57 protein-coding genes (1 of these 57 running past the window's edge) are annotated in these 55,830 nt (G+C 63.7%); 29 read left to right on the top strand and 28 right to left on the bottom strand.

All coding sequences use genetic code 11. The features are described from left to right. Positions 1-115 carry the start of an NO-inducible flavohemoprotein gene (gene hmpA / locus BC1002_RS31475; RefSeq protein ID WP_013094018.1) on the bottom strand. Its footprint begins 1,100 nt before the window's first position, so the window shows 115 of its 1,215 coding nt (coding positions 1-115); it begins with the start codon at positions 113-115; the stop codon falls past the left edge of the window. 386 nt (positions 116-501) lie between these two features. On the opposite strand from hmpA, the gene BC1002_RS31465 reads away from it, so the two are divergent. Beyond that, entirely contained in the window at positions 502-1,386 is an 885-nt protein-coding gene (locus BC1002_RS31465) for a manganese catalase family protein (protein ID WP_013094017.1), read from the top strand. Positions 1,387-1,413: 27 nt separating this feature from the next. Here BC1002_RS31465 and BC1002_RS39460 read toward each other — a convergent pair whose 3' ends face one another. After that, positions 1,414-1,539, bottom strand: coding sequence for a hypothetical protein (locus BC1002_RS39460; protein ID WP_274380068.1), 126 nt, complete (start codon positions 1,537-1,539; stop codon positions 1,414-1,416). A gap of 541 nt (positions 1,540-2,080) precedes the next feature. On the opposite strand from BC1002_RS39460, the gene BC1002_RS31455 reads away from it, so the two are divergent. The 3 genes from BC1002_RS31455 to BC1002_RS31445 all read left to right on the top strand — a co-directional run bounded on the left by BC1002_RS31455 (position 2,081) and on the right by BC1002_RS31445 (position 3,392). Next, complete coding sequence (locus BC1002_RS31455) at positions 2,081-2,338, top strand: hypothetical protein (RefSeq protein WP_013094015.1); 258 nt, start codon at positions 2,081-2,083, stop codon at positions 2,336-2,338. Between the two features lie 43 nt (positions 2,339-2,381). Then, positions 2,382-2,705 (top strand): hypothetical protein, encoded by a 324-nt coding sequence (locus tag BC1002_RS31450; RefSeq protein ID WP_157874828.1) that lies wholly within the window; start codon positions 2,382-2,384, stop codon positions 2,703-2,705. An 87-nt stretch (positions 2,706-2,792) separates the two neighbouring features. After that, positions 2,793-3,392, top strand: a complete 600-nt coding sequence (locus BC1002_RS31445) for a hemerythrin domain-containing protein (protein ID WP_013094013.1) — start codon at positions 2,793-2,795, stop codon at positions 3,390-3,392. A gap of 30 nt (positions 3,393-3,422) precedes the next feature. Here BC1002_RS31445 and BC1002_RS31440 read toward each other — a convergent pair whose 3' ends face one another. The 5 genes from BC1002_RS31440 to BC1002_RS31415 form a co-directional block, all read right to left on the bottom strand. Further along, positions 3,423-3,689: a hypothetical protein gene (locus BC1002_RS31440; protein ID WP_238538035.1), complete on the bottom strand. Its 267-nt coding sequence runs from the start codon at positions 3,687-3,689 to the stop codon at positions 3,423-3,425. Between the two features lie 122 nt (positions 3,690-3,811). After that, positions 3,812-5,635 carry an HAD family hydrolase gene (locus tag BC1002_RS31435; protein ID WP_013094011.1) on the bottom strand — a complete coding sequence of 608 codons (1,824 nt, stop codon included), beginning with the start codon at positions 5,633-5,635 and terminating at the stop codon, positions 3,812-3,814. A gap of 99 nt (positions 5,636-5,734) precedes the next feature. Further along, positions 5,735-8,308 (bottom strand): membrane-bound PQQ-dependent dehydrogenase, glucose/quinate/shikimate family, encoded by a 2,574-nt coding sequence (locus tag BC1002_RS31430; RefSeq protein WP_013094010.1) that lies wholly within the window; start codon positions 8,306-8,308, stop codon positions 5,735-5,737. Further along, positions 8,301-8,522, bottom strand: coding sequence for a DUF2795 domain-containing protein (locus tag BC1002_RS31425; protein WP_013094009.1), 222 nt, complete (start codon positions 8,520-8,522; stop codon positions 8,301-8,303). Before BC1002_RS31425 ends, BC1002_RS31430 begins: the two co-directional genes overlap by 8 nt. A 409-nt stretch (positions 8,523-8,931) precedes the next feature. Further along, a complete protein-coding gene (locus BC1002_RS31415) occupies positions 8,932-9,963 on the bottom strand; it encodes a glycosyltransferase family 4 protein (RefSeq protein ID WP_013094008.1) in 1,032 nt (343 codons plus the stop codon). 161 nt (positions 9,964-10,124) lie between these two features. Between BC1002_RS31415 and BC1002_RS31410 the strand changes: the two genes are divergently transcribed. Next, complete coding sequence (locus tag BC1002_RS31410) at positions 10,125-10,664, top strand: DUF4142 domain-containing protein (protein ID WP_013094007.1); 540 nt, start codon at positions 10,125-10,127, stop codon at positions 10,662-10,664. Between the two features lie 51 nt (positions 10,665-10,715). Here the strand turns inward: BC1002_RS31410 and BC1002_RS31405 are convergent, their stop codons facing one another. Beyond that, positions 10,716-11,702 carry a hypothetical protein gene (locus BC1002_RS31405; RefSeq protein ID WP_013094006.1) on the bottom strand — a complete coding sequence of 329 codons (987 nt, stop codon included), beginning with the start codon at positions 11,700-11,702 and terminating at the stop codon, positions 10,716-10,718. 352 nt (positions 11,703-12,054) lie between these two features. On the opposite strand from BC1002_RS31405, the gene BC1002_RS31400 reads away from it, so the two are divergent. Together BC1002_RS31400 and BC1002_RS31395 are read left to right on the top strand one after the other, a co-directional pair. After that, a complete protein-coding gene (locus BC1002_RS31400) occupies positions 12,055-12,459 on the top strand; it encodes a DUF427 domain-containing protein (RefSeq protein ID WP_013094005.1) in 405 nt (134 codons plus the stop codon). Positions 12,460-12,909: 450 nt separating this feature from the next. Further along, on the top strand, positions 12,910-14,592 hold the full coding sequence (locus tag BC1002_RS31395; RefSeq protein WP_013094004.1) for an alkaline phosphatase family protein: 1,683 nt from the start codon (positions 12,910-12,912) through the stop codon (positions 14,590-14,592). A 130-nt stretch (positions 14,593-14,722) separates the two neighbouring features. Here the strand turns inward: BC1002_RS31395 and BC1002_RS31390 are convergent, their stop codons facing one another. Together BC1002_RS31390 and BC1002_RS31385 are read right to left on the bottom strand one after the other, a co-directional pair. Next, positions 14,723-14,983: a hypothetical protein gene (locus tag BC1002_RS31390; protein ID WP_041735711.1), complete on the bottom strand. Its 261-nt coding sequence runs from the start codon at positions 14,981-14,983 to the stop codon at positions 14,723-14,725. 387 nt (positions 14,984-15,370) lie between these two features. Further along, positions 15,371-18,013 (bottom strand): glycosyl hydrolase family 28 protein, encoded by a 2,643-nt coding sequence (locus BC1002_RS31385; protein ID WP_013094002.1) that lies wholly within the window; start codon positions 18,011-18,013, stop codon positions 15,371-15,373. Between the two features lie 599 nt (positions 18,014-18,612). Between BC1002_RS31385 and BC1002_RS31380 the strand changes: the two genes are divergently transcribed. After that, the gene (locus tag BC1002_RS31380; protein WP_013094001.1) at positions 18,613-19,200 is read left to right on the top strand and encodes a LysE family translocator; all 588 of its coding nucleotides are present in this window, start codon (positions 18,613-18,615) and stop codon (positions 19,198-19,200) included. On the opposite strand, the gene BC1002_RS31375 is transcribed toward BC1002_RS31380, so the two are convergent. After that, the gene (locus BC1002_RS31375; protein WP_013094000.1) at positions 19,145-19,567 is read right to left on the bottom strand and encodes a PPC domain-containing DNA-binding protein; all 423 of its coding nucleotides are present in this window, start codon (positions 19,565-19,567) and stop codon (positions 19,145-19,147) included. The two genes, BC1002_RS31380 and BC1002_RS31375, sit on opposite strands and share 56 nt — an antisense overlap. 145 nt (positions 19,568-19,712) lie before the next feature. On the opposite strand from BC1002_RS31375, the gene BC1002_RS31370 reads away from it, so the two are divergent. Beyond that, on the top strand, positions 19,713-20,165 hold the full coding sequence (locus tag BC1002_RS31370) for a MarR family winged helix-turn-helix transcriptional regulator (protein WP_013093999.1): 453 nt from the start codon (positions 19,713-19,715) through the stop codon (positions 20,163-20,165). 367 nt (positions 20,166-20,532) lie between these two features. Here the strand turns inward: BC1002_RS31370 and hydA are convergent, their stop codons facing one another. From hydA to BC1002_RS31345, 5 genes are all read right to left on the bottom strand, one after another. Further along, on the bottom strand, positions 20,533-21,990 hold the full coding sequence (gene hydA / locus BC1002_RS31365; RefSeq protein ID WP_013093998.1) for a dihydropyrimidinase: 1,458 nt from the start codon (positions 21,988-21,990) through the stop codon (positions 20,533-20,535). 42 nt (positions 21,991-22,032) lie between these two features. Next, entirely contained in the window at positions 22,033-23,535 is a 1,503-nt protein-coding gene (locus tag BC1002_RS31360) for an NCS1 family nucleobase:cation symporter-1 (protein ID WP_013093997.1), read from the bottom strand. A gap of 54 nt (positions 23,536-23,589) precedes the next feature. Then, entirely contained in the window at positions 23,590-24,870 is a 1,281-nt protein-coding gene (preA, locus tag BC1002_RS31355) for an NAD-dependent dihydropyrimidine dehydrogenase subunit PreA (protein ID WP_013093996.1), read from the bottom strand. A gap of 48 nt (positions 24,871-24,918) precedes the next feature. After that, positions 24,919-26,301, bottom strand: coding sequence for an NAD(P)-dependent oxidoreductase (locus BC1002_RS31350; RefSeq protein WP_013093995.1), 1,383 nt, complete (start codon positions 26,299-26,301; stop codon positions 24,919-24,921). Between the two features lie 127 nt (positions 26,302-26,428). Further along, positions 26,429-27,694, bottom strand: a complete 1,266-nt coding sequence (locus BC1002_RS31345) for a Zn-dependent hydrolase (RefSeq protein WP_013093994.1) — start codon at positions 27,692-27,694, stop codon at positions 26,429-26,431. Positions 27,695-28,038: 344 nt separating this feature from the next. Between BC1002_RS31345 and BC1002_RS31340 the strand changes: the two genes are divergently transcribed. The 5 genes from BC1002_RS31340 (at position 28,039) to BC1002_RS31320 (ending at position 33,424) form a co-directional block, all read left to right on the top strand. Beyond that, entirely contained in the window at positions 28,039-28,758 is a 720-nt protein-coding gene (locus BC1002_RS31340) for a TetR/AcrR family transcriptional regulator (RefSeq protein WP_013093993.1), read from the top strand. Between the two features lie 211 nt (positions 28,759-28,969). Beyond that, on the top strand, positions 28,970-29,866 hold the full coding sequence (rbsK, locus tag BC1002_RS31335) for a ribokinase (protein ID WP_041735972.1): 897 nt from the start codon (positions 28,970-28,972) through the stop codon (positions 29,864-29,866). Positions 29,867-29,919: 53 nt separating this feature from the next. Beyond that, positions 29,920-31,239, top strand: a complete 1,320-nt coding sequence (locus tag BC1002_RS31330; RefSeq protein ID WP_013093991.1) for an MFS transporter — start codon at positions 29,920-29,922, stop codon at positions 31,237-31,239. Positions 31,240-31,277: 38 nt separating this feature from the next. After that, the gene (locus BC1002_RS31325) at positions 31,278-32,237 is read left to right on the top strand and encodes a dihydrodipicolinate synthase family protein (protein ID WP_013093990.1); all 960 of its coding nucleotides are present in this window, start codon (positions 31,278-31,280) and stop codon (positions 32,235-32,237) included. A 65-nt stretch (positions 32,238-32,302) separates the two neighbouring features. Beyond that, positions 32,303-33,424 carry a LacI family DNA-binding transcriptional regulator gene (locus BC1002_RS31320; RefSeq protein ID WP_013093989.1) on the top strand — a complete coding sequence of 374 codons (1,122 nt, stop codon included), beginning with the start codon at positions 32,303-32,305 and terminating at the stop codon, positions 33,422-33,424. 87 nt (positions 33,425-33,511) lie between these two features. Here BC1002_RS31320 and BC1002_RS31315 read toward each other — a convergent pair whose 3' ends face one another. The 4 genes from BC1002_RS31315 to BC1002_RS31300 form a co-directional block, all read right to left on the bottom strand. After that, positions 33,512-33,769 carry a hypothetical protein gene (locus tag BC1002_RS31315; RefSeq protein WP_013093988.1) on the bottom strand — a complete coding sequence of 86 codons (258 nt, stop codon included), beginning with the start codon at positions 33,767-33,769 and terminating at the stop codon, positions 33,512-33,514. Next, positions 33,766-34,119: a hypothetical protein gene (locus BC1002_RS31310; RefSeq protein ID WP_013093987.1), complete on the bottom strand. Its 354-nt coding sequence runs from the start codon at positions 34,117-34,119 to the stop codon at positions 33,766-33,768. Before BC1002_RS31310 ends, BC1002_RS31315 begins: the two co-directional genes overlap by 4 nt. A 109-nt stretch (positions 34,120-34,228) precedes the next feature. Continuing rightward, a complete protein-coding gene (locus BC1002_RS31305; protein WP_013093986.1) occupies positions 34,229-34,804 on the bottom strand; it encodes a cysteine hydrolase family protein in 576 nt (191 codons plus the stop codon). Positions 34,805-34,923: 119 nt separating this feature from the next. Further along, positions 34,924-35,967: an RNA polymerase sigma factor gene (locus BC1002_RS31300; protein ID WP_238538034.1), complete on the bottom strand. Its 1,044-nt coding sequence runs from the start codon at positions 35,965-35,967 to the stop codon at positions 34,924-34,926. Here BC1002_RS31300 and BC1002_RS31295 point away from each other — a divergent pair. The 4 genes from BC1002_RS31295 (at position 35,962) to BC1002_RS31275 (ending at position 37,945) form a co-directional block, all read left to right on the top strand. Then, on the top strand, positions 35,962-36,285 hold the full coding sequence (locus BC1002_RS31295; protein WP_013093984.1) for a hypothetical protein: 324 nt from the start codon (positions 35,962-35,964) through the stop codon (positions 36,283-36,285). The genes BC1002_RS31300 and BC1002_RS31295 overlap by 6 nt on opposite strands. A gap of 481 nt (positions 36,286-36,766) precedes the next feature. Beyond that, positions 36,767-37,102 carry an ArsR/SmtB family transcription factor gene (locus tag BC1002_RS31285; RefSeq protein WP_013093983.1) on the top strand — a complete coding sequence of 112 codons (336 nt, stop codon included), beginning with the start codon at positions 36,767-36,769 and terminating at the stop codon, positions 37,100-37,102. Next, a complete protein-coding gene (locus BC1002_RS31280; RefSeq protein ID WP_013093982.1) occupies positions 37,095-37,574 on the top strand; it encodes an SRPBCC family protein in 480 nt (159 codons plus the stop codon). Before BC1002_RS31285 ends, BC1002_RS31280 begins: the two co-directional genes overlap by 8 nt. A 122-nt stretch (positions 37,575-37,696) precedes the next feature. After that, positions 37,697-37,945, top strand: a complete 249-nt coding sequence (locus BC1002_RS31275) for a hypothetical protein (RefSeq protein ID WP_013093981.1) — start codon at positions 37,697-37,699, stop codon at positions 37,943-37,945. 29 nt (positions 37,946-37,974) lie between these two features. On the opposite strand, the gene BC1002_RS31270 is transcribed toward BC1002_RS31275, so the two are convergent. From BC1002_RS31270 to BC1002_RS31260, 3 genes are all read right to left on the bottom strand, one after another. Beyond that, entirely contained in the window at positions 37,975-38,259 is a 285-nt protein-coding gene (locus BC1002_RS31270; protein WP_013093980.1) for a hypothetical protein, read from the bottom strand. A 237-nt stretch (positions 38,260-38,496) separates the two neighbouring features. Further along, on the bottom strand, positions 38,497-38,823 hold the full coding sequence (locus BC1002_RS31265) for a DUF190 domain-containing protein (RefSeq protein ID WP_013093979.1): 327 nt from the start codon (positions 38,821-38,823) through the stop codon (positions 38,497-38,499). A gap of 208 nt (positions 38,824-39,031) precedes the next feature. Beyond that, positions 39,032-39,814, bottom strand: coding sequence for an ABC transporter substrate-binding protein (locus tag BC1002_RS31260; protein WP_013093978.1), 783 nt, complete (start codon positions 39,812-39,814; stop codon positions 39,032-39,034). A 238-nt stretch (positions 39,815-40,052) separates the two neighbouring features. Here BC1002_RS31260 and BC1002_RS31255 point away from each other — a divergent pair, with 238 nt between their 5' ends. Genes BC1002_RS31255 through BC1002_RS31225 form a run of 7 tightly spaced genes read left to right on the top strand, consistent with a single transcriptional unit; the run spans position 40,053 to position 45,606 of the window. Then, positions 40,053-40,580, top strand: a complete 528-nt coding sequence (locus BC1002_RS31255) for a Na+/H+ antiporter subunit E (protein WP_013093977.1) — start codon at positions 40,053-40,055, stop codon at positions 40,578-40,580. Next, positions 40,573-40,833, top strand: a complete 261-nt coding sequence (locus BC1002_RS31250) for an MrpF/PhaF family protein (RefSeq protein ID WP_013093976.1) — start codon at positions 40,573-40,575, stop codon at positions 40,831-40,833. The genes BC1002_RS31255 and BC1002_RS31250 overlap by 8 nt, the downstream gene beginning before the upstream one ends. Before the next feature lie 3 nt (positions 40,834-40,836). Then, entirely contained in the window at positions 40,837-41,079 is a 243-nt protein-coding gene (locus tag BC1002_RS31245; RefSeq protein WP_013093975.1) for a hydrogenase subunit MbhD domain-containing protein, read from the top strand. 3 nt (positions 41,080-41,082) lie between these two features. Further along, a complete protein-coding gene (gene mnhG, locus BC1002_RS31240) occupies positions 41,083-41,427 on the top strand; it encodes a monovalent cation/H(+) antiporter subunit G (RefSeq protein WP_013093974.1) in 345 nt (114 codons plus the stop codon). Then, positions 41,424-42,128, top strand: a complete 705-nt coding sequence (locus BC1002_RS31235) for a Na(+)/H(+) antiporter subunit B (protein WP_013093973.1) — start codon at positions 41,424-41,426, stop codon at positions 42,126-42,128. Before mnhG ends, BC1002_RS31235 begins: the two co-directional genes overlap by 4 nt. 14 nt (positions 42,129-42,142) lie before the next feature. Beyond that, positions 42,143-42,517, top strand: a complete 375-nt coding sequence (locus tag BC1002_RS31230) for a sodium:proton antiporter (RefSeq protein ID WP_013093972.1) — start codon at positions 42,143-42,145, stop codon at positions 42,515-42,517. Next, the gene (locus BC1002_RS31225) at positions 42,511-45,606 is read left to right on the top strand and encodes a complex I subunit 5 family protein (RefSeq protein ID WP_013093971.1); all 3,096 of its coding nucleotides are present in this window, start codon (positions 42,511-42,513) and stop codon (positions 45,604-45,606) included. The genes BC1002_RS31230 and BC1002_RS31225 overlap by 7 nt, the downstream gene beginning before the upstream one ends. A 72-nt stretch (positions 45,607-45,678) precedes the next feature. On the opposite strand, the gene BC1002_RS31220 is transcribed toward BC1002_RS31225, so the two are convergent. The 5 genes from BC1002_RS31220 to BC1002_RS31200 form a co-directional block, all read right to left on the bottom strand. Next, complete coding sequence (locus BC1002_RS31220; protein ID WP_013093970.1) at positions 45,679-46,350, bottom strand: hypothetical protein; 672 nt, start codon at positions 46,348-46,350, stop codon at positions 45,679-45,681. Positions 46,351-46,377: 27 nt separating this feature from the next. Beyond that, a complete protein-coding gene (locus BC1002_RS31215) occupies positions 46,378-47,859 on the bottom strand; it encodes a cytochrome-c peroxidase (protein WP_013093969.1) in 1,482 nt (493 codons plus the stop codon). A gap of 122 nt (positions 47,860-47,981) precedes the next feature. Further along, positions 47,982-50,396, bottom strand: a complete 2,415-nt coding sequence (locus BC1002_RS31210) for an alkaline phosphatase family protein (protein WP_013093968.1) — start codon at positions 50,394-50,396, stop codon at positions 47,982-47,984. Positions 50,397-50,986: 590 nt separating this feature from the next. Continuing rightward, positions 50,987-51,661, bottom strand: a complete 675-nt coding sequence (locus BC1002_RS31205) for a Vgb family protein (protein ID WP_013093967.1) — start codon at positions 51,659-51,661, stop codon at positions 50,987-50,989. Positions 51,662-51,675: 14 nt separating this feature from the next. Further along, complete coding sequence (locus tag BC1002_RS31200) at positions 51,676-52,905, bottom strand: hypothetical protein (protein WP_013093966.1); 1,230 nt, start codon at positions 52,903-52,905, stop codon at positions 51,676-51,678. Between the two features lie 167 nt (positions 52,906-53,072). Between BC1002_RS31200 and BC1002_RS31195 the strand changes: the two genes are divergently transcribed. The 4 genes from BC1002_RS31195 to BC1002_RS31180 all read left to right on the top strand — a co-directional run bounded on the left by BC1002_RS31195 (position 53,073) and on the right by BC1002_RS31180 (position 55,712). Then, a complete protein-coding gene (locus tag BC1002_RS31195) occupies positions 53,073-53,834 on the top strand; it encodes a DUF899 domain-containing protein (RefSeq protein ID WP_013093965.1) in 762 nt (253 codons plus the stop codon). Continuing rightward, positions 53,834-54,667 (top strand): DUF2182 domain-containing protein, encoded by an 834-nt coding sequence (locus BC1002_RS31190; protein ID WP_013093964.1) that lies wholly within the window; start codon positions 53,834-53,836, stop codon positions 54,665-54,667. Before BC1002_RS31195 ends, BC1002_RS31190 begins: the two co-directional genes overlap by 1 nt. A 197-nt stretch (positions 54,668-54,864) precedes the next feature. Further along, positions 54,865-55,131 carry a DUF4148 domain-containing protein gene (locus tag BC1002_RS31185; protein WP_013093963.1) on the top strand — a complete coding sequence of 89 codons (267 nt, stop codon included), beginning with the start codon at positions 54,865-54,867 and terminating at the stop codon, positions 55,129-55,131. A 314-nt stretch (positions 55,132-55,445) separates the two neighbouring features. Then, the gene (locus BC1002_RS31180) at positions 55,446-55,712 is read left to right on the top strand and encodes a DUF4148 domain-containing protein (RefSeq protein WP_013093962.1); all 267 of its coding nucleotides are present in this window, start codon (positions 55,446-55,448) and stop codon (positions 55,710-55,712) included. Positions 55,713-55,830 lie beyond the last annotated feature (118 nt).

The following is a 55,830-nucleotide window of genomic DNA, read 5'->3' as shown; positions in this document are numbered from 1 at the left end:
GTTCGGGATGCGCTTCGAAGAGCCGTCTGTAGAAACGTTGAATGATCGTATAGCCGTGCGCGGCCAAAACCGGGGCTGTCGCTTTTACGATGTCCTTGGTTTTCTGCGTCAGCATTTGTTTCCTCCTGCAGTAGGACGACTGGTTGCCTCGCTCGTGCGCGTAGCAGCGCGAGTATCTGAGTCGAGTGCCTCGCTCACATGCAAGTTCCTGGTGCATTCGCCCGCTGCTTCAAGCCTCCCCAGGCGACCATGCTGCTCCAACCGATGCCGGCTGTCCATATGCCGAAGGCCACGGACATGCCGATGACGATCAGCGCGCGGCATGGGTAGACGCCACCGGCCACTGCGCACGCCATCGCGGGCCGGCCAACGACGCGATGCGAGAGCCGGCCAGGAACGCGGCATGCGCGGCGATCCACGCGCCGCTCGCGACGAACGGCGCTCCGCATGCGTGGCACGGCGGATGGAAGACCCACAGTACCAACTCCAATGGAGGTCACGATGTTCATGCACAACAAAAGGCTGCAATACACGGTCCGGGTCGGCACGACCAATCCCGGGCTCGCGAATCTGATGCTGGAGCAGTTCGGCGGGCCGCAAGGCGAACTGGCCGCCGCGATGCGCTACTTCACGCAGGCCGTTGCCGAAGAAGACCCCGGGCGCAAGGACATGCTGTTCGATATCGCCACCGAAGAGCTGAGCCATCTCGAGATCATCGGCTCGATCGTCGCGATGTTGAATCGCGGGGCGAAGGGCGAACTCGCCGAAGCGGTCGAGCAGCAGGCCGAGCTTTATCGCAAGCTCAACGGCGCGGGCAACGACAGTCACCTTACGCAGGTGCTTTACGGCGGCGGGCCGCCGCTGACGAACTCCGGCGGCGTCCCGTGGAGTGCCGCGTACATCGACACGATCGGCGAGCCGACCGCGGACCTGCGCTCGAACATCGCCGCCGAAGCGCGCGCGAAGATCATCTATGAACGGCTGATCAACGTGACCGACGATGCCGGCGTGCGCGAAGCGCTCGGCTTTCTGATGACCCGCGAAGTCGCGCATCAAAAGTCGTTCGAGAAGGCGCTGTATGCAATCACGCCGAGTTTCCCGCCGGGCAAGCTGCCGCCGAGACAGGAATTCGCGAGCGTCTACTACAAGATGTCGCACGACGGAGCAGTGATCAACACACCGTGGAACAGCGGCACCGGTCTCACGATACGGACCGGTGAACCGGCGGTGGATGGCGGCGACGGCAGTGCGTCGGTGGGACTCGAAGCGCAGCAGGAAACCGCCGTGACTGCGATGGCCACGCGTCTGCGCTCCGACCCGTCGAGCGATCCGACGACCGGCGCCGAAATAGGCAGCGAAGTCCCGCGCAGCAACGAGGTCGGGTGATCGCTCGAGGCGCTGCCGCGGGTATCGTCAAGGTCCGAAAAACGTGTTGCAGAACTTGCCGGCCACGTTGCAGACCGGTTGACCCGAAGGCTGCGCTGTGCCGCGTTCGGGCGGCGTCGCGCACGCGGCCGTCGCGGCGATCGCGAATGTCATGACGAGCGATGTGCGCAGCGCCGCCGCGCGACGGTTTTTCGCAGCGCGCGCCGCGTCGCGGTTGGGATCGCACCTCGCGGAATTTTCGCGCTCCCGCGCATCGATGGCGCGAGGGCAGCCTCGTCGGACGTCAGCCATTGTGCCCTCCTTCAACCGCCATTCACATTGACTACGCTACGCCAAATCGGCCGCGAACGGGCTTCTTCGAATTCGCGCGAAGGCCGGGCCGCGCGTCCCGTATGGCTGTCCGCAACGTCAGAGTTTCGGACGTACGCCTGGATGCACCTTTTTGCGGTTGCCAGCGTATGCTGATTCCGGCGTTTTCCGACACGTCGACAGACCGGTAGCTCGAGCGCCGCCCGGTCGCGCTCGAAAGCACACCGTCAGGCGCGCATCGTCCGCGCGTGACGAACCACGGCGAATCGTTGCTTCAAACCCTGATGCGAAAACGTTGAGGCGGCACAGGCCCGTCGAGCGAGCGACGCGGTATGGTCGAAACGCTGACCCACGACAACGACTAACAACAAATTGGAGAGAACCTGTGAAAGCCACGCGCAACTATAACGACGCCGCCAACGAATTAAAGCACATCAGCACGATGGTCCAGCGCCTCGAACAACTGGTTAAACGCGACTGCCTCGACTGGCACGGCACGATAGTTGCAAGGCCGGCTTACTGGCGCGCCCGCATCGAGGCCAATGCCGAACTGCCGCCGGCGCTGCAACCGCAAGCGCGCCTGCTGCTCGCGCGGCTCGCAACGCTCGAAGCACGCAGCGAGCGCCGCGGCCATCGCGCATGATCGTTACGCCGCGGCGCGATCACCCACTCACGCAACGAAGGACATGATGATGCGGACCTACGAATACCACGGGTTCACGATTGAGGTGACCGTCGAGGCGGACTTCACGTTGCGCCCCGCAGGGCGCGCGGCGGTACGCACGCGCTATGCGGCGGTGGTTCACATCTATCAGGCGGGTGCTGCGGTTGCCACGTTCTCGCCGCTGCGGTTCGACATTGCGGGCGGCCGGCCGTTCGACACCGAAGCCGATGCGGTGATGGGCGGATATAGCGCGGCGCGCCGAATCGTCGACGATCTGTTCGCCCGTGCAGCGGATGCCACGGACTCCGCCTTGAGCGCACTGTCGAGCAGCAAAGAGCTCCGCTAGCGGGCACTGGCGCACGATTGACCCATTGTGGGGCATCAGGAATGGCGCATGCGGTATCCGCGAGCACCCTTTCCGTGGAGAAACGCCATGCCCAACGACGCCTCATCGCTGTCGCCATCGATTACGTCGATGATCCGCCTCGACCATATGCACGTGCTCGCCGCTTCGCACCGATACCACGCGTCCACGCCGTGGTGGCGCAAACGCGCGATCGTCAACGGCGTGTGCGACGCGCTTGAAATCCACGCGCAACTGGAGGAAGAAATCTTCTACCCGGCGCTAGACCGCGCGCTAGGCAACGACGAGACACTGACGAAAAGTCGTTCCGAGCACGACGAGATGCGCGCGACGATCACAAAGCTGCGCGCAATGGGCCCTGAAAACGCCGCCTACGACGGGCTGTTTTTTCAACTGATCCGCGAAGTCGCCCATCACGTCGCCGACGAGGAAACCATCCTGCTGCCCGACGCCGAGCGCGTGTTGAAAGGCGAACTGCAGTCGCTCGGGGCCGCGATGACGCGCCGCCGGATGCAGTTGCTCGGCGAGCGTCCGATGAACATTGCGGTGAATGCGGCGGGCACCTTTCCGATCGCCGCGCTGCTGCTGGGATCGACCTTATTGTTCGCGCTGCGGCGCAGCCTGCCGAAGTCGCGTCGCGCGGAACGGACGCGGCGTCAGTATGAGTAGCGGATGCGCCAACGACTGACGCAAGCGGCATCAACGATTCGCGCCGGGCGCCGCCGGTGTCCGCCCGCGCCGCTGTGTCGCCTTGTCGAGCGCGCCCGGTTCGACGAGCGTAGCCGCGACGCGGCGCGCATTCTCGGCCGCGATGTCCTGCGCGTCGCCCCACGACACGTGGCCACACGTCCCGCGTCGCTCGAAGACCGTGCCATGCCCGCCGCCGCGCTCGGTCACTAGCACGATCCACTGAAAAGCACCTTCCGAATCCCTGATGACGGTCCAGCTTACGAGAAAGTCGGCCATCTCTATCGCCTGCACACGCATGTTCGGCTCCTTCGGTCCGTTGCATCGGCCCGCTTTGACCGGAACTGCGCATTGCGCGTGCCTGGCGGGCAAGGCGCGTGGGGCGCGTTGCAATCCCCGCCTCACTGCCGCTGCCGCGGATCGGCGTCGGACTGCCGCGCGTCGGGCTCGTCGCGACTTTGCGGCGAGCCGGTCAACACCGCGGGCAGCGAAGGATTCTCCGGTTGGGTATAGCGCGCGTGGATCGCCGCGCGGATGCGCGCGAGGCTTTGCGCCGCATCGAGCGCGCAGTCCTGCTCGATGCGGCGTGCTTCGTCGGCCAGGTCCGCGTCGCCGATCTGCTGTTCGAACCAGCGCGAATAGTCGCCACGCTGGCGATGAAACTGCCATGTCGCCGCATCGACACCCTCGGCAATCTCGACGAACAGCACCAGGTTGTGCGCGCGCAGATTCAGCGCGTTGTGCTCGCCGCGAAAATAAAAACTGCGCTCGGGAATCAGCAGACCTTCCGCGTACTTGCGACGATGCCGGCGCTTTTCCTTGCGACCGGGTTCGAGCCGCACGAGTTGCGGCGGCGCGGCGGCGCCGACGCGCCATAACAGCGCGTCGCCTTTGGCGAGTTGCGCACCGTCACCGCTCGACGCTGGCGGCTCACGTCCACTTGCGGCAGCAAAGCGCTGCAAGGCCGCATGCGCGCCGTCGCCCATCGCAAGTACCGTGCCGACCTGCTGCAGCAACACCGGCGATAACTGCTCGGGCGACACGGTGACCGCGAGCGCCGTTTCGAGCGCTTCCGGAATCGCCTGGTTCGCGCCGGCCCATTGCGCGGGAAACACGTGATGCGCCTCTTCGAACACGAGCCAGTGCGGCCGTCCGGTGCGCGTGCGCAAACGCTGCACCTGCAACAGCAGATTCGCGCAGAACACCGGCCGATCCGACGGCGGCACCCGCAGCAGATTGAGCGCGATGGCCGGCCGTGCCGGACGGCGCAGCAACTGCATCGCCTCCTCGATCGACGGTGCATTGCTCGCATCGCCGAGCACGAAGGTCGCATCGTCATTGTCATAGTCGCCTTCAGGATCGACGATGCACATCTGGCAGCCCGCGGCCGCGAGCCGCTCGAGCAGGCCCGCCGTCGCGGTGGACTTGCCGCAGCCCGATTCACCGACGAGCAGCACGACGCTGCCGTATACGGGCAACGACAGCGGCTCGCTGTCCGGCGCATCACAGCAGGGGCCGAGCACGATGCGATTGCGCGGCGACGCGTCGGCGGTCCTGCGCAAATCGTCGGCGACGAGTGCGTCGATCAGTTCGGCCACGCCCGCACCCGCGACGCCGCCCGTCACGATATCGGCGTGCTTCTTCAACGCCGGCAAGGCGTTCGCGACGGCCGCCGCGAGGCCGCACGCGTCGAGCAGCGCATGGTCGTTTTCCGCGTCGCCGATACCGGCCACGTTCAGCGGCGACAGTTCGAGATCGGCGAGCGCCGCGCTCAGACCGCTCGCCTTCGACACGCCCGGCGCCACGATCATCACCGCGTCGCCGTTGAAGATGATCCGCAATTCGAGCCCGAGGTCGCGAATCACATCGAGCGCGACATGCTCATGGGGCTTCATCGTCGCGACCAATGTCTGGCTGACGCTGAAAGCGTTGGGCGCACGCCGCCGCAACTCCGCGGCAAAATTTTCCGGCGGTGCCGGTGCGAGCAGACGGCGCGCGCCATCGGCCGGGCAATACAGCACGCCGCCGTTTTCCGCGACCACGCGCGAGAACAGCTCGATGCGCGGGCAGATCGCGAGCAGGTCGTCGAGCTCGCGTCCGCTGACGAGGATCGCGTGACGGCCGGACGCGCGCAGGCGTTCGAGTGCGGCCCACGTCGAATCGGCGACCTGGCCGTCGGTGGCGAGCGTGTTGTCGTAGTCGGTCGCGAGCGCAAAAAATCGCATGGGTGATCCTTCGTCGGGGCCTGTGTTCCGGGTCTCGTTCTGCTACGCCGTCCTTCGATCGATTCATGCCTCGACCGAGCAAGCGCGATACCGGCGCGACTACGGCAACGAATAAGCGACCACGGAGTCGCCCTGCTTCGTGCCTAGCGAGCCATGTCCGCCCGCTACCACCAGCACATACTGCTTGCCGTTGCTGTCGGCATAGGTCATCGGCGTGGCCTGGCCGCCGGCCGGCAGACGCGCTTGCCACAGCCGCGCGCCGGTGCGCACGTCATAGGCGCGCAGGTAGTAGTCGAGCGTGCCGGACAGGAACGCGACGCCGCCGCCGGTGGTGACCATGCCGCCGAGGCTCGGCACGCCGAGCGGCATCGGGATCGGCAGCGGCGCGCTATCGCGGATGGTGCCGTTCTTGTGCTCCCAGACGATATGCCCCTGGCGCAGATCCACGCCGGCCACGTAGCCCCAGGGCGGCGATTGACACGGAATGCCGAGCGGCGAAAGGAACGCGTTCAGTTCGAAGCCGAATGGCGCGCCGAGCGCGAGCTTGATGCCGCTCGTTTCGCTGCCCTTCTGTTCGCCACTGTTCGAACCGATCTGTGCGCGCGGAACCAGCTTGGACGTGAACGCCATGTAGCTCGGATTCAAAATCAGCAACTGCCGCACCGGATCGACCGCCACGCCGCCCCAGTCGAATACGCCGAAGTTGCCGGGGAACACGAGCGAGCCCTGCTCCGATGGCGGCGTGAACATGCCGTCGTAACGCAGCGACTTGAACTTGATGCGGCACCACAGCTGATCGAACGGATTGGTGCCCCACATGTCGTGCTCGTGCAGCGTCGGCGGCGCGAAGTTCAGCGCCGAGTACGGCTGCGTCGGCGACGTGTGGTCACCCGGCGCCGCGCCGCCCGGCACCGGACGTTCGGTAATCGGGATGATCGGCTTGCCGGTCTGGCGGTTCAGCACGTAGATGCTGCCCTGCTTGGTCGACGCGAGGATCGCCGGCTGCACGCCGCTCGCGGTTTGCAGATCGACGAGCGACGGCTGGCCGCCGACGTCCATGTCCCACAGGTCGTGGTGCGTGAACTGGTAGTTCCACACCATCCGGCCGGTCGCGAGATCGAGCGCGACGATGCCCGCCGCGACCTTCTCGGAAGCCGGTGTGCGCAGGCCGCCCCACTGGTCCGGCGTCTGATTGCCGAGAGGCAGATAGACCATGCCGAGCTTCTCGTCGACCGAGAACACCGACCACATGTTCGGCGAGTTGCGCACGTAGACCTGCCCCGATGCTATCGGCTGCGTCATGTCCGGATTGCCCGCGTCCCAGTTCCACACGAGGTGGCCATCGTGCACATCGAACGCGCGCGTGACGCCGGACGGCTCGTTGGTCGATTCGTTGTCGGTCACGTGGCCGCTGGTGATCACGAGGTCGCGCGTGACGGCCGGCGGCGACGTCGAGTAGTAGCCACCGGGCGTGAACGGCCCGATGTGCGTGCGCAGGTCGACCGCGCCGTTGTTGCCGAAGTGCGGGCAGAGCGCGCCCGTGTCGGCGTTCAGCGCGATCAGGCGCGCATCGGCGGTCGGCACGAAGATGCGGCGCGGGCACTCGCTCGCGGTCGCCGCCCGGTCTTGCGGCGTGTTCGGCACCGACGTCGGCACGGTGCCCTGGCCCGCCGCCGCCGCGGCGCTAGCCGGGCTCGCGGTGGCTACGGCCGCGCTGTTGCGCGCGGCTTCGGCCGCGGCCGGCAGCGGCGGATAGAGCGCGTCGTCGTGATACGACACGCCGCGACAAGTCATATGCTCCCAGTGCCTGAAGTTACCGATCGGACTCTGGATGTGCGGGTCGTAACGCCACAGTTGGTGGCCGGTCGCCGGGTCGAGCGCGATCACGATGCTGTGCGGCGTGCACACGTACACCTTGTTGTCGACCTTGATCGGCGTGTCCTCGTAGGTGGTTTCGGTCGGGTCGCCCGGGCCGGCTTTGTCGCCGGTCTCGATGCGCCATGCCTCCTTCAGCTTGCCCGCGTTGTCCGGTGTGATCTGCGCGAGCGGCGAGTAGCGCTGGCCGAGCGGCGAGCCACCGTAGTCGCTCCAGTCCGCCGGCTTGCGGTTCGAGTCGCCGGCAAGCGGCGCGTCGGCCGACGCCGCCGACGTCACTTCGAGCTGGCCGGGGTGATCGTACGGATGATTGAACGCGGTGACGATGCCGAGCAGCACCACGAGCACGACCGCGCCCGCGAGCGGCAGCACGCCTTCGCGCGGCACGGCGGGCGGCCCGAGCGCGAGCCGCTTGCTCACCGGTGGCAGCAGCAGCCAGATCGCTAGCACCACCCACACCCACAGGCGCGGCAGCAATTGCCAGAAATCGAAGCGCGCCTCGACCACCGCCCAGATCGTCGATGCGAACAGCACGATCGCGAACACGAACAGCGCGGCACGCCGGCGCAGCCACAGCAGAACGCCGGTTGCGGCGATCGCGATGCCGGCGAGCAGGTAGTACCACGAGCCGCCGAGCATCGCGAGCCGGATACCGCCGATCGCGAGCAGCACGCCAATGACGACGAAGACGACGCCCGGCACCGCGAGCGCGGCCGGGAATCGCGCTCCATGCGGGGACCGGGTCGCCGATGAGCCCTGACCTGGCGGGCGCGGCGATGGGGTTTGCGGCTTATTCATTGCCGACGCCCTTCGAGACGTCGGCGGGGCTCTGATACTGCTGGTCGGGCAGATCCTGGAGCCTTTGCAGCACGTCGTCGTCGGCGCCGTTGGCTTTCGCGGTTTCGATGAGGCTGTCCTTGTCGGCGGGATAGGAAGCGCCCTTCAGCGCTTTCTGCACGTCGATGAACGGATTCAGCGGGCGCTCGCCCGTGGTCGAACGGGAGTCGGTCATTTCGTTCCCCTGATGGGTGGGTTGCGTGGAAGGGTCAAGTGCTGGCCGGGGTGGCGCGTCACGGCGGCGCCGAGCCTGGTGCTTGCACGTCCGGCGTGTCGCGTACCGGCTGCTGCTCCGGCTGCATGTCCGTAGCGGGCATCGGTTCGGGCACGGGCGGATGCTCGTGCCTTCGCATCCGGCGTGCCTGTCGGGCGCCGGGATGCGCCGTGAGATGCGCGAGGACGGTCTGCCCCACTCGTGCTTGCTGATCGATACGCTCAGGCCGCTGTGCACGCGCACGCGGCGCCCGCGTGACGCGTGGTTCGCCCACATGCTCCGTGGCTGTCAGAGCCGATGGCGTTGGTCAAGAATGGCGTCCCGCGTTGAAAAATCCACGCTCGCGCAGGCGTCGTTGCGCTTCAACGCTTCATCGCTTCGATGCCAACAGCTTCCGGTAGACCTCGAGGTACTCGTCGGCCATGCGCGCCGCGGTGAAGCGCCGCTCGAATGCTTCGCGACAGCGCGCCCGGTCCAGTTCGCCGATACGGTTCACCGCATCGACGGCCTCGTCGACACTATCGACGATGAAGCCGGTCACACCGTCGTCGATGATTTCGCGGACCGAGCCGCGGTCGAATGCGATCACCGGTGTGCCCGCCGCCAGCGCCTCGACCAGCACGAGTCCGAACGGCTCGGGCCAGTCGATCGGAAACAGCAGCGCTCGCGCGTCGCCGATAAAGCGATCCTTGTCACGACCACCGACCTCGCCGCGATAGCACACATGCGGTTGCCGCATCAGCGATGCGATCTCGTGCTCGTAGTAGACGCGATCGCCGTAGTCGATCTTGGCCGCGATCTCGAGCCGCGCGTTCGCACGGCGCGCGATCTCGATCGCGAGATCGGGTCGCTTGCTCGGCGCGATGCGGCCGACGAATGCCAGGTAGTCGGACGGCGTGCGCCTGAAGGTGTGAAGACCGCGCGGCAGGCCGTGATGGACGGTGCGCTGCCACGCGAGTCGCGGCAGCGGCGCACGCTGCGCGTCGGAGATCGATACCAGCGGTACGTCGCAAAACTCGCGGTACAGCGCATCCAGACCGGGGATGTCGAGCCGCCAGTGCAGCGTCGTCACGTGCGCGCAGCCTAGCCGCCGGCCGAACGGGAAGCTCGTGTAGTCGGTATGGAAGTGCACGATGTCGAAGTCCCCCGAGCGTTGCACGACCTGTTCGAGCATCGCGACATGAAACGCCTGCGGGTCGGCGGTGTTCTCGACCTCGCGCAGCGGCCGCGGATAGACGGACACGAGATGCGCGCGCGTCAGCGAGTCGCCGCTCGCGAATAGCGTGACCTCGTGGCCGCGCTCGACCAGCGCCTCGGTCAGCCACGACACGACGCGCTCGGTGCCGCCATAGGCGACGGGCGGCACGCGCTCGTAGAGCGTCGATACTTGCGCGATGCGCATGCGAGCCTCCGTCGTTCTTGTGCGGTACAGACCTCCATCGTCGAGCAACCACCATTCCAGACGCGCGGTGGGCGATGGTATGGCGCTTGCGGGGTGTCGATCGAAGCGTGTCATCCGTCCCGCTTCGATTCATCCCGTTCCACTTCGTAGAGGAGAAAAACATGAAGCGCGTTACCGCCATTGCCGCGATGTGCTGTGGGCTTGCCGCCATCCCCCATATTGCCGGCGCGCAAACCGAGGCCGCCTCGACCACGACCGCCAATCCGCTGCCCCAGGCCGACAAGGACTTCGTGCAGGCGGCGAGCATGTCGTCGTCGACCGAAATCGACGCGGCCAAGCTCGCGACGAAGAACTCCAGCGACAAGGATGTGAAATCGTTCGCGCATCACATGATGCTCGATCACACGAAGCTCACGATGCAACTGAAGATGGCTGCGCCACACGGCGTCGCGGTGCCGAAGGACAATTCCGACACCACGGTGCTGGACTCGCTGAAGGGCCTGCATGGCAAGGCATTCGATCAGGCGTATATCCAGAAGGTCGGCGTGAAGGGACACGAGGATGCGCTGAGCGCTTTCAAGAAGGAAATCTCCGATGGCCAGAACGCCGATCTGAAAAAGGCCGCGCAAAAAGCGCTGCCCACCATCGAGGAGCACTACAAGATGGCGCAGGATCTCGCGGCGAAGAAGGTGACGCAGTAGCACCGAAGGCAGGTATCCACGCCATCCGTGTAGTCCGCAAAGCAGTCCGGGCTAGAAACTCATCGCGAATCCGAACGACACGCCGTGCACATTGCGACCGAACACATAGCGCACCATCGCGCGCGTGCGGGTGACGATGACGGGATACCTGCTGCTATCGAGTTCGAGGCCGACGCCAAGCGACGTGAGGTCGTTGAAACCCAGCACGCCCGCACTGTCGCCGAAATAGTGCGAGTAAGCGGCTTCGAGCACATAGCGGACCGGCCGGTCCAGCGCGTGCCAGCCGGTGGGCGCGCGCCAGCGTGTCCATAGGCTCACTTGCTGGGCCGTGGCCGAGCCCTGAACGGCATCGGAAGTACTGCCGAAACTGCGCAGGTAAATATCGGTTGCCCGCAACTCGGCGTCGATTTCGTAGTTTTCGCGGTAATGCTCGTAGTCGAGCATCAGCGAGCCGCCGTAACCGTAGGCGTTGAGCGAGCCGCTCTCGAGGAACTGCAGGTTGCTGTCGGTGACCCGATTGAAGATCGTCTGCCCCACCTTCAGGTCACTCGATACACGTCCAATCGTACCGTTCAGGATCGGACGGAATACCAGTTCGTCGGTGATGTGGAAATCCCATCCCAGGCCGACCGTGCCGCTGAAGGTGTTCCACCGGGTCGGCACCGCGCGCTGCTGGGCGCCATCCGTGGCGATGAAGACCGGATCGTAGCGGCTGTAGGCCAGCGTGCCCTCCATGTACAACGGAAACGACCTGCTGAGCGTGAAGCCCCCGCCAAATTGCGTCTGCGCGAAGCCGGGATTACCGGTCAGACCGTTATTGACCGACAGGTTACTGGTCGTGACGTCCGGGACCGTCGTGTAGCTCATGATCGCGAGCACCGCGTCCGCGTGCTGCTTTACATTGCCGCCAATCACGGTATTGCTCGACAATTGCCCCGGCACGACCTGCGCGTGCGACGGGCAGGACAGCAGGCTCAAAGGCACAGCGGCACCCGCGCCTAATGCGCGAAGTGACCAACGCTTCCGAAGTGCCGGCATAGTCAAACAACCTCGCCATTTGTCGACGACGAGATTGCAGGCTGACTTGCAGGCTCAAACACGGCGTATCCAACGAGCATCACGCACTCCTGTCAGTCGGCTAATTGTGTTCGTCTTCCGCGAAGTCGCGATTCCGCTGCACTAAAACACGTGCACGCAGTCGATGCAACTCCGGCGGGCGTTGCGCCGCTCACAGCACCTGGAAGGTCTGCGCTAGTATGTATAGAAATACCCGAAGTAAAGTAGTACGGCAATACGGGCATATCTTCAGTCGCTTGCCTTGCGCTCGGGCAAGGGACACCACCGTCGACAAACGGAATTTCGCAGCCCCACTTTCCCATGGAGCATCGTTATGTCCACCCATTCGGTCCCGAACGACAAACCCGTCAAGATCCCCGGCCCGGACCATCCCATCACGATCGAGCAGCACCGCGCGCGCGTGATCGTGATGGCAGGCGGCCAGGTAATCGCCGATACTCATGACGCGTTGACGCTGCGCGAAGCCCGCTATCCGGCCGTGCTGTATATCCCGCGCAGGGACGTGGACATGACCCGGCTCGAACGCACGGCGCATGCAACGTATTGTCCTTACAAAGGCGAATGCGCCTATTTCTCGATTCCATCGGCCGGCGAGCGCGGCACCAACGCGGTGTGGACCTACGAGCACCCTTACGACGCCGGCGCGCCGATCCGCGAACACCTCGCGTTCTATCCCGACCGCGTGGATTCCATCACGCAGGAGCCGGCCGCCCACTAGGCCGACTCGCCCCGTCTTTTGCCCGGCAAGCCGCACGGCGCGGCGGTCCCTGTTCCGCCACGCCAGCTGCGACTCTGAGCGGGCCGCTCGTTCTCTTTGCAGTCGGTATTCAAGCCGCGCTACGGAGGTGAATCAACATGGCTGAAAAGGTTACATCGACGGAATCCGCGTCACTGCGATGACGCCTGGCGGTAATTGACCACCGACCGGGAAAACGGCACGGGCTGCGATAACCCGTGCCGTTTTTTCATGCTTGACGACTCGCACGGATCACGCGCGGAATCGAAGCGGATTCGCAACGCCTGCGCGTTGAACGGATCACGCCGACCTTAACAAGACCTTAAGACTTCAGTATCGCCAAATAAAAAATCCGGGTCACGCAAATGACTTTTTTACGGTTCAAATTCGTCCCGCTTTACCCAAATTCGTTGTCAAACAAAAGGACGAGACATGAAACCGATCACGAAATGGAAGCGTAAGCAAAGCGCAATGTGCGCCGCCATCGCACTGCTCGCCGGGCTGTATTCGACAGTCGCGACCGCCGGCGACGATCATGGTCACGGCCGTAGTCACGATCGCGATCGCGCGTCGGTCAAGCACGTGCTGCTGATCAGCTTCGACGGTCTGCATGAGCAGGACGTCGCGCGTTGCATCGGCGCGAATACTTGCCCTAACCTTGCGCTGCTCGCGAAGTCAGGCACCACGTATACGAACGCGCATACACCGGGACTGTCGGATTCGTTTCCGGGCCTCGCCGCGCTCGTGACCGGCGGCTCGCCGAAGTCCGCGGGCCTGTTCTACGACGTCTCCTACGACCGCACGCTCTATGCGCCGTCCGATACCAATTGCACGGGCCCGACCGGCTGGAACGTCGTGTTCGATGAAACGACCGGCATCGATGGCGAGAACGGCGGCGCGCTGATCCATCTCGACGGCGGCGGCGCGTTCAATCCGCAGGCGATTCCGCATGCGCTGGTCAATGGCGTCTGTACGCCCGTCTATCCGCACAACTACCTGAAGACCAACACGGTCTTCGAAGTGATCAAGGGCAACGTGAACGGCGCGCGCACCGCGTGGGCCGATAAACACGCGTGGGGCTACGACTGGCTCAACGGACCGTCCGGCACGGGCGTCGACGATCTTTCGCGAACCGAAATAAATTCGATCGATCCGGATACCAATACCTACTACCTCGACACGTACACGCACACGGAGAAGTTCGACAACTACCATGTGCAATCGCTGATCCATGAAATCGATGGCAAGGATTCGACCGGTCAAAAGAACGTCGCGGTTCCGACCGTGTTCGGCGCCAACTTCCAGACGCTGAGCGTCGCGCAGAAGGCCACGGTCGCGACGGGCGGCGGTTATCTGGATGCGAGCTTCACGCCGGGTCCGCAAGTGGCCGGCGCGATCGCCTATATCGACGACGCGTTGGGACGCATCGTGTCCGAACTGAAGCAACGCAATCTCTATTCGTCGACGGCGATCATCGTGACCGCGAAGCATGGTCAGTCGCCGACCGATCATTCAAAGCTGGTGAAGAACGGCGATACGCTGACCAAGCTGCTCGAAGCCAACAACTATCTGGATTCGGGCGGCAATTTTGGACAGGCCGCTACGAAGAGCGGCAACCTGAACGACGGCACCGGGCTCGTCGGCACCGGCTTCGTGCAGACCGACGACGTCGGTCTGATCTGGCTGCGCGATCAAAGCCAGGCGGCCGCGGTCGTGAAGACGCTGAAAGACAATCTGAGCTGCAACGCGCCGGGCATCTGCGCGGACGGTCCGCAGGCGTACATTCTGTCCGGCCCGCAACTGGCGAACCGGTTCGGCGATCCGTCGCGCGGCCGTACACCCGACATCATCGTTCAGCCTAACCCGGGCGTTATCTATACGTCGAGCACGTCGAAGGACGAGGAGCATGGTGGCAACGCGCCCGACGACAGCCATCTCGGCCTCGTGATGTACGTACCTCATGCGCATCACGCCGGGCAGGTCAACGACGAGCGGGTGCTGACCACGCAGGTCGCACCGACGATCTTGCGTCTGCTCGATCTGAAGCCTGAGCTGCTGCATTCGGTCGCGATTGAAGGAACGCGTCCGCTGCCGGAGTTCGATCGCGAAGACTGAGCTTTGGCTGTAGTCGATGCAATGAGGGGTGAGCTGCGCCGCGATCGGTGTTGGAACGATCGCGGCGCGGTCGTTTCTGAGGGGTCGTGACGCGGGGACCGCGCGTGCCGGCGCGTGCGAGAGCTTGGGCTCAGTGTTTCGTGCGATACCACCGCCATAGCTTCATGATCGCCACATACGCCAGCGTCGCCACGATCAGTTCGATTGTCACCCATACCACGTAATACACGTCATCAGGGTCACGCACACCGAGCCAATCGGAAGCCGCCCAATATGCATTCGACTCGCGTTCTGTCCACTCGTAGCGATGCGGGCGGACATAAAGAACTGATAGAACAAACAGTGCCAGAAACAACGCGACCTTGAACAGTCTACGGGCAAGTGTTGCCATATGTGATGACCTCAACGGTTCCATATGCGCGCAGGGCCGAAGTGTGCGCGGGGATTTTCGCTCGTTGTAGGCCATGTGTCACACCTCCTGCCTGCGCTGGTTGTATGCGATGGTCGTCGACTATCCGCACCTGACGGCACGTCTGTCAAGGTGGCGCTCGCGATAACCCGAGCAAGACCGAAGTCAATCATGGCTGCGCCTGCACTGTCTTGCGATCGAGCCACTCTGCCTGCTGAGCTGCATTGAGTCAGTCTCAGGATACGCAGTCGCTCCCGAAGCTTCACGGTCTCCCGCGATCAACCGAAAAAAAGCCCCACGGTCACCCGTGAGGCTTCAAGAAGACCCGCAGCCTGACACCGCGGGTCCTGGTCTTTCAAGCAACCACGCTTACTTCACATTCGGGAAAACCGGCCAGGACGAAGCCTGATCGCACAGCGACAGTTTCGCATTCTGCGAAACGATGGTGCCCGCCGGGTCCGTGTCGCCCGCGGCGCCAGCGTCGTCGCTGCCATTGACGGTCAGGTTCAACGTGTTCGTCGGGGTCGTGTACTTGCCCGCGCCGCTCGACGTGTTCGTCAGAATGCCGCCCGAGCCGTGAGCCATCGACGAGCCAATCAGACTCACGTTCGCGCCGAGGTTCAGCGTGGCGTTGGCCGCCTTCGATTGCGACGAGCCATCGGTCGAACCGATGTTCACGACAGGCTTGCTCAGATTCGCAATCGACAACGCGACGTCCTTGTCCGCGACAACGTTATCCAGGTTCAACTGGATCACGCTCTGCGTATTGGCGTAAGCCGTGTCGGCATGCAGACCACGGAACGTCAGACCGCCGCCGCCGGTCTTGCCCGCAGCCTTGTTGGCCGGGATGTTCATCATGCGGATGTTGCTCAGGTTGATGTCGTGGAAGCTCGGCACCAGCCAGCCCAACCCCGTGTACGTGATCGGATCGGCACTCGGGCCCGTGTAGTACATGTCGAACACGAGGAAATCCTTCACACCACGCATACATGCGCCGTCGTAGTAGATGTTGCTGACGTCGCCGCCGCGTGCCTGACCGCTCTTGATGCGCAGACCCACGATGCCATTATCGGTAGACGAGTTGCTGCCGTCGTAGATATTGTCGAAGTAGTTGTCGTAGAAGTGAATGTTGCGGACACCTGCATTCGTCGGGCTGCCGATCGATAGACCATGACCGTTGTAGTTGTGGTTGTGCGCCACCGTGATGCCGTACGTGCGGTTCGACGAAACGTCGCGGTTGCCGTCGATGGCCCACAGCATGTTGGCCGGCGTCGTCGCGCCCCGTGCCGACGCCGGACGCGGGTCCTGCAGTCCGCCCTTGAATGCGACGTTGTCGTCCGACGGACTCAGGAAGTTGTACACGATCGCAACGTTCTTCACGTAGCCGTCGAAGTACACCTGGCCTGCGGACGTCGTCTTGCTGCCCGTGCCGAGAGCCGCGTGGTCCGGACCTGCGGCAACGCTCGGGTCGACACCGTCGGTGTTCTTCACGCCGGTCGAGCTGGCGTCGATCGTCGCGCCCGTATAGAGGTGCGTGTATGAGCCGCTGACGCCGTCGAAGGCATCGTTGTTCATGCCGACGCTCGCCTGGTTCGCCGCATCGGGCAGCAACGGCGTGATGATCTTGATGCCCCACACGGTGAAGCCGTCCACGCCGTCGGCTTCGACGGTAAAGAAGGTGCTGTTGCGTAACGTGATCTGATACAGCGACAGGTTCTTCGACTGCTGCATCCACAGCATGCCGGGGTTGCCCTGGAAGCTGTACGGGCCGCCGCCGATGTCCTTGTTGCCGTGGTACGAGATATCCCACCAGCTTGCCGGCACCCAGCGTGCGCAACCGGCCGTGCCGGCGGTACAGCCGCCGCCGTTGACCGTGTAGCCGTTCGGGATGCTGGTTGCCTGGCGGTTCACCACATAGGTGACGGCAGGTGTGGTCAGCGTCGTCTTGCCCATCGCGGTGACCACGTCGCAAGCGGTGCCTTCCGGCGCGAGCGTGCCCGCGCGGTAAGCGGCGATCGTGTTGGTGCAGCTGAACTTCGGCGTCGTCACGCCGGTGATGTTGTTGCCCGAATACGTGAACGCCTCGGTCACGCCGGTTGCCCAACGGATCATCGGATATTGCGGCGACGAGCTGATCAGCGGCATATAGCCACGTGCATCGATCGAACCGGTGCCCATGATCGACGCGTTGACCGTATGCGTGCCGCGAATCAGCGGATAGCAGTTCTGCATGCCGCTCGTGCCCGCGATGGTCGGCGTGCCCGCGTTGGCGGTGCCAGCCGGCGCGGGAAGCCCGGCCGGGTTGTTGATCGCGGCGCCGCAGGTGATCGAGTTCGGCCGATCCTGTGCGGTCTTGTCGTACACGACCACGTCGCGGCTCGCGAACAGCGTGACGCCGTCGTCGACCCACAGCGTGACGCCCGAAGGCAGAACCAGCGGACCGCTGAGGAACGCATTGCCGGCGCCGCTGCTGTTCTTGACGAGACGCACCGCGAACCTGGTGGCCTTATAGGTCGGGTTCGACAGCGTTTCGCTCGATGCACCCGCGATGTTGACGTTCGGATTATTGGCCGCCTGTTGCGTAGCGGCGGCCTGCTGATCAGCCTGCGTGATTTTCGCGCCCACTTCCGCGTCCACGGCGGCGCCGCACGCGTCGAGCGCGGCCTGGATACGCGCCTGGTCGGGATTGTTCAACGCGATGGTGGCGCCGCCGTAGGTGGCCGGCGTCGGGTCCGCGCTGAGCGGCAGCGAGCCGTCCGCGTTCTTCACCAGATTGTTGCTCGCCTGAAGCGTCGAGCAAATCTGGGTGTCCGCCGGCAACGACGGCGAATCCGGCAGGTTGGTGTCGCCGGCATAGCGGCCAGGCATCCAGACCGGGGTTGTCGGCGAAGTCGGGTTGGTCGGCGGCGTCGCCGAACTCGTGCCTGTGATGTTGCTGCCTTCACCGCAACCGGCGACGGTCAAAACAAACAGGCCGAGTACCGCAAGCTCTCGGACTGAGCGCATCTTCATAAGTTATCTCCTTGGGGTCGATCCAGTGCCTGTTCCTGACAGGCCGCGCCTTTTTTGCGCGGATGTAGCGGGAAAGCGTCAGGGCCTGCGGAGCATCAACTTGTTATAAGACATCGTACAAGGCACGACATAAATATCCGGAGCTTTCCACTCGACGCGGGGCGGCCAAAAACAAAATGCCCCGCACCTTATGTCCACGCAACGACCCGGCTCCCGGCTCGATCTCAAGAGCGCAGAGCAACCGCAAAGCTTTGTCCAGCATGGGACGGCGTCCCGAAGCTTATCTTCCGGCTACGAAGCGGCCACGCGACAGGCTCACAGCCAACCGACTCCGCGAGCACGCGAACCAGCTTGTCGGGCAATAGTAATATTCGTCATACAACGTACGACGGATCATGCTTTAGAAGCGGGCGCTGTTTCAATTACAGTAAACCCGACCTCCCAATATCAGAGACACGGTCAGCGGGCCGGAAGCACGGCGAAAGGTCGAAAGTTACAAGGCGACGCCCGCGCCGACGACGCATCAAACCGCGCCGGTATGATGAAAGCGTCCGGGCGATCGCTTCAACCCACACCCAACCCACCACGGGAGATTCATCTTGCAATCCGTCAACATCCTGCTTGCGCTTGCGGGCGTCCTGTTGCTCAGCGTCGCGAGCCCGGGGCCCAACTTTCTGATCGTCACTTCGACGGCCATTGCGTCACGCAGCGCCGGCATGATGACCGGCCTCGGGCTCGCCGCCGCGTCCGGCACGTGGGCCTTGCTCGCGATCGCGGGACTGAGCCTGATCGTCACGCACGTCACGTGGCTCGGCGCCGTGCTTAGGATCGCCGGCGCGCTCTATCTGATCTGGCTCGGCATCAAGATGATCGTGACCGCGCGGCGGCCGTTGTCCGCGGGCGTCGGCAGCGCCGCGTCCGGCTGGGCCGCGACGAAAAGAGGATATTTCGTCAGCATGACGAACCCGAAATCCATCGCGTTCTACGGCAGCATCTTCGCGTTGATGGTGCCCGTGCATGCGCCGTTGTGGCTCGATATCGCGGTGGTAGCGCTGTCGATCGGCATTTCATGCGCGTGTTGGCGGGGCGTTGACAGCTACTGGCGCACGAAGGGATGCCGCCTTCGCACGGTCAGGCGGAATCGGGCCGCGGCGCACCGCCGCCGCCGCGAATCACGAGTTCCATAAAGCCCGTCTGCGGATCAGGCTCCCGCGCGAACGAATAACCCGGAACCGACACCAGGAACAACTCGACGGTCGTGCGCACCGTGCAGCCGTGCGCCACATGACCGCCGAACACCTGCCCGCGTGCATCCGCGATCGACATATGCAGATGAGCGCCATCGGGCGAGACGGAGCCTGCGAGGGTCAATATTTCGAGGTCGCCGCGAACTTCCGTCGGCGCTTGCGCGCCAGCGAACCTCAATGCCGCAACGTGGAGACTGCCGATGCCCTGGACGACGAAGGCCGCTTGCAGCTCGCGTTGACGAAGCGCGTCTTCGATGGCAACGCGAAGGTCGTCGCCGGGCGAGAGTCGGAGGGGATGGGCTTGCATGCCTGGGCCGGTTGAAACGCGGTAGACGCGGGGATTGTGCGTGGATGAGAGGGTATCTTACCGGTGCTTGTCGCTGCCGTGTTCGTGCTGACTCGACGACGCAAATATCTACAGCTAACTTGTACAGTTAAACTATGTTCTAGCGATGACACGACAATCACTGTCTCCCCACTCTACCGATTTAGCCGCCCTTGCCGGCGAACTGCGCGTTGCCGTGAGCAAACTGGTTCGCCGCGCGCGAGAACATTCGCAATCGAGCGACTTTACGTCGGCACAGAAGTCGGTGCTGTTTCATCTCGAGCGCGACGGCCCGGCCACCGTTTCCGCGTTGGCGCGAGCGCAGCGCGTGAAACCACAGTCCATGCGCATTACCGTTGCCGGCCTGGAAACGTTGGGCGCCGTCAAAGGCGAAGCGGACCCGACCGATGGACGCCAAACCCTTATCGATCTCACACCCACGTTCAGACGAACGCTGCAGGCAAGTCGGGCGGCCAAAGAGGACTGGCTCATCCGCGCCCTGCAGGCGCAGCTATCGCCGAGAGAACAGGCCAGGCTCGCCGCCGCGGTGGGGCTGCTGCAGCGGCTCGCTGACTCCTGAGTATTCCCGCAACGTCATCGATTTACTCGATTAAAGGAACAATCGAAATGGATTGGCCGTGGGCGTGAGCGCCGCAAGTCAGGCAAGAAACGGAACCGATGCAATGCGTCTCTGGCAGGTCTGTGAATCGCTGACTGAAACAGCGACCGGATAGCGCATGGATCGCGGAATGCGGGAGACACATTCAAACATGACCGCACGCGCGCCTCGCGCTTTTCTTGCATCTCATCGCGCAATGGCCTCAATGGCGAACTCCCGCACGGACAAAGAGCGCCGAGCGGTTTGCACTCGAACTCCCGGCGTCTGCCGTCGATCCTGCTGCGTCGAGCGCCGGGGTCTCCCGCAGTGCCTCCAGGCATTGCCGTGTCTATCGTGGCGCGTCACCTTCGCGATGCACCGGCTGCGTCTGCTTCAGGCTCCTCGCGAGGCGCGACGCCTGCAGATAGCCGGGATTCGCGGGCCGCCTCAGGTAACGCCCGGCGCCGCGCCGCGCGCGCAGGTCACCATCCGCCCACACGAGTTCGCCTTGTGAGACGGTGTGTGTTGGCACGCCACGAACCGTCATCCCTTCGAACACGTTGAAGTCCACGTTCTGATGATGCGTCTTGACCGAGATCGTGCGTGTGGCCTCGGGATCCCAGACGACGAGATCGGCGTCGGCTCCGACGGCCACCGTGCCCTTGCGCGGGTAGAGGTTGAAGATTTGCGCCGCATTGGTGGAGGTGACGCGCACGAACTCGTTCGGCGTGAGCCGGCCGGTGTTCACACCTTGATCCCACAACACCGCCATGCGATCTTCCACGCCGCCGCAGCCATTCGGAATTTTCGTGAAATCATGGCGGCCCATGGCTTTCTGCGAAGCGCAGAACACGCAGTGGTCGGTCGCGGTGGTGTGCAGCAAGCCGCCCTGAAGCCCGCGCCAGAGCGCGTCGCGATGCGCCTGGCTACGGAACGGCGGACTCATCACGTGGGCGGCGGCGCGCGTCCAGTCCGGGTCGCGATAAACCGACTCATCGATCACGAGATGCCCCGCCAGCACTTCGCCGAATACGCGCTGCCCTTCGCTGCGCGCGCGCGCGATCGCCTCGAGTGCGTCTTTCGCCGAGACATGCACGATGTACACCGGCACATCGAGCACCTGCGCGATGCGGATCGCGCGATTCGCTGCCTCGCCTTCGACTTCGGGCGGCCGTGAAAGCGGGTGCGCCTCGGGACCCGTGAAACCGCGTGCCAGCAACTGGCGTTGCAACTGGAACACGAGTTCGCCGTTTTCCGCATGCACGGTGGGCAGCGCGCCCAGTTCGAGTGAGCGCGCAAAGCTGTTCACGAGGATCTCGTCGTCTGCCATGATGGCATTCTTGTAGGCCATGAAGTGCTTGAAGCTCGATACGCCATGCTCGTTCACGAGCAGCCCCATGTCCCGATGCACGCTTTCATCCCACCACGTCACCGCCACGTGAAAGCCGTAGTCGGAGGCAGCTTTTTCGGCCCAGCCGCGCCACTCGCGAAAGGCGTCCATCAGCGCCTGCTTCGGGTTGGGAATCACGAAGTCGATGATCGATGTCGTGCCGCCCGCAAGCCCCGCCGCGGTGCCCGTGTAGAAGTCGTCGCTGGCGGTCGTGCCCATGAAGGGCAGTTCCATATGCGTGTGCGGATCGATGCCGCCAGGCATCACGTATTGGCCACCGGCGTCGACCACGGTTGCGCCCGCAGGCGCGTCGAGGTTCTCCCCAACGCTCTGAATTACGCCGTTTTCGCAGAGCACGTCCGCACGCCAGCTCTGGTCTGCATTAACGACGGTGCCGCCTCGAATCAGGATCGCCATGATGCCAGGTCTCCTTCAGTTGAACATTCACGCTCGAAACGCTCACGCGCTCGCAACGGTCGCACGCCGGCTCTTGCCGAGTTTCATCAGTGCGCCGTAGACGACCGCCGCGATAGCGAGCCCAACGAACCACGCATAGGTGTATATGCTTTTGAACGCATCGGGCACGCCGGGAAACGCGTTCGGGAAAGCGATGTTGAGAAAGCCAGGCAGATTCGGCAGCACGCCCGCGAGCAGCGCGATGACCGCCGCCGGATTCCAGCCGTTCGAGTACGCGTATTCGCCGTCTTCTTCGAAGAGTTGGGCCGTGTCGAGGCGTGTGCGGCGAATCAGGAAGTAGTCGACTATCAGGATGCCGGCCACCGGCCCAAGCAGTGCCGAATAGCCGACGAGCCAGGTGAAGATGTAGCCCTGCGTGGTGGCAAGAATCTTCCACGGCATCATCCCGATGGCGATGGCCGCGGTGATCAGGCCACCCGCCTTGTACGATATGCCCTTGGGCCACAGGCTCGAAAAATCGTAGGCCGGCCCGACCAGATTCGCGGCCAGATTGCAGCACATCGTGTCGAGCGTGAGGATGACGAGCGCGATGCCCACGCCGACGCCCTCCATGCGACTCGTGAGGTCGATCGGGTCCCAGATCGCTTTTCCGTAGATCACGACCGTTGCCGAAGTCACCACCACGGAGACCACCGAGAGCAACGCCATCGGAATGGGCAGGCCAATCGCCTGACCCACGAGCTGGTCCTTTTGCGTTTTTGCGAAGCGCGTGAAGTCGGGAATGTTGAGCGCGAGCGTGGCCCAGAAACCCACCATGGCCGTGAGGCTCGGCCAGAACGTCGCCCAGAACAGGCCCGCCTTTTTGCCGCCAGCAACGAACTGTGACGATTGCGAAAGCATCGAGCCTACGCCGCCGGCCCTCGAACAGGCCCACCACACAAGCACCGCGCACATCACGACCTTGATGGGCGCGGACCAGCTTTCGAGCCAGCGGATCGAATCGGTGCCGTGCAGGATGAAGTACAGCTGCAACACCCAGAAGATGAGAAAGCAGCTGGCCTGCCCGATCGAAATGCCGAGAAACGGCAGCGCATCGCCCACCAGCGCGTTGTGCGTGAGGATGTTGACGAGCGTATAGATGGCGCTGCCGCCAAGCCATGATTGAATGCCGTACCAGCCGCACGCCACGACGGCACGCAGCATGGCGGGCAGCTTCGCGCCCTGAGTGCCGAAGGACGCTCGCACCAGCACCGCATAAGGAATCCCGTACCTGGTACCCGCATGACCGATCAGCAGCATCGGCACGAGCACGATCAGATTGCCGAGCAGCACCGTGATGACGGATTGCCACGGCGACATGCCCTGCTCGGTGAGACCGGCGGCGAGCATGTAGGAGGCGATGTTCATCACCATGCCCACCCAGAGTGCCGCGAAGTGATACCAGTGCCATGTACGCTGTGCGGCGCCGGTGGGCGCGAGGTCATCGTTGTATAGCTCGCTTTCGGCTCGGCGCGCGTTGGCGTCGACTGCAAAGGGCTGGCTCATGTTTTGGGTTCTCCGTCGCTTGTCGTGGGTCTGGCTCAATTCGGCTTGAAAGTGTCAGGCGGCTTTCGGATCGGCGACACGCGCCGGGTTGTTCGGGTGCGAGGTCCAGTTCTCGTAGCGCTCGCCCGAATCGACACGCCCCATCGTGATGCATTGGTCGACCGGGCAGACATGCATGCACAGATTGCACCCGACGCAGTTCGCATCGACCACCTCGAAGTGGCGCTTGCCGTCGCGCGTGGCGGTGATGGCCTGATGCGAGGTGTCTTCGCAGGCGATATGGCAGAGCCCGCACTGGATGCAGCGGTCCTGATCGATACGTGCCTTGATGTCATAGTTGAGGTTCAGGTATTGCCAGTCGGTGACGTTCGGCACGGCGCGGCCGCGAATCGCGTCGAGGCTCGCGTAGCCTTTGTCGTCCATCCAGTTGGAAAGGCCGTCGATCATGTCGCTGACGATCCGGAAACCGTAGTGCATCGCCGCGGTGCATACCTGCACGCTGCCCGCTCCCAGCACGATGAATTCCGCGGCGTCGCGCCAGTCTGAAATGCCCCCGATGCCGGAGATGGGCAAGCCGTGCGTTTGCGGGTCGCGCGCGATCTCCGCGACCATGTGCAGCGCAATGGGCTTCGCGGCAGGACCGCAATAGCCGCCATGCGTGCCCTTGCCATCCACGGTGGGCAGCGGCGCCATCAGGTCGAGATCGACACCGACGATCGAATTGATGGTGTTGATGAGCGAGACGCCGTCCGCACCACCGTTCATCGCCGCGCGTGCGCCGTGTCGAATGTCGGTGACGTTCGGTGTCAGCTTCACGAGGCAAGGCAGCCGCGTGCCTTCTTTCACCCAGCGCGTGACCATTTCGATGTATTCAGGCACCTGCCCCACCGCTGCGCCCATGCCGCGCTCGCTCATGCCGTGCGGACAGCCGAAGTTGAGCTCCACGGCGTCCGCGCCGGTATCTTCCACCTGCGGCAGGATCCACTTCCAGTCGTGCTCGTTGCAGGGGACCATCAGGGAGACGATGAGCGCCCGGTCGGGCCAGTCCCGCTTCACCTGCGCGATTTCCTGGAGGTTCACGTCGAGCGGCCGGTCGGTGATGAGCTCGATGTTGTTCAGCCCTGCGATGCGCTGTCCACGCCAGGTGGTGGCGCCATAGCGCGAACTCACGTTCACCACGTGCGGGTCGAGCCCGAGCGTTTTCCAGACCACGCCGCCCCACCCCGCCTCGAAGGCGCGGTTGACGTTATAGGCCTTGTCGGTGGGCGGTGCCGAGGCGAGCCAGAACGGGTTGGGTGATTGAATGCCGGCAATCGTGCAGCGCAAGTCGGCCATGATGCGACTCCTTGGTTTTATCTGGATTCGGTGTGGCGATCGGGCGGCTCAGGCGGCCCTGGCAGACTGATTCGCCAGAAAGCGGTCGATCGCGTGCGCGGCGAGCTTGCCGTCCTGCACGGCCTGGACGGTCAGATCGGTGGCGCCGTGGCCGGCACAGTCGCCGCCTGCGAAAACGCCCGCAACGGAGGTGGCGCCGTCCGCATCCACCGCGACGCGTCCGCCTTCGGTGAGCTGCAACCCGTCGAGGCCTTCGGGTAAGAGCGTTTGGCCAATTGCCTTCAGCACCATATCGGCCTCCACGCGCACGAGCTCGCCCGTGCCGCGCAGCGCGCCGCTCATATCGAGCTGGGTACGCTCGAACTCCACGGCCCGCAATTGCGTGTCGCCAACGATACGCAGCGGTTTCATCCACTCGGCCAACACCACGCCCTGGCTGCGCGCAAATTCCTGTTCGGCCCCGGTGGCACTCATCTGCGCCGCGCCGCGACGGTAAGCGAGCGTCACCTGCTGCGCGCCCAGCTTGCGGCTTTGCACGGCCGCGTCGATTGCCGTATTGCCGCCTCCCAGCACCACCACGTGGCGACCCACGGGCACGCTGGAAAGATCGTCGGCCTCGCGCACGCGGGCGATGAAATCCACCGCATCGAGCACGCCGTCGAGCAGTTCGCCTTCGATGCAGAGCTTATGCGTGCCGCCAAGGCCCACGCCGATGAACACCGCGTCATACGCCGCGCGTAGTTCCGTTAGCGTCACGTCGTGCCCCAGTCGCTGGCACTGGCGCAGCTCTATCCCGCCAACGGAAAGAAGCCACCGCACTTCGCGCTGCGCATAGCCGTCGACCGTCTTGTACGCCGCGATGCCGTACTCGTTCAGGCCACCGGCCTGTTTGCGCGCGTCGAATACGCTCACGCGATGCCCGGCGAGCGCGAGCGTGTGCGCGCAGGCAAGACCGGCGGGACCCGCGCCGACCACGGCAACACGACGGCCCGTTTCGCTGGCACGCTTGAATAGCGCGGGGGCACCGGCGGCTTCGCGCGCCATCTGGAAGTCGGTGGCATGACGTTGCAGCGCGCCGATCTGAACGGGCTCGCCATCCTGATGATTTCTCACGCAGGCGCCTTCGCAGAGAATCTCGGTCGGGCACACGCGCGCGCACATGCCGCCCAGCGGGTTCGCGCCGAGGATATCGCGCGCCGCGCCCTTGAGATTACCGTTGCCGATCTTGCGGATGAAACCGGGAATGTCGATGCCCGTGGGGCATGCGTTCACGCAAGGCGCGTCGTAACAGTAATGACAGCGGTCGGCCGCGATCACGGCCGCGTTCGCGGAAAGCGGCGGCGCGACGTCGGCGAAATTGCAGCCCAGTTGCTCGGCACTGAGACGGCCTGGCGCGATGCCGTTGGCGGCATTCGAGGTGGTCGGGGACATCCGGATGCTCCTTGCGAGGCAAAACACGAGTCCGCCGGCCGTATGCGTGAGGCGCACGGCCGGTACGTGGGGAATCGTTGGAAAGACAGCGCGGGCGCTGAGACCGCTTGCGTTCGATCGTTGTGCGTCAACCGGGCTCGCTCGCGCGTTCGAGCATGGCGTGCAGCAACACGTTCGCGCCGGCTTCGATCCATTCGATCGTCGCGTCCTCGACTTCGTTATGGCTGATGCCGTCGATGCACGGTACGAACACCATCGAGGTCGGCGCGACCGTCGCGAGATAGCACGCGTCGTGACCTGCACCCGACACGATGTCGCGATTCGAATAGCCGAAGCGCTCGGCCGCCGCGCGCACGGACTTCACGCATGCCTCGTCGAACGGCACGGGTGCGTAATAGAAAATCTGCTCGACGTCGGCTTCGAGCTTGCCCTGTTCCGCGATCTTCGCAATGCCTTCGCGCAGCTCGGCGTTCATCTGCGCCAGCACCTCGTCCTGCGGATGGCGAAAATCGATGGTGAAGAACACGCGGCCCGGAATCACGTTGCGCGAGTTCGGATGCACCTGCATCATGCCGACCGTCGCGCACGCGAGCGGCGCGTGACGCAGGCCGATTTCGTTGACGAGCTGCACGACGCGCGAGGCGCCCAGCAGCGCGTCGCGGCGGCGCGGCATGGGCGTAGGCCCGGCGTGCGCCTCCTGACCCGTGAGCACGACTTCGTACCAGCGCTGACCTTGCGCGTCGGTGACCACGCCGATCGATTTGTTTTCGGCCTCGAGTATTGGCCCCTGTTCGATGTGCAGTTCGAACGCCGCGTGAATCTTGCGACCGCCGCACGGCACTGCGCCCGCATAGCCGATCCGCTGCAATTCCTCGCCGATGGTCTTGCCGTCGACGTCCTTGCGCGAAAGCCCGTACTCGAGCGTGAACACGCCGGCAAATACGCCGGAGGCGACCATCGCCGGTGCGAAGCGCGAGCCTTCTTCGTTGGTCCAGATCACCGTTTCGACAGGCCGCTCGGTTTCGATGCCGTAGTCGTTGAGCGAGCGAATCACTTCCAGGCCGCCAAGCACCCCATAGATTCCGTCGAAGCGCCCACCCGTCGGCTGCGAGTCGGCGTGCGAGCCGGTCATCACAGGTGGCAGGTCGTTGTTGCGCCCCGCGCGGCGCATGAACACGTTTCCCATCTGATCGACACTGACCGTGCAGTTCGCCTCTTTCGCCCATTGCACGATGAGATCGCGGCCCTGCTTGTCGAGATCGGTCAGCGCGAGACGGCATACGCCGCCTTTGGGCGTGGCGCCAATCCTGGCCATCTCCATCAGGCTGTCCCACAAGCGCTGGCCGTTCACGTGGATCGCGGTCGTCAACGCGGCTTCGCTTACTGCGTTCATGCGTGTTCTCCTGTCCGTGCTTCTCAAACGTGCATGCATGCCATCGTGTGGGGCGCGAAGAGACACGACGGTGCACGTCTCGATGGCACTGCGCGGCCCCTGAAACCCAACCCTTCAAATCCTGTCCGATTGGACAGGTTTTAGACGAGAAACTTCGTGAATTCAATGCGGAGTTACGAGCGAGAAGCGTGCCACTGATGCTGCAGTGCGCGAAAAACCAGTCGCCCGTACTGTGCTTTTCTCCGCTGCCAGTGAATACGCGACGCGCTTGCATCATGGCTACAATGAAGCCGGCATGCGCGCGGCCGCCGCGCTCCCCTTCTCTTCCAAATGGACCGAATACCATGCGCGACGACGAACCCACCACGCGGCCCGCGCCCCTCGCGACGCGCGGCACCGCGCAGGCGCAACGCGCCGTCGACACATCGCACAAGCCACATCGGCGCAAAGCCTCCATTCGTGCGTCGAACGAATCCCATCTACTCGCCTGCGCCGAAGCCGTGTTCGCCGAACGCGGCTTCGAAGGCGCGAGCACCGCGCTGATCGCGGAGCGCGCGGGCTTGCCGAAGGCCAATCTGCACTACTACTTCCCGACCAAACTCGCGCTCTACTGGCGCGTACTCGACGATGTTTTCGAGGAATGGAACGCGGCCGCCAACCTGTTCGATGCAAGCGACGATCCGGTCGAGGCGATAGGCGGTTACGTACGCGCCAAGATGGCCCTGTCACGGCGCCGCCCGCTCGGCTCGAAGGTGTGGGCCAACGAAATCATCGGCGGTGCGGCGCATATGCAGGAGATCCTGCTCGAACGCGTGAAGCCGTGGATGGACACACGTGTCACGCTGATCGAGCGATGGATAGCCAAAGGCTTGCTCGCGCCCGTCGACCCGCGGACGCTCCTCTTCATGATCTGGGCGACCACGCAGCACTACGCCGATTTCGAGGCTCAGATATGCGCGCTCTCGGGCAAGCGCGCACTCTCGACGAAGCGCTTCGAAGCTACGACGGAAGAAGTGGTCAGCATGATCCTGCGGGCGAGCGGAGCGCGATCGCCGGTCCGCTGACTCGTTTAGGGAGTTTCCCTGATGACGTCATTTTTCCGTTGCCCCGGGCGGTGTTTTGCGCGTTAATGTAAGCGCTAACACGTCCAGCAATCAGCAATATCCCCAGAATTCAGATATGTCACCGTCAAAAGTACGAGAAAATGTAAGCGCTAACATTCGAACTCCGGACGAGCATTCCTCGGGTCGGATCGTCGTGGTCGGCAGTGCGAACATGGATCTCGTCGTCCATGCGGAGCGACTTCCGGCGCGCGGCGAAACCCTGCTCGGTGGCGCGTTCGCGACATTCGCTGGCGGCAAGGGCGCCAATCAGGCGGTCGCGGCGGCGCGTCTCGGCGCCTCGGTGGCCATGCTCGGCTGTGTTGGCCGCGACGAATCCGGCGCGCAGCTTCGCGACGGCCTTAAGCACGAACACATCGACACGGCGCATTTGCACACGGTGGATGACAGGTTGAGCGGCATCGCCGTCATCACCGTGGCCGCGGACGGTGCGAATACGATCGTCGTTTCGCCCGGCGCCAACGCGGCGCTCATGCCCGATCACATCGACGCCGCGGCTGCCGGCATCGCTGCGGCCGGCATGCTGATTTGCCAGCTCGAAGTGCCGCTCGATGCCGTGGCGCACGCAATTTCGCTCGCGGCAAGGTTCGGCACCCCGGCGCTGCTGAATCCCGCCCCTGCGCAGGCCCTTCCAGACGCACTTTACGAGCAGACGAGCTTTCTCATCCTCAATGAATCGGAAGCGGCGTTGCTGACGGACGTTGCCGTCGATAGTCCCGCTTCCGCGCGCGAGGCTGCGACGCGTCTGCGCGCGAAAGGCGTGGAGACGGTGATCGTCACCCTCGGCGCCGAGGGCGTCTGGTACGCGACACCCGGAGAAGAAGGTCACCTGCCCGCGCCTTGCGTCGATGCGATCGACACCACGGCAGCCGGCGATACCTTCGTCGGCGGCTTCGCAGCCGAGCGCGTGCGCGGCGCGAGCATCCGCGACGCGATCGATTTCGCTCAGCGAGCCGCGGCGCTCAGCGTCACGCGTGAAGGCGCGCAGGCATCTATTCCGACCGAGTCCGAAGTGCGGGCGCAACCCGCGTTCCCGGCAACGGTTCGATAGACCCGGCTGCGCGGGATCGCAGCCTATCCACAACACAACATGGAGACGACAGCATGAACCCAACCCCCGTGTCCGAGCAGGCACCTCCGCGCGTGCGCCGCGCCCAGATCGTGGCGCTGACGCTGCTGATGGTGAGTGGCATCGTGAACTATCTCGATCGCGGCACACTCGCGGTCGCGAATCCGCTGATCCGCAAGGATCTCGGTCTGTCGCTCGGCGAAATGGGGCTGCTGCTGTCGGCATTCTCCTGGAGCTACGCGCTCTTTCAACTGCCGGTCGGCGGCCTCGTCGATCGCATCGGACCGCGCAGGCTGCTCGGCGTCGGCCTGATCATCTGGTCGCTCGCGCAAGCCGCGGGCGGCATCGTGTCCACCTTCGGCTGGTTCGTCGTCGCGCGCATCGTGCTCGGCATCGGCGAGTCGCCGCAGTTTCCGTCGGCTGCGCGCGTCGTCAGCAACTGGTTTCCGCTGCGCGCGCGAGGCAAGCCGACCGGCATCTTCAATTCCGCGTCGCCACTCGGCACGGCGCTCGCACCGCTGTGCCTGTCGGTGCTCGTCGTGGAATTTCACTGGCGCTGGGCCTTCATCGTTACCGGCGCGCTCGGTCTCGTGGTTGCGGTGATCTGGCTCGCTATCTATCGTGACCCAAACCCCTCTGCGCTCACTGCAGAGGAACTGCACTACCTCAAAGGCGACGCCGTGGAAACGAAGCCTGCCGAGCAGCTCAGCTTCGCCGACTGGCGCGCGCTGTTCTCGAACGTAACGACCTGGGGGATGCTGATCGGCTTCTTCGGCTCGGTCTATCTGAACTGGGTTTATCTGACCTGGCTGCCCGGCTACCTGACGACAGAGCGCCACATGACCCTGGTGCACACGGGGATCGCGGCCTCAATACCCTTCTTCTGCGGCTTTCTCGGCGCGCTTTGCGCAGGCTGGTTTTCCGACTTCATCACGAAGAAGAGCGCCTCGCCGGTGGCGAGCCGACGCAACGCGGTCGTCATCGCAATGCTCGGCATGGTGGCGTTCACCGTGCCGGCCGCACTCGTCGAAAGCAATACGATCGCCATCGTCTGCATCTCGGTCGTGATCTTTCTCGCCAATGCGGCATCAGCCTGCTCCTGGGCACTGGCAACCGCAGCGGCACCCGCCAACCGCGTCGGCTCGCTCGGCGCCATCCAGAATTTCGGCGGCTTTCTCGGCGGCGCACTCGCGCCCATTCTCACGGGCTACATCGCGCAGGCGTGGTCCTTCGTGCCGGCTTTGCTGACGGCCGCGGGAATCGCCTTCGTCGGCGCAATGAGCTATCTCTTCCTCGTGCGCAAGCCGATCGAGTTCGAGACCGAACCGGGTACGCCGGCTCGCGCTCACGCCTGAGAAGCGTCATTTTCAATTCTCAAGAGGACAACACCGACATGACCCTCCCCACTTCCCAGCCGCGCTCGACGCGCTCGATCGAAGGCATCGTTCCCGTGATGCTGACGCCTTTCGACGACGCCGGGACCATCGACTATGCCGGGCTCGAACGACTGATCGAGTGGTATCTCGCGCATGGCTCGGACGCGCTCTTCGCGGTCGCCCAGTCGAGCGAAATGCAATTCCTGAGCCTCGACGAACGCGCCGCGCTTGGCCGCTTCGTGGTCGAGCGCGTGGCCGGCCGCGTGCCGGTGGTGGTCTCGGGCCATATCAGCGACGATCCCGACGCCCAGGCCGAAGAGCTGAACGCCGCCGCGGCGACCGGTGCGGACGGCATCGTGCTGGTGACGAACCGGCTCGATCCAGGCCGCCAGGGCACGCAAGCGTTCTCGACGAACCTGCGCCGCCTGATAAGCCGCTTGCCTTCGGACATTCCACTCGGGCTATACGAATGCCCGGCGCCGTACCGGCGCCTGCTCTCGGACGACGAACTCAAGATGTGCATCGACACCGGCCGCTTCGTGATGTTGAAGGACGTGAGCTGCGATCTCGACGCGGTGAAGCGGCGCGTCGCCTTGGCGAAGGGTTCGCCCATGAAGATCCTGAACGCGAATGCCGCGATTGCCTGGGATGCGATGAAAGCCGGATCAGCGGGATTCAATGGTGTGTTCACGAACTTCCATCCGGACCTGTACAAGTGGCTGCGCAATTGCGCCGACGAGAACCCGGCGCTCGCCCGCGAGCTCTCGACCTTCCTCGTGATTGCGGCGGTATCCGAGGCACTCGGCTACCCGGCGCTCGCGAAGATCTACCACCAGCGCATTGGCACGTTCCAGTCCATTCGCTGCCGCGCGATCGACTACGACGTGCGCGAACGCTTCTGGGCGCTCGACGCGGTGCTCGACAAGATCGTCGATGGTACCGAGCATTTCCGCTCGCGCATCGCAGCCGGGGCCTGACCGATGCGCCGTTGTATCGCGCCGCGAGTAAGATGACGGGCTCCCTGTACGAAACCTGAACGTCGATGCCTCGCTCTTCCGCCTCCGCCCCTGCCTCTGCTCTCGAAGAAGAACGGCCGCCGGCCGCTCGGTCGGCCGTTGCGCGCTCCCGCCGCGGCACGGGGCGCGCGGTCCTGTCCGATGTGGCAAAGCGCGCGGGCGTGTCCACGGCGACGGTATCGCGCGTGTACAACGAGCCCGGCAAAGTATCGGACAGCGTGCGCGAGCGCGTCGAGCAGGCCGCGCTGGAACTGAACTGGTTTCCGAATGCGGCCGGGCGCGCGCTCGCATCGACGCGCAGCCACATCGCGGGCATCGTCATTCCGACGCTCGATGATCAGGTGTTCGCCTCGCAGGTGAGCGGCATGCAGGCCGCGTTCGCCGCGCGCGGCATCACGCTTTTTCTCGGCTGCTCGAACTACGATCCCAAGGAGGCGCTCTCCCAGGTTCAAGCGATGCTCGCGCGTGGCGTGGAGGCGATCGCGGTAGTCGGCGAAGCGCATCCGCCGGAGCTGTTTGAGGCGCTTCGCGTCTGGCGTGTGCCCTACGTCGTGCTTTATGCATGGCGCAAAGGCAGTCCGCACGATTGCATCGGCGTTGACCACCGCGCCGCGTATGAAGAGATCACCGAACATCTCGTCGCGCTCGGGCACCGGTCGTTCGCGGTCTGCATCCAGCCGACGCGCGACAACGACCGGGTGCAGGCGCGGCTCGCGGGCATTCGCGTCGCGCTCGAGCGTCATGGCCTCGCGGTGCGGCCGGAGCATCTCGTTGAAGGTGAATCCACGCTCGATTTTGGCCGCCGCGCGTTGCGCGCGCTCTGGCAACAGCCCGGGCCGCGTCCGACAGCGATCATCTGCGGCAACGATCATATTGCGCTTGGCGTGTTGCGGGAGGCGGAAGAGTTGGGTATCGCCATTCCCGGGCAACTTTCCGTCACCGGCTTTGACGATCTCGCGATCGCACGCGAAGCGCGCCCGTCCCTTACGACGATGTACGTGGACACACGCGAGATCGGCACGGTGGCCGCGAGGCATCTGCTCGATGCGCTAGACGGCCACGCGACGCGGCAAGGATATACGGTGCCAGCGGTGCTGAAAGTACGCGGGTCAACAGGGCCGTGTCACGATTCGGCTGGCAAAGGATGATGATTTTCGTGTGCGCTTGCGGGTGGCAAGAATGCAGTTCAGTGCTTGACCGAACGGCATTACCGGCGAAGCAGGGTTTTTATTGCTTTACGCCGAGGTCGCGCCAAAGCTGAAACCGATACCTTCATTCGCAGGTGCTTCAACCAGCGTCTTACTGGCATGGTCCACCTTATATCGCTTTTCTCTTTGAAGCGCGTCGAGCTGGATAGGAATTACATCGATATGCTGATGATCGATCTTGCTGTGATCGTGAGCACGCTGACGCACCTTTTTCACGTCGGTGGCGCCGTGGTGAACGCTGATAATCTTGCCAGAGCGGGTATCGTAGGTCACGAAAGTCGTCATGCTTGCTCCGCAAAGATGCTGATTTGGGCAATTGCCCATGCGCGTTCGGCGAACAGCACGAAGTTGATTCTGGCAACGTTCTGAAGCAAAGCACTGTTCTGGGTAAAACCGCTCCCGTCCTGTTGGGGTGACTCCGTGCCATCCGGAAGGTAGAAGGTCCACCACCCAATGTAGCTGGTGGCCGTAAAGGTAGAATCGGGAAACTTCCCCTCGAACAACGTATCGATCTGATTCAGTGAGATACTTGCAAAAACGTTGGTTCCTGGGTCGAACGGATCGGTGGTGAACTCGAGGGAACCGTCAATCGGAGCGACCAAACTAATATAAAAGCCTTGGGGGAAGGTTGCCATGGCACGCTCCAGACCGGTTTGAATCAGTCTAGGGCATATTCGTCATTTGTCCAGGTGCCCACAACGCCTTAGGGTTCGGACGATTCGGAGACTGGTCACGCTCTCATCATCATGAGTCAGCGCGTAAATCAGAGCGCGCGAAATCAACGTCCTTACTCTCGATGACCCCGCCCAAGCGACCCGGCGCCCTTTGATTGCTCCAGTACATATTGGTATGGCTGATCACCGCATCTGGTGACGGCGCGCCTCTTTGCGTCATGTCCTCTGTCGTATGGGCATCGCCGACCAGCGTCGCGTCATAGCCGCGCGCGAGTGCACCATGGAGCGTTGATCGAATGCACATGTCCGTCTGCGCACCAGTCACAATGAGCTGACCAACGCCGAGCCTCGACAGCACCTGCTCCAGATCGGTGTCTTCGAACGCGTCGCGATAACTCTTTTCGACAATCGCCTCCCCTGGCGCCGGAACAAGTTCGGCAACAATTTGCCACGCTTCGCTGCCCTCCGTGAGGTCGTCGTCGGTGTGCTGAATCCAAACTACTGGAACGCGCGCAGTGCGTGCCCGCTCGATAAGCACGTTGACCGCGTCGAGCACTTCATTGCGTCGATATGCGTTCGCAACGACTGCGTTCTGAATATCGATCACGAGCAGGGCGGTGTTAGGGCGACCAGCTAACGTAGTCATGAGCAGAGATCTCTTGAAGAAAGAATCTATCTTAGCGGGATCTCCTGCCCAGAATGCGGCACTCACCGGACAGTCGTACCTATCGCAACAGTGTTAGCGCCGCCGCCTCGCCTTGCCGATCACAGTCGCTGCACCGTGAGACTTTCCATCACGTAAGGCGCGAACCGGAAATCGCGGATCGCGATGATACGGTCGTCGTCGGTCCAATCCAGCAGGATGACATATGCCACGCCCGCGTCGGCCACTACCGGATCGGTAGCCAGCAGCACCGGGCGATGCTCGGCCCAGCCCAATGACAGCGAACAGCCGGTCGACTCCGCATACCGCGTGAAGTAGACCGAGACGTCTTTGCGGCCCGCCAGACGCGCTCGACTCACGAGGTCGAGACGGACTTCTTCGGCGAGCAGATCGCGTAACGCGTCGAAGTCGCGAGCGTTGAAACGCTCTGCGTAAGCGCGCAGCCGCTCGAGGTCGGCTTCGGCGAGGCGCGGTAGCGCGGCGTCGGATACGCCGACAAGTTCCCGGAGCCTACCGCGCCCCCGGTGCAGCGCGGCCTTGACTGATGGAACGCTGACACTCAGGATCGCTGCCGTTTCCGTCAGCGAATAGCCAAGTACATCCGCAAGCACCACGCAAGAGCGCTGAACGACGGATAGGTGCAGAAACATCGCGAGACTCGCGGTCGCCGCCACTCTCGCATCGGCCTGGGCGCCGTGGTCCGTCAGATTCGCCAGCGCCTCGTCGGACTCCTGGTGGCCTTGTCGCTTGCGGCGGCGCAGTGCATCCAGCGCCGCGTGATGAGCAATGGCCAGCAACCAGCTTTCCGGGTGCAAAATCTCGCCGGCTGCCGAACAGGCCGCGACCGCATTGGACAGCGTCTCCTGAACGACGTCTTCTCCATCGAAAGCCGAGCCCATCATGCGCGTGCAATACCGATGCAGACGCGGGCGCATCGCCGCCATCAGTTGAGTGAGTTCATTCGCATCCAAAGCCGAATCCTCCGGTTGATCCTGCACCCCGATATCGAATAGACGTTCCCGCTGACCCAAAGGATGCGGTCCGGAAAAATTTTTTTCGCGCGCATCCTTTAGCTTGTCGCCGTCGTCTTTACGGTTATCGGACCACACCGGCGCCGATAACCGTGAAAGGAAGAAATCATGCAACGACTGACACTGGTGCGCTACACCATCAAACCCGAACAAACCGCGGAAAACGAAGCACTGTCGCGGGCTGTGTTCGATAGCCTCCGGAATACGGCGCCCGAACACACCGCCTATGCGCTGTTCAGAAACGGCCGTGAATTCATTCACCTCTTCGTGAATCTCGCCGCTGACGATTCGGCAGCCGTCACCGAGCTTCCTGCCTTCAAGGCATACCAGAAAGGTCTCACGGAACGCCTGGAAGCGCCCGTCGAAGTCTTGCGATTGGGCGTCGACTTACTGGACTCGTACGGTTTGCCAGACGATTCGGCGGCACGTTGAATCGGAGGATGCGCTTCGGATACCTTTGGCCGCCGCGACTCTACAAGCCGTTGCTTGCGGTTCTGAAATCTCTATTCATTGAAGCCGCCAGCCGATATGAAAGCTTCGGAGATGTTCGTGTGAACCATGCGTCGATGCGACCTTCGCAATGAATACTGGTCGCTGCGGGCACTCCCTTGTTTCACAAACATCTGGCCGAAAAAGAGGTCTACGAGCGAGAGCTTGACGGAGATCCTTGCGCAAATCGCCATTGCTGCCGACGTGCCATCAGCTTCAAGCCGAAAACCCTTAGAAATTGTGCGGCGCATCGCAAATTTCGCGCTTGCCGCAGATTTTTTTGTCTCTGAGCGGGGTTTTCGGCGCTCCCGCAGACTTTGTTGTGCCCCGATAATGGGACCTACGAGACTTCCTCACTCTCCTTGACATGCAAGCATTCTCTTGCCTATAGTAAATGCAACAGATCACTTGCCTATAGCCGTTCATGGCCGAACGCCCCGACGACACAGACCTGCTATTCAAAGCCCTCGCCGATCCGAGCCGGCGCAAGCTGCTGGACGTGCTGCACGCGCACGACGGCCAGACCCTGAACGACCTTTGCGAGCACCTCGACATGACGCGGCAAGGCGTGACGCAGCATCTGGGCCTGCTGGAAGCGGCGAACCTCGTCGTTACCGTACGCAGCGGGCGCGAAAAATTGCACTTCCTCAATCCGGTGCCGCTGCAGCAGATCTACGAGCGCTGGATTGCCAAGTTCGAAAAGCCGCGCCTGAAGGCGCTCTCTACCCTGAAACGACGCCTGGAGAAAGGCAATGACTAGATCGACATTCGTCTACGTGACCTATATCCACACCACGCCGGAACAGTTGTGGTCGGCGCTCACCGACGCCGAGTTCATCAAGCAGTACTGGTTCGGCATGCACTGCGATAGCGAATGGACGGCGGGTTCGTCGTGGAAACTCGTGTCGAGCGCGGGGGAGACTTTCGACGCCGGCGAGATCATCGAGGCTGTGCCCCCGCGGCGCCTCGTGATTCGCTGGCGGCATCAGAAGCGGCCAGAACTGCAGGCCGAAGGCGATTCACGCTGCACGATGGAGCTGGAACCGAGCGGAACGGCTGTCAAGCTGACGCTCACGCATACGATCGAGCGCGATCAGTCGAAGTTCATCGAGGCGGTGTCGGGCGGCTGGCCGAAGATCATGTCCAACCTCAAATCGCTGCTGGAGACCGGCTCGATTGCGTTGCAGGAGGCTTATCCGGCCAATGGCGGCAGTCATGCCGGGAAGGCATGAAGCGGGGGGGGCATAAGATTGGAGCGGGCCTCCGATGAGAAGAATCGATAAAAGCACGAGTCCTGCGCGTATGGAACGGCGCATGCTGCTCCGAAAGCGAACCAGCCAAGGAGAAACCGCCGATGCAGGAAGTTCATGTCCACCGCGGCTTCACGATCACCGTGCTCGTCGAGGACGACCCGGCCGGCGGTTCGTCGATCACCACGCGAATCGATCGCGCCGATGCCGATGCTCGCGACGTCGAAACCTGGACCGCTCCGCGTCGCGCCCGCTCCGCGCTGCGCGGCAGGCCCGCGATCGGCGAGGCCGTCGACCATGCCCAGCGCGCGATCGACTCCGCATTGGGCGACCCCGACCCGTTGGACGAATAGTCCAGCGATCCACCCCGTCGTAGCGACGCTTATTGCGTCGTGGACGCCGCGCTCGCCGGCGTGCTGTGGACCGGCGCCGCTTCGCTCGCGGCGGGCGATGCGCTCGCTGCCGCGCCCGCCTCCGCGTTCGCGCGATTCGCCGCGTCGCTATCGCCCGGTGTGCCACGCGGGCTCGCCGAATTGCTCATCACACCGCTGCTCACCTGGCCCGTCGACATGCGGCCGTTCTCGGCCGACCGCTTGCAGCCGGATGCGCCTGCCATCAATGCAATGGCCGATAGCGCGATCAGCATGTTTGTCGCAACTTGTCGCATGATTCGCTCTCCCTGGGATGATTCGGGCTCCTGTAGCGAAGCATTCGACATGCCCATTCGCAGCCATGTGCGGCTGGGTGCTTGCGCGTGTACGCGGACCAGGTCGAGAAAATCTGCGAGATACTCCGCCACGCGTGCCGCAGCGGCAAGCCGCAAGCACGCACCGATAAAGAGGCGGCGGCGGACTTCGGCGCCCAGACGAATGAGGCGCGGGACTCGTCATCGAGAACGGGTCGTTCAAGCTCCGTCGTCGTCTCCAACGACGCCGAACTCCGCCGTCGTTTTCACGTAGAACAGATGCAAACCCTCAGCGCGCAGACGATCGAACAGCCGATCGGCTTCGTCGCTCGTCACCGCCATCACGACGGACAACGGCTGATCGGCAAGCTCGAAGAAGTGCGCAGAGTGAATGCGATGATGATGACCGATGCCTTCGCAAGCCGGAATCACGGTCGCGCCGCGCAGGCCGAGTTCGCTCGCGAGACGCACGAGCCAGTCGGCAAGCGGCTTGCCATGATGGCTGCGCCCCTGCTGGGTGAAGAACGTGATCTGAAAGCCCTGCATGTCAGTGCCTCCCCAATGCGGGTCGGACAGCCCCCTGCCCGCTTACTTTTGTAAGCGGAAACCTGCAGCGCCGCGTGAAGCGCCGGTCGTAACCGATTCGGGCATACCGGCTCGCCACATGACGGCTCAGGAAGGTCATAACACAAGTTTAGATGTCGGGCCGCGCGAGTGCCAGGTCGAAGCTGGCCACGTGCCGCGCGGTCCCGGCTCACTGACCGTACACGTCGAAATCGAAATACTTTTTCGCAATGCGGTCGTAAGTGCCATCGGCGCGGATATCGGCAATCGCTTTGTCGATCTTTTCCTGCAGATCGGTATCGTCTTTACGCAATCCAATCGCCGTGCCGCTGCCGAGCGTTTTGGCGTCGTAAAGCGGATTGCCGGCAAATCCAAAGTCCTTGCCGCGCGAGGTGCGCAAAAAGCCGATATCGGCTTGCACCGCGTTCTGCAATGACGCGTCGATACGGCCGGCAAGCAGATCCGAATACACGAGATCCTGATCCTGATACGGCACGATCACCGCGCCGGCCGGCTGCCAATACGTCTTCGCATAGGTTTCCTGAATCGAGCCCTGCTCGACGCCGATGCGCCTGCCCTTCAGCGCTTCCGGTGTCGGCTCGATCGGCGAGCCTTTCTTCGCGACGAGGCGCGTCGGAATGCGGAACACCTTCGACGAGAACCCGATCTGCGCCTGACGCGCGGGCGTCATCGACATCGTCGACAGTACGCCGTCGAATTTGCGGCCTTTGAGCGCGGGAATCATGCCGTCGAACGAATTCTCGATCCACACGCATTTCGCGTTGAGCCGGCGGCAAATCTCATTGCCGAGATCGATATCGAAGCCGACGAGCTTGCCGTCGGCGGCTTTCGATTCGAACGGCGGATAGCTCGCGTCGACCCCGAACCGCACGGTCGACCATTCCTTGGCGATCGCGCTTGCGGACGATACGGCCAGCAGCGCAATCGTCAGGGTGGCCAGCATGGCTTTCATTGTTGCTCCTTATCGGTTTTTCGATGAATTCAAACAGGCGGCACAGCGCAATACGCGGGCCGCGAGAAACCCGACATTCGACCGTGTTCCGGCCATCCGCACAAATTCATTAAAAAAATCAATTCATGCGGCCTCCGCATAGACTTGCATCGGGCTTCGGCGGACATCGGCGCCGGGTTTGATTTGCCATATATTGTCACTTAGAATTTTCCGCACGGCCTCCATAGGAACCGATGACGTGGCTTCGAACAACGGAAAACCGGTGTCGTCGTTGGTTCCTCGGGGAATGCCCGGCCTCTGGGTCGTCCTGTTCGTCATCTGGATGATCGCGAATGCATCGCTCGCGGTCGAACCCGCCCTCGTCGGTCTCGTCACTACCTTCGTTATCGCGCGTGTCTTCGTTTCGTCGAGCGAAGCATGGCAGCGCCTACGTCTAACGCCAGCCGCGCCGTATCACTTCGCCGCGTATAGCGTGACCTTCATCGTCGAGCTAGTACGCGCCAATCTGCATGTGATGGCGCTGGTGTACTCGCCGCGTATCGACATCAAGCCTGGCATCGTCAGAGTTCGCACGCGCCTCCAGACACCACTCGGCCGTCTCGCGCTCGCCAATTCGATTGCGCTCACGCCGGGCTCGCTCGTGATGGATATCCGGGACGACATACTTTTCATTCACTGGCTCGACGTGAAGACGACAGATATCGACGAAGCGACCAGGACACTCGTCGCACCGTTCGAAAAGCATCTGGAGAAAGTCTTTGGCTGAGATCATGCTCCGGATCGCCGGCGTGCTGATCTTGTTCGCGATCCTGTTCGGCGTGATCCGTCTCGTGATCGGCAGAACACTCGTCGACCGCATCGTCGCGATCGACGTGCTGACGGTCATCTCGCTGTCGCTGATCGCGCTGTACGCGCAGGTCTCCGGTCGTTTCGTCTATATCGATGTCGCACTCGTGTATGCCCTGCTGAGCTTTCTCGCGGTGCTCGCGATTGCGCGTTTTCTCGAAAGGGGGCTGTGAGCGATGCTCGAACTGCTCCTGCTGCTGATGTGCGCGAGCATCCTCGTGAGCGGCGTACTGGCCGTCTGCCTGAAGGATCTGCTGGCCGCGATGGTGAGTTCAGGACTCGCGAGCCTGTTCGCCGCGGTCGCCTTCCTGCTGCTCGCCGCGCCCGACGTCGCGATGGCCGAAGCCGCGATCGGCTCCGGACTCACGACCTTCGTCTTCCTGTACGCGATCCGCAAAACCGGTTATCAGAAGGACTAGCGCATGTTCGAACTGATCGGCAGCGTGTTCATCTTATTGGGCGCCGTCTTTCTGTTCTCGGCCGGCCTCGGGCTGCTGCGCATGCCGGATGCGTATACGCGCATTCAGGCCGGCACAAAGGCGTCGACGCTCGGCAACATGCTCGTGCTGATCGGCCTCGCGTTCTACCACCCGAGCTGGACCTTCCGTCTGATCCTGCTGATCTACTTCGTGCTCTTGACCAACCCGGTGTCCTCGCATGCGCTATCGCGCGCCGCCTGGCTGGTCCGCACGCCGATGACCCCGTCCACGATCACCGACGCGCTCGCGGACGAAGACGCGCGCACCGCCGGGAAGGCCGAATCATGATGCGCCGCGTGTTCGCGCTGCTGACGGTGCTGCTGTTCGCGGTCGTGTTCTGGCGGATCGTCGGCGGCTATACGGAGTTGCAGGGGCTGCGCCCGCTCGCCTGGTATTACGTCGTCAGAGGGCCGCTCGAACTCGGCGCGCCGAACATCGTGACCGGCATCCTGATCACGTTTCGCGGCTTCGACACGCTCGGCGAAGTCGCGGTGCTGTTCATGGTCGCGGCGAGCGTCGGCGTGCTGCTGAAAGAGGAAAGCAACGCGACTTCCACCCCTGCGGCGGACGAAGCCGCGCTTGTGCGCCGGCCCGCCGGCGAAATCGTACATACCGGCAAGCAGGTGCTGCTGCCGATGATCTTCACGTTCGGCGGCTACGTGATCGTCAACGGCCATCTGTCGGCGGGCGGCGGCTTCCAGGGCGGCGCGATCGTCGCGTCCGCGGTGATGCTGATGCTGCTCGCGCGGCCCCGCTCGACGCTGAACGTCGCGCTGCTGAGCGTCGTCGAATCGCTCGCGGGCGTGCTCTATGTTTGCATCGGCATTCTTGGCCTCGTGCTCGCGGGCGGTTTTCTCGACGCGCGCTTTCTGCCGCGTGGCCAGTTCGGCGCGTTGTTCAGCGCCGGCGCGATTCCGCTGATTTCCACGCTGCTTGGCGTCAAGGTCGGCGCGGAGCTTAGCGTCATCATCGACCGGTTCAGAGGCTGAACGAAGGAGAGCGCATGAGCACGGGCATCCCGGTTTCGAAGATCCTGCTGATTACGGGCTTCTGCCTTTCCTTGATCGGCCTGTGGGGCATGCTGACCCACCGCAACATCCTGCGCATCATCATCGGCTTCGCGGTGATCGACACGGGCCTGCACATCGTGATGGTTGCGACCGGCTACATCACGGGCGGGACCGCGCCGATCATCGACGCGGCGCTCAGCAAATCCGCCGCCGCGCACCGCGCGATCGATCCGATTCCATCGGCGCTCGTCGTCACGGCCATCGTGATCGGGCTATCGGTCACCGCCATCATGCTGTCGTTCGCCATCCGTCTTTACGCGGCCAAAAAGACGCTGTCCATCGACGCCTTCACCGAGTCGAAATGGTAGCCGCGCTGTTTCATCCGTTGCAGATCTTCATTCTCGGGCTCGGCGGCGGCTTCGTCATTCCGCTGCTATATCGGCTCGGCAAGCCGTGGCTCACGCTCGGTTTTTTCATCGCGCTGTGCGGGATCGTGCTGGTCTCCGGCGTGTCGTTCTACGGCCTGCTCGACGGCGGCGACACGATCGAGGTGCTGACCGCGGGCGCGCTGCCGCCGGTATCGATCAATCTGCGCTTCGGCCTGTGGGAAGGCTTCTTCACGTTCAGCGTCAACGTGGTCGCGCTGCTCGGCGCCTTGCATCTGTGGGACCGCCTGCGCGGCAACTACGCGGCGCTGCTGCTGTACCTGATTCTGGTGATGGGCATCGACGGCATGGTGATGACCCGCGACCTGTTCAACCTGTTCGTGTTTCTCGAGATCGTGTCGATCGCCACATACGGCCTGTTCGGGCTCGAGCGCACGCCCGCCGCGCTCGCCGCCGCATTCAAGTACATCCTGGCGACCGTGATCGCGTCGACCCTGTTCCTGCTCGGGGCGGTGCTGCTCTACTACGTGAGCGGCACGCTGAACATCGACGAATTGCTGTCGCTGCGCGAGCAGATCGGCGGCCCGGTCGGCACGGCCGCGATCCTGCTCGTGTTCGCGAGTCTCGTCATCGAGCTGAAGCCGTTTCCAGCCAACGGCTGGGGGCTCGACGTCTACGAGACCGCGCCGAGCGGCGTCGCCGCGCTGGTATCGGTCGGCGTGTCGGCGGGCGTATTCTTCGCGCTGCTGAAATTGCTGCCGCTATTCGACGGCCAGCTGACGCTGCTCGCGGTGTCGGGCGGCGTCACGTTCCTGTTCTCGAACCTGCTCGCGATCAAGCAGACGAAACCGCAGCGGGTGCTCGGCTATTCGTCGATCGGGCAAATGGCGCTATTGATGCTGTCGCTCGCGCTGTTGCGCCAGGTCGGCGCGGACGCATCGATCCCGCTCGTCGTCGGCGGCCTCTTCATCAACCATCTGTTCGCGAAGGCGGGGCTGTTCTGGCTGAACGGCGTGCTGCGGCGGCATGGCGACGATGCACGCGCGATCCTGTCGCGCAGCCCGTTGCTGATCGGCCTGCTAGGCCTCTTCCTCGTCGCGATTGCGGGGCTGCCGCCGTTCCCAGGCTTCTGGGCGAAGTGGGAACTCGTGATGCGCTTGACCGCGGCCGGCAAGCCGTACTGGATTGTGTTGATCCTGACCGGCTCGCTGCTCGAAGCGGGTTATATGTTCCACTGGTTCGTGCGCGCGCTGGCTCCGTCCGACGTCGAGGCCAAGGCGCATCCGAACCTCGCCGCACTGTTGCCGCTGTTCTGCGCCGCCGTGCTGCTGATCGCGTCGGCCTATATGGCGGCCGTGTTCTCGGGTGTCGCGTCGGCGTGGATCTTCTCGCCGCTGGCGGCAGGCGCGCTGTTCTATGCGGCCGATCGGCTGCCGGGGCGCGTGAAAGGCGTGCTCGCGGTGATCGCGATTGGACTGATCGGCAGTCTGCTCTGCGAGGGCTCCGGCGGAATCGCCGGGCTGTTCGCCTGGCTGCTGCTCGCGGGCAGCCTCGTGATCGCCGCGGCGAGTCTCTATCGCGACGATGTGCGCCCCGGCTTCTATCCGATGCTCGTCGTGCTGTCGCTGTCAATCCCGGCGCTGCTGCGCTCATCGACGTCGCTCGAGTTCTTCTATAGCTGGGAAATCATTACGCTGTCGTCGTGCTTCCTGATCGCGAAGTGCCGGCGGGCGGGTCCGCATGTGCTGACCTTCCTGCTGTTTTCGCTGCTGGCGGCGTTCTTCCTGCTGGCGGGCTTCGCCAACGTGGCAGCGATCGACGACACCATCGCGCTATCAGCGCTGATCCATTCGGGACCGGAAGCGAACCACGCGTTCGTGCTGCTCGCGGCCGGCTTCCTGATCAAGGCGGGCGCGATCGGCGTGCACGTATGGCTGCCGGGCGCCTACACCGAAGCGGAAGACGACGTGACCGCGATGCTGTCGGCAGTGGTCAGCAAGGTCGCGATGTTCGGCCTGTTGATCGGCACCTATCTGACGATACGCTCGGAGGTCGGCCTCGAACTCGCGCACGTGATGACATGGATCGGCATGCTGACGGCGCTGTTCGGCGCGCTGATGGCATTGCGGCAGAACGACTTCAAACGCATGCTCGCGCTGTCGAGCATGAGCCAGACCGGCTATATCGTCACCGCGATCGGCCTGATGAGTCATCTCGGCTGGGTCACCGCGCTATACCTGGTCGCCAATCATATGTTCGTGAAGGGCATTCTGTTCCTCGCGCTCGCGGGTGTGATCTTGCGCACCGGCACGCGCAACTTCGCCGACGTGGGCGGCCTCGCGCGCGAGATGCCGCTGACGTTCGCGATGGTCGTGATCGCGCTCGTGTCGATGTCGGGCCTGCCGCCACTGATGGGCTTCGGCGGCAAATGGCTGCTGTTGAGCGCAATGACCGACAAGGGCTGGTACGGGCTCGCCGTGTGCGGACTGCTCGCGACCTGCGCCGGCTTTCTGTACATGCTGCGGCTGTTGAACGGCGTCTTCCTCGAGCCGCGCCCGCCGCAGCGGCCGCAGGTGCGCGAAGCGCCGGTGATGCTACTGGTGCCGCAATTCCTGTTCGTGATCGGTATCGCGATCCTGTCGTTCTTTCCGAAGGTGTTGCTCGGACCGGTGTCCGCCGCGATCGATCCGCAGTTCGCGGCGACGCTGGTATGGGGCGGCATGTCGCTCGAAAGCATCTACGGGTTCTGGAATCCGACGCCGGTCGTGATCGTCGTGCTGATCGTCACCGCGATCGTGTTCGGACTCGGTGCGCTGTACTACCGCAGCCGCCGCGGCAACGCGCGCAACGCACCGGACTTTTACCACTTCTACCGGCCGATGCTGAGCCGCACCGTGCCGCCGGTCGCGCAGATTTTCTGGCGTGGCCTATCGCACTTCGCGCTCGCGGCGGCGGCACGGATACGGCGCGTCTATACCGGCAACGGGCAGACCTACGCGCTCTACGTGCTGCTGTATTTTCTCGTGATCTATTTCGCGAGTACGGGATTGAGTCCAGCGGGGACGCCATAAGCGTGCGGGTGATCCTGGCGCGGCGGCACGGGGGGCCGCCGCGCATCAGATTCCACGCGACCTGGTCAACGATCAGCGAACGAAATATTCTTCCGCTACCCAGCCTTCCTTGGTCAGGCGCACGCCCTCGCGCAGCTGCATGGTGCCGGCGCCCTCGATCACACGCGCCACCATCGGGAACACTCGCTGGAACTCGGAAGTCCTGGCGAAAGGCGCCGGGTCGATCTTATAGGTGTAGAGCACCGAGGTCCTGGTCTCGCCGTCGCGAGTCAGGGGCGGCTCCCAGCCCACCACCTTGTCCAAGGACAGCGTGGCCACGCACAGATCGGCGTCGTGCGTGACCGTCTTTCCGGGCGTCGCCACCACCACCGGATTGTGCAGGTAGAACTTCTTGCCTTCGTCGGTCAGCACATACTCGCGTCCCGGCGCCTCGATCCTGGCCCCGTCCTCGCCAGTGCGCTCGACCATCATCGCGGTGCTCTTGACGAGGCCCAGCTTTTCCATCACCGGCAATTGCAGCGCATCGCGGGAATGCGTGACCACGGCGTCCTGATCGGCCACGTGGATGGGCCAATCGTATTTCGCCACGCACAGGTGGCCGCGCTCGGCGAGGTAGTGCGTGATGGTGTTGGTGAAGTTCTCCGCGGAAGGTTCGGCCTTGTTCTGGCAACCGCCCAAAAAGAACGACGCCGCCAGGGAAACCGCAATGGCAGTGCCGCGCACCGCATTCGAAAAATGCATCATCGTCGATAGTTCAAGTATTCAGAAGGATCAATTCACGCAGCTACCGCTCGTGGGCTGCGTTGCGGGAGCGTGGTAGCCGTCGCTCAAGGTATTCAGGAAACAGATCACGTCCTGCACGTCCTGATCGGACAGTTGCGGCGCCGAATGGACAGCACGCGGCTGCGCGCCGTTCAACGCGGTGGTGCCGCCCGCGTCGGTCTGGCCCTGCCCCAGTGGCAGTTCCTCGTCGATATTGCCCCGGTAGGCGGCCGGCAGATCGTTGAACATATTCACCGTCGCGCCCGCTGCATAGCTGGGTTGCAGCGCATAGCTCGGGTTGCTGGTCAGCTTGGTCGAATCGCCACCCGCGGACGGATACCAGTACTCAGGGTTGGTGTCGCGTGTGTTGTAGAAGCGAACCACCTGCTCCAGCGAGTGGAACACGCCGTTGTGGAAGAACGCGTTGCGCGCGGCGACGTTGCGCAGCGTCGGCACCTTGAAGCGGCCGCAGTACGGGTCCGGGTTGTTCACGCCCGTAAATGGGTCCGGGCCGGCGCCGCTGGTGGCCGAAAGCGGTGTGTGGCTGTCATAGCTGCCGTTATTGATTGGGCCGCACAGTCCCATGTCGTAGTAGCTCGCGTTCAGGTTGGCCGCGATGGGGTTCGGATTGTCCGGGATCGACGCGTCGTTGCGCGGCGCACCGATCGCCTGATAGGTGAAGTCGGTCCCCAGCGCGTTCGAGCCGTTGAAGTTGGCGCCCATGAAATGACAGGCCACGCAGCCGGCCCCGTGATCGGTGTCGTTGAACAGGTTCATCCCGCGAATTTCGGCCGGCGTCAATGTGCCGCCGATCTTGTTGTTCGCATACAGGTCGAACTTGCTGGAATACGGCGCAAAGCTCGGGTCCTCATTCTGGAAGGCCTGCAGTGCGAGTCCGATGTCCTGGAACGCCGTGTCCGTATCGCCGAACACGGCCGGGCCGTACACCGCCGTGAACTTTGCGGCATACGCGGAGTTCTTCACCGCCTGCACCACCGCGTCCCTGGAGGCGTTGTTCATCTCGATGGGATTGAGCAGGGGCAGCGCCACCTGATCGGCCAGCGTCTTGCCGCGGCCGTCCCACATGAACCCGCCGCCCGGCGCGTTCGCCGTGATGCCGTCCGGATTCGAAGCATTGTCGTCGTAGGCCGGCGTCATCGCCTTATAGCGCAGCGAGGGAACCGCGCGCTGGCCTTCCGATACGCCATCGGAACCGAGCTGCACCGCCAGGCTGTTGGGCGGGCCGTAGGCGAACGCCGGATCGTGGCAGGACGCGCATGCCTGGTTCTTGCCGCCAGACAGGTTCTTGTCGAAGAACATTTGCTGACCGATCTGGGCCGCCGCGCTCAGTGTGCTCGTAGGCGCCGGCCCCGAGGACCCCGTTGAGCCCGTACCGGCGTCAGTCGAAGGCGACTGCGACGAGCCCCCGCCCCCGCAAGCGGCCAATGTTGACAAGATGACATACAGCGCCCCCGCATAAACCTTGCGCATCGCTACTCCCCCGGCTTTCTTCGATAAAACACCCGGCGGGGGAGTGGCCGAACCACTCCCCCGCGCAGGCTACTGCTTGATGAATGGCACGTTTGCGCGTGCTTACCCTTTAGTACTTTTTATTACTTCGCTGCCCACAGGTTCTTCTGGGTCGCGTCCGGACCGACTTGCGCCGGATCGCTGACGTCACCCGTCTGGAACTTCTGCGTGTAACCGGCCGGAATCACGTAGGCATGGTTCATCGGACGAACCGCATCGTAGTGCGTATCGGCGCTGCCAGCGTACTCAGGCAGGTTGGCGATGTTCTGCGCAATGTACGATTCCGTGTACTTCGAACGGTTGGCGTACGAAGTCGGAACACCCGGGTCGGCCAGCTGGAACATGTCCTGCAGCGTGCGCACGAACGAGAAGTGGCTGTACGTATCGCTGTCGGCGACGCCCTTCGGCGCGGTGCCGACGTCTTGCTGGTTGGTCATCAGCACAAAGATCGAGTTGCCGTGGCCCTTGTTGCCGTTGCCGTACTTCGCCTGAACCGGAGTCCAGGTGCCGTCCGCGTTCTGCATCTGCGTAGCCTTGCCACCCACGTCCCAGCCGCAGCACGAGCTGCCGGCGCCGTTGGACGCGCCATTGCCTTCGTCGAACATGACCACGATGGCAACGTTGCGCTGCTTGTTCTGCCACAGCGGCGAAGCCTTGATCTTCTGCACCACGGCGTTGGTGTAGAAGTCGGCGCGGGTCAGCAGCGAGTGAGCCGGAATGGAACCCGAAGCGGTCGTGCTGTCCTTACAGGTGCCGTCGCTGCCGGTGCCGTGCAAGTCATCACACTGGTCAGGCATGATGAAGTTCAGCGTACCGACGTCGCCCTTCGCAAGGTCGGTGCTGAACTGGTCGACGTTGTAGCCGGTCGGAACCTTGTACAGCGTCGTGTTGGTCAGGTCGGCCGCGTTGGTGTAGTACTGGGTACCGAAGATCGTGCGGTTGTTCGCGTAGAACTCCGGCTGGTTACGCACGTTCTGGTAGGCCATGCCCGGATGGTGCTTGGTCTTGTACAGCGAGCCGGGCATGGCGAACGGCGTGCCCGTCACGGTGATGCTGCCGTCGGTCTGGTTATAGGCCTGCGATACACCCGTGTCACCAAGGCTGTCGGCGCGCGGATCCTGACCCGGGTTCATGGATTCGCTGTAGGTACGCCACGTCAGGCCCGCGTTCGAAATCTGCGTGAACAGGTTCGGCGCGTTCATGATGTTGTGGTTGGCAACGGAGCCGGTGCCATCCGTCGAGCACGCCTGGTTCGCGGCTGCCGTGTAATTGGACAGCAGCGATCCAACCGCCACGGTGGCGCCGCCGGCGGTGGTACCGATGATCGGGTCGTTCGGCGTCAGCGCAACGTGGGCCGGCAGCGGTTGGCCGTCGGAAGCCGTGCCGCCGGCGAAAGGCTTGTCCGTCGGGGCGGTGGTGCCGGTGGCGGCGCAACCCCACCAGTTGTCGTCGCCGATACCGAAGTCGTCGGCGCCGCCCAAGGCGGTGTAGTTCGGCTCGGACGGGCTGCCGGTCGCGAAGTAGGTCGAGAAGTAGTTGCCGTTGGTGATCATCGAGTTGACCGCCGGCATGTACGCCGAACCCTTGACGCGGTTCGTGCTGCTGTTCTCCAGCATGATCACGAAGATGTTGTCGTAACGCGGAATCGCTTCGACGTTGAACGCAGCCTGCTGGGCTTGTGCGAAGGTGATCGCCTTACGCACATCCGTCGGGATCGTTTCGCCAGCGGTGATGCCCGAAACACTTGCCAAGGTGGGATCGCCACCAGCAACGGCCAGCGCGTCAGGGTACTTGTCGCCACGATCGAGCTTCGTGGTCGCGTACGTGTAGCGGTTGGTCAGTGCGTTTTGTTCGAACAGCACGGCGTACTGCTCGGCGCCGGACAGGGTGTTGACGTCGGCCAGGACGTCGGCGGCGGGAACCGTCACGGACGCGTCGTTGAACGCCGGGCCCGACAAACGAGTGGACAGATTGGCTTTCTCCGCCGCGTACTTGGTGCCGTTGGCTTCGACGAGCCGCTGCACTTCGCTCGACAACGGGCTGATCACCACCTTGGTGGCGCCCTGGTCGGCGATCTGGTCGGCCGAAGCACGCAGGATCAGGTGGCTGGCGACCTTGGCGGCCGATGCCGTGTTGGTGGCCGAGGTGGTGATGTCAGCGACGAGCGGACCCTTGGCAGTCGTGGTCAGTGAGAAGTGTCCGTTGCTGTCGGTCTTCGCGGAGACTTCGCCACTGTCGAGCACACCGTTGCCATTGGCATCGACGAACACGGTGGCACCCGAGTAGTAGCCGGCCTTCAAGGTCGGGTTACCGCTCGCGCTGCCTGGGACGAAGGCTGCTGCGGCGACCACGCCCGAGTAAGTCGTGCCGGCGGTCGTGCCGCCGTTGTTGTTGCTGGCAGAGGGGCTGTCCGAATTTCCACCGCAAGCTGCGAGCACGCAGGCAGCGGCAACGGACGTTAGACAAAGCGCTGGGCGCATTTTGTGATGCGATAACATGTGAGGGACCCTGTGGTAGTTGTATCGGCAATCGCTTTTTTGTGGGGTAGGACTTAGTAAAACCAGCGAATAATATGAAGGGATTGTGTAAAAAGTATGTCCGCTCACGATAAGGGGATTTGCGTGAGAACCTGGCCTGGTTCTATTCACATCTTTTTTGAAAAGTCGCAATGCACGGCCAAATAACTGAAACGAAATAAAGCCGCGAATGCCTCGCATGCTGCGAGTGCGGCGCGATGGCACGTTTCGCCCGGCATGGGTCGAACCAATGAACAAAGGTACGTGATGATGTACTGCGAGCAACCTGCGCACATTGCTCGCAGGCACATGAGACCGGTGCGAGCACCGTGGTGGGAAGAGGTGAACGAAACGAGATGTCTGGATCGCGACCAGACGGTGGCTGATCGCTTAGCCACGGTGTACTAGAAGTCGCTGCAGGCGGTCCGCGTATAGCGATGGTAATGTCGCGAAAAGAGAAATGAAATGGAATACATCGTTTTACCAACGATGAGATGACCGACGTTATCGACGAGCACAAGTAAATCAGATACCGGCACCCGATAAGAACGCCGCGCAATCTAAGTAATGACTCACTCGCTCGTGGAATCGACCGTCAATTGCGTACCGTTATCTCGCGCGGGACGCTGCACGACACGAACGAGCCCGCTGCCCCCACCCCCGCAGAAGAACAGATCCGCGCCGTTCGATTCGAGTCCGGAGATGCCCGTGCCGGCCGGCATCTCGACGCTCTCGAGCACCTCGCCGCTGCGCGGATCGATATGCCGCAGCTCGCTCTCGTCGCCTTCCCACGTGCCATGCCATAGCTCGCCATCGACCCACGTGACGCCGGTCACGAAGCGATTCGATTCGATCGTGCGCAGCACCGCGCCAGTGTCCGGATCGACCTGATAGATTCTTCGTTCGGGATACTGACCGACCCACAGCGAACCCTCGGCCCATGTCAGGCCCGAGTGGCCGCCGTCGCCGGGCGCCGCGATCGTCGACAGCACACGGCCGCTCTGCGGATCGATCTTCTGGATGCGGCCGTCCGCGATCTGGAACAGGTGCTCGCCGTCGAAAGCCGTGCCCGCGTCGGCGGGCACCGGGATAGAGCGCAGCGTCTCGCCGCTCGCCGGATCGAACGCGTCGAGCCGTTCGCCCGTCGCGATCCACACCTGCCGGCCGTCGTAAGTGACCCCGTGCACTTTATCGACGCCCGTAAAGGGCCCATATTCGCGGACGATTCTGGCGGCAGAGCGGTTCATGGTGACCATCCTAATCACGAAGGGAACGGCGAAGGGAGTAACAACGCCGTCGCGAATCCGGCGAGCGGCGGCGTCATCCAGCGGCGCGCGCGCCCCTCGCCCACCGGCTGCACCTTGCCGGCCTCGGCGAGCGAGTCGAGCGAGCGTTGCACGGTGCGCTGACTCGCGCCGAGCACGAGGGCAAGCGCGGAACTCGACCACGATTCGCCATCCGACAAAAACGCGAGCAGCGCTGCATGCTCGCCTTCGACCGGCGGCGCCAGCACGACGACCTCGCGCGCATGACGCGGTTCGAGCGCGAAGCCGCGCGTCGTCGCGCTGACGCTCGCGAGCGTGCCGAGCGCCGCACGCAGCCGGCCGATCTCGACGCGCAGCCGCGCGCGATGCGATTCGTCGGCGCGTTTGGCGCGGAATGCGCGTGCGACGAGCGCGTCGCGCGGCACGTCGTAGGGCCATGCCTCGCCGAGCACGCGGGCGAGCGCGAACAGCACGGGTCGGCTCGCGAGCGCAATCGCCGCGTTCGCATCGCGGATCGCGTAGCGGCAAGCGTCGACGATCAACGGGCCGCCCGCCTGATTCGAGGTCAGCAGCTTCTCGATTTCATCGAGCAGGATCGGTTCTTCTTCGCCATGTGCGATCTTGCGCGCCGCCGGCTTGCTCAGTGCGACCGAAGCGCTTTCGACTTCCGCGATCAACGCCGGAATACCGGCCTCGCTTGCCGCGCGTCCGGCCCGCGCCAGCGCGGCACGGGCGGCGCCGCTGCGCAAGCGCCGCAGCGCAACCCCCGCGACCACCAGTTCATGCGCGGCACGCAACGCGGGTGGAAACGGCCGGGGGTCGAGCGCAGCAAGCTTGCGCTCCGCTTCGTCGAGACGGCCGATCAGCAGCAGACGCCGCGCCGCCAGATAGCGCGCATGCGCGGCATTGACGCGATCGCCGTGCGCGTCGAGCGTGGCGGTCGCGGCGTCGAGTGTTCTGGCGGGCCACGCGAGATCGCGCGACGCGAACGCGATCTCCGCTTCGGCGACCACGCAGCGCGCACGGGCGACCGCATGCTGCGCGCCGAATGCGCGTGCGGCGCCGCGCACCAGCGCCTTCGCGCGCACGAAATCGCCGAGCTGTGCCATCGCGATGCCGCGCAGCGCGAGCGCCGGCGCGTCGTCGCGCAACGCGACGCGGTCGAGCGCGCCAAGCGGATCGCCGGCCGCGAGCGCGCGCGCCGCCGCCGAAATCAGCGCGTCCACGGCGTGCGAGTCCGCGCGTAGCACGTCAATGCATCAAGCGAATCCCGCCACACTTGTCACTCCCACCCGATCGATGCCCGGTCCTAATCTAGCACGACCACCAACCCTAACCGATGCCGTCGGGCAAGACCTCGCACGGCGCGGCACGACTCACGGAGGAATTCACGATGACCACGCATCCGATCGGAACACGCGAACAGTGGCTCGACGCGCGACGCGCGCTGCTCGACGCGGAAAAAGCGCACACGCGACACGGCGACGAGCTTGCGCGGCAACGTCAGGCGCTGCCATGGGTGAGGGTCGACAAGGCCTACCGCTTCGATACCGACGAAGGCAGCGCGTCGCTCGTCGATCTGTTCAGAGGACGTTCGCAGCTGCTCGTCTACCACTTCATGTTCGGCCCCGACTACAAGGCGGGCTGCCCATCGTGCTCGTCGATCGCCGACGGCTTCGGCGGCTTCGCCGTGCATCTCGCGCATCACGACGTGATGCTGATGGCGGTGTCGCGCGCGCCGCTCGAGAAGTTGCAGGCGTACAAGCGGCGCATGGGCTGGACGTTTCCATGGGCGTCGTCGGCAAGCGGCGATTTCAATTTCGACTTCAATGTCTCGTTCACCGAGGCACAGCAGCGCGCCGGCGATATCGAGTACAACTACGCACGCAACAGTCACGCGATGGACGCGAGTCCCACGCCCGAGCCCGTCGCCCAATTCGCGGCGACCTGCGGCACCGACGCCGCCACCTATTCCCGTGACCGGCCCGGCATGAGCGCGTTCGTGCTCGAAGACGGCGTCGTCTATCACACGTATTCGACCTACGCGCGTGGCGTCGATGCGCTGTGGGGCATGTACCAGTGGCTCGATCGCGCGCCGAAGGGACGCAACGAGACAGGCATCTGGTGGCGCCGTCACGACGAGTACGAGCGGTGATGGGCCCGCTCGTGCGCGCTGCCTGCGCGAGCGGGCAGCACTTCTCCACGTGGCGCGCGATGCGCTCATCGCAGCGCGTGTTCGTCGGCGTCTGCGCGTTGGTGTTCATCGCGAGCGTCGCGGCGACACTGGCGCACAACGCGTCGATGTCGGCGATGGGCGCGCTGCCGATGCCCGGCGGGTGGTCGATGTCGACTCTGTGGATGCCGACCTGCGGGCGCACGTGGGCCCGCACCGCGGCATCGTTCATCGGCATGTGGATCGTGATGATGGCGGCGATGATGCTGCCGTCGTTGATGCCGACGCTGCTGCGTTATCGCGACGCGGTCGGCGCGCGGGCAAGCGCGGGGCGACTGGCGCTGCTGACGGTGCTCGTCACTGGCGCGTATGCCGTCGTATGGACGGTGCTGGGCGTGGCCGTGTTTGCGCTCGGTGCGTCGCTCGCGGCGTTCGAGTTGCGGTGGCTAGCGCTCGCTCGGACGGTGCCGTTAGCGGCCGGCGTGGTCGTCGTGCTCGCTGGCGCGTTGCAGTTCAGCACGTGGAAAGCCCGCCGCCTCGCCTGCTGTCGCGCGATACCGAACCTCGCCGCCGACGCGGCAAGCGCGTGGCGATACGGTCTGCGCATCGGGATCGACTGTGCCGGTTGCTGCGCGGGACTGACGGCGATTCTGCTGGTCGCCGGCATGACGGATTTGCGCCTGATGGCGGCCGTAACGGTTGCCATCACGGCCGAGCGGGTCGCGCCGGACGGCGCGCGCGTCGCGCGGGCCATCGGCGCCATAGCTATCGGCGTCGCAGGTTTGCTGCTTGTCCAAGCCCTCTCAGCGGGCTGATACACGCGCCCTATCCCCGTTGATCGCTTCGCAAATCGATGCGCGACAGCCTCGCTGCGCCAATATTGTTTTGGTTACGGAAACAGTGAGTTCAGGAATTAGGTATTTACCCTAGTTCCGGCTCCCCCTAGACTGTCATCACTGCTGCAAACAAATGGTTTCGCAGCCTAACAAGACAAAATCTGGAGGTAGTAAAAATGAAATCGCTCGTTCAAGCTGTCGTTATCGCCGCTACCCTCGCTGCTCCGGTTGCTGTTTTCGCTCAATCGAATCAGCCGCTGACCCGCGCGCAAGTTCGTGAAGAGCTGGTCCAGATTGAAAAGGCCGGCTACAACCCGGCACGTTCGAACCCGAACGAATATCCGTCGAACATTCAGGCTGCTCAAGCCCGCGTCGCGGCGCAAAACAGCGCGGTCGGCGGCGTGACCACAGGTTCGTCGCAACAGGGCCGCGCAGCGCAGTAAGCCGCGTTCCCGATTGAAAAGTTGATGTTGCTGTACCTGCCGGAGCGCTTTGCCATAGCGCTCTTGCAGCTTCCCCTACTGGCCCGCCATCGCGATTGAATGTGATGGTGGGCCAGTTCCGTTTTGGGCATCCCGCCTGCACATGGCGGCCGAGATGGCTCGACGTCCTTGCTGCCCCAATATTGGTTTAGTTAGGGAAACAGTGAGTTCAGGAATTAGGTATTTACCCTAGTTCCGGCTCCCCCTAGACTGTCATCACTGCTGCAAACAAATGGTTTCGCAGCCTTATAAGACAAAACCTGGAGGTAGTAAAAATGAAATCGCTCGTTCAAGCCGTCGTTATCGCCGCCACCCTCGCTGCTCCGGTTGCCGTTTTCGCTCAATCGAACCAGCCGGTGACCCGCGCGCAAGTCCGTGAAGAGCTGGTTCAGCTCGAAAAGGCCGGCTACAACCCGGGACGCTGGAATCCCAACACCTATCCGTACGATGTTCAAGCTGCCGAAGCCCGCGTCGCGGCGCAAAACAGCGCGGTCGGCGGCGTGACCAGCGGTTCGTCGCAACAGGGCCGCGCAGCGCAGTAAGCCACGTTCCGTTTGAAGAGTTGCTGTTGAAGTAGCTGTACCTGCCGGAGCGCTTTGCCATGGCGCTCTTGCGGCTTCCCCTACTCTGGCCCGCCATCGCGATTGGACGCGATGGTGG

It is taken from the genome of Paraburkholderia atlantica (assembly GCF_000092885.1).
GTDB lineage: Bacteria > Pseudomonadota > Gammaproteobacteria > Burkholderiales > Burkholderiaceae > Paraburkholderia > Paraburkholderia atlantica.
Note: the sequence above shows the minus strand (reverse complement) of the source record. Positions and strands in the feature narration are given on the sequence as shown.

Bases quoted from the DNA above. Each gene is read 5' to 3' on its own strand.
- BC1002_RS31465 (WP_013094017.1), top strand. From the start codon at position 502: ATGTTCATGCACAACAAAAGGCTGCAATACACGGTCCGGGTCGGCACG.
- BC1002_RS39460 (WP_274380068.1), bottom strand. From the start codon at position 1,539: ATGACATTCGCGATCGCCGCGACGGCCGCGTGCGCGACGCCGCCCGAA.
- BC1002_RS31450 (WP_157874828.1), top strand. From the start codon at position 2,382: ATGATGATGCGGACCTACGAATACCACGGGTTCACGATTGAGGTGACC.
- BC1002_RS31445 (WP_013094013.1), top strand. From the start codon at position 2,793: ATGCCCAACGACGCCTCATCGCTGTCGCCATCGATTACGTCGATGATC.
- BC1002_RS31440 (WP_238538035.1), bottom strand. From the start codon at position 3,689: ATGGCCGACTTTCTCGTAAGCTGGACCGTCATCAGGGATTCGGAAGGT.
- BC1002_RS31435 (WP_013094011.1), bottom strand. From the start codon at position 5,635: ATGCGATTTTTTGCGCTCGCGACCGACTACGACAACACGCTCGCCACC.
- BC1002_RS31430 (WP_013094010.1), bottom strand. From the start codon at position 8,308: ATGAATAAGCCGCAAACCCCATCGCCGCGCCCGCCAGGTCAGGGCTCA.
- BC1002_RS31425 (WP_013094009.1), bottom strand. From the start codon at position 8,522: ATGACCGACTCCCGTTCGACCACGGGCGAGCGCCCGCTGAATCCGTTC.
- BC1002_RS31415 (WP_013094008.1), bottom strand. From the start codon at position 9,963: ATGCGCATCGCGCAAGTATCGACGCTCTACGAGCGCGTGCCGCCCGTC.
- BC1002_RS31410 (WP_013094007.1), top strand. From the start codon at position 10,125: ATGAAGCGCGTTACCGCCATTGCCGCGATGTGCTGTGGGCTTGCCGCC.
- BC1002_RS31405 (WP_013094006.1), bottom strand. From the start codon at position 11,702: ATGCCGGCACTTCGGAAGCGTTGGTCACTTCGCGCATTAGGCGCGGGT.
- BC1002_RS31400 (WP_013094005.1), top strand. From the start codon at position 12,055: ATGTCCACCCATTCGGTCCCGAACGACAAACCCGTCAAGATCCCCGGC.
- BC1002_RS31395 (WP_013094004.1), top strand. From the start codon at position 12,910: ATGAAACCGATCACGAAATGGAAGCGTAAGCAAAGCGCAATGTGCGCC.
- BC1002_RS31390 (WP_041735711.1), bottom strand. From the start codon at position 14,983: ATGGCAACACTTGCCCGTAGACTGTTCAAGGTCGCGTTGTTTCTGGCA.
- BC1002_RS31385 (WP_013094002.1), bottom strand. From the start codon at position 18,013: ATGAAGATGCGCTCAGTCCGAGAGCTTGCGGTACTCGGCCTGTTTGTT.
- BC1002_RS31375 (WP_013094000.1), bottom strand. From the start codon at position 19,567: ATGCAAGCCCATCCCCTCCGACTCTCGCCCGGCGACGACCTTCGCGTT.
- BC1002_RS31370 (WP_013093999.1), top strand. From the start codon at position 19,713: ATGACACGACAATCACTGTCTCCCCACTCTACCGATTTAGCCGCCCTT.
- hydA (WP_013093998.1), bottom strand. From the start codon at position 21,990: ATGGCGATCCTGATTCGAGGCGGCACCGTCGTTAATGCAGACCAGAGC.
- BC1002_RS31360 (WP_013093997.1), bottom strand. From the start codon at position 23,535: ATGAGCCAGCCCTTTGCAGTCGACGCCAACGCGCGCCGAGCCGAAAGC.
- preA (WP_013093996.1), bottom strand. From the start codon at position 24,870: ATGGCCGACTTGCGCTGCACGATTGCCGGCATTCAATCACCCAACCCG.
- BC1002_RS31350 (WP_013093995.1), bottom strand. From the start codon at position 26,301: ATGTCCCCGACCACCTCGAATGCCGCCAACGGCATCGCGCCAGGCCGT.
- BC1002_RS31345 (WP_013093994.1), bottom strand. From the start codon at position 27,694: ATGAACGCAGTAAGCGAAGCCGCGTTGACGACCGCGATCCACGTGAAC.
- BC1002_RS31340 (WP_013093993.1), top strand. From the start codon at position 28,039: ATGCGCGACGACGAACCCACCACGCGGCCCGCGCCCCTCGCGACGCGC.
- rbsK (WP_041735972.1), top strand. From the start codon at position 28,970: ATGGATCTCGTCGTCCATGCGGAGCGACTTCCGGCGCGCGGCGAAACC.
- BC1002_RS31330 (WP_013093991.1), top strand. From the start codon at position 29,920: ATGAACCCAACCCCCGTGTCCGAGCAGGCACCTCCGCGCGTGCGCCGC.
- BC1002_RS31325 (WP_013093990.1), top strand. From the start codon at position 31,278: ATGACCCTCCCCACTTCCCAGCCGCGCTCGACGCGCTCGATCGAAGGC.
- BC1002_RS31320 (WP_013093989.1), top strand. From the start codon at position 32,303: ATGCCTCGCTCTTCCGCCTCCGCCCCTGCCTCTGCTCTCGAAGAAGAA.
- BC1002_RS31315 (WP_013093988.1), bottom strand. From the start codon at position 33,769: ATGACGACTTTCGTGACCTACGATACCCGCTCTGGCAAGATTATCAGC.
- BC1002_RS31310 (WP_013093987.1), bottom strand. From the start codon at position 34,119: ATGGCAACCTTCCCCCAAGGCTTTTATATTAGTTTGGTCGCTCCGATT.
- BC1002_RS31305 (WP_013093986.1), bottom strand. From the start codon at position 34,804: ATGACTACGTTAGCTGGTCGCCCTAACACCGCCCTGCTCGTGATCGAT.
- BC1002_RS31295 (WP_013093984.1), top strand. From the start codon at position 35,962: ATGCAACGACTGACACTGGTGCGCTACACCATCAAACCCGAACAAACC.
- BC1002_RS31285 (WP_013093983.1), top strand. From the start codon at position 36,767: ATGGCCGAACGCCCCGACGACACAGACCTGCTATTCAAAGCCCTCGCC.
- BC1002_RS31280 (WP_013093982.1), top strand. From the start codon at position 37,095: ATGACTAGATCGACATTCGTCTACGTGACCTATATCCACACCACGCCG.
- BC1002_RS31275 (WP_013093981.1), top strand. From the start codon at position 37,697: ATGCAGGAAGTTCATGTCCACCGCGGCTTCACGATCACCGTGCTCGTC.
- BC1002_RS31270 (WP_013093980.1), bottom strand. From the start codon at position 38,259: ATGCGACAAGTTGCGACAAACATGCTGATCGCGCTATCGGCCATTGCA.
- BC1002_RS31265 (WP_013093979.1), bottom strand. From the start codon at position 38,823: ATGCAGGGCTTTCAGATCACGTTCTTCACCCAGCAGGGGCGCAGCCAT.
- BC1002_RS31260 (WP_013093978.1), bottom strand. From the start codon at position 39,814: ATGAAAGCCATGCTGGCCACCCTGACGATTGCGCTGCTGGCCGTATCG.
- BC1002_RS31245 (WP_013093975.1), top strand. From the start codon at position 40,837: ATGCTCGAACTGCTCCTGCTGCTGATGTGCGCGAGCATCCTCGTGAGC.
- mnhG (WP_013093974.1), top strand. From the start codon at position 41,083: ATGTTCGAACTGATCGGCAGCGTGTTCATCTTATTGGGCGCCGTCTTT.
- BC1002_RS31235 (WP_013093973.1), top strand. From the start codon at position 41,424: ATGATGCGCCGCGTGTTCGCGCTGCTGACGGTGCTGCTGTTCGCGGTC.
- BC1002_RS31230 (WP_013093972.1), top strand. From the start codon at position 42,143: ATGAGCACGGGCATCCCGGTTTCGAAGATCCTGCTGATTACGGGCTTC.
- BC1002_RS31225 (WP_013093971.1), top strand. From the start codon at position 42,511: ATGGTAGCCGCGCTGTTTCATCCGTTGCAGATCTTCATTCTCGGGCTC.
- BC1002_RS31220 (WP_013093970.1), bottom strand. From the start codon at position 46,350: ATGATGCATTTTTCGAATGCGGTGCGCGGCACTGCCATTGCGGTTTCC.
- BC1002_RS31215 (WP_013093969.1), bottom strand. From the start codon at position 47,859: ATGCGCAAGGTTTATGCGGGGGCGCTGTATGTCATCTTGTCAACATTG.
- BC1002_RS31210 (WP_013093968.1), bottom strand. From the start codon at position 50,396: ATGTTATCGCATCACAAAATGCGCCCAGCGCTTTGTCTAACGTCCGTT.
- BC1002_RS31205 (WP_013093967.1), bottom strand. From the start codon at position 51,661: ATGAACCGCTCTGCCGCCAGAATCGTCCGCGAATATGGGCCCTTTACG.
- BC1002_RS31195 (WP_013093965.1), top strand. From the start codon at position 53,073: ATGACCACGCATCCGATCGGAACACGCGAACAGTGGCTCGACGCGCGA.
- BC1002_RS31190 (WP_013093964.1), top strand. From the start codon at position 53,834: ATGGGCCCGCTCGTGCGCGCTGCCTGCGCGAGCGGGCAGCACTTCTCC.
- BC1002_RS31185 (WP_013093963.1), top strand. From the start codon at position 54,865: ATGAAATCGCTCGTTCAAGCTGTCGTTATCGCCGCTACCCTCGCTGCT.
- BC1002_RS31180 (WP_013093962.1), top strand. From the start codon at position 55,446: ATGAAATCGCTCGTTCAAGCCGTCGTTATCGCCGCCACCCTCGCTGCT.